Origin of the sequence: uncultured Draconibacterium sp. (assembly GCF_913060805.1) — a bacterium.
Lineage (GTDB): Bacteria > Bacteroidota > Bacteroidia > Bacteroidales > Prolixibacteraceae > Draconibacterium.
In genome coordinates this window covers 1-57,671 of the sequence record NZ_CAJXTC010000004.1, presented here as the reverse complement: position 1 = coordinate 57,671, position 57,671 = coordinate 1, and the positions used below count along the sequence as shown (strand labels likewise).

Genomic DNA, 57,671 nt, shown 5'->3' with positions numbered 1-57,671 from the left:
CAAAAAAGTATATGTAACACCTGGTGTTAGCAATAATAATATGACCGAAATTACTGAAGGTCTGACTGCCGGAACACAGGTTATTTCTGAAGGCTACAACCAGGTTGTTAACGGAACAGCCGTTAAAATCAATTAAACACCTACCAAAAAATTCTTCAAAATGGAGAAAGAAACTGAAAAACATAAATCAGATATAACGCGTAAGTTTCAACCAACGTTTCTTGCGCTAAAGAATAAAACCACGGTGTATATTTTTACGGCCCTGCTGGTTTTATTCGGAATCTTCTCGTACCAGCAAATGCCGCGCGAGGCTATGCCCGAGATTGTGGTTCCGTACATTTTTATTCAAACTTTGTATCCCGGAAACTCGCCGGTTGACATTGAAAACCTGTGTACCCGCCCTATTGAAAAAGAACTGAAAGGGCTGAAAGGCGTGAAAGAAGTAACGTCGGCATCGTACCAGGATGTGAGTACCATTATTGTGGAGTTCAACACAAATGTTACCATAAAACAGGCATTGCAGGATACCAAAGACCGCGTTGACCAGGCAAAGTCGGAATTACCAAACGACCTTCCAAGCGATCCGTATGTAACCGATTTCGACCTTTCGGAATACCCGATTATGAACGTAAACGTTTCGGGCGAGTACAACATGCGCGACCTGAAAAAGTACGCCGAAATAATGCAAGACGAATTTGAAGGTTTCAAGGAAATTTCGGAAGCCAACATTCGTGGTATCGAAGAACGCGAGATCCAGATCAACTTAGATCCGTATAAACTCAATGCAGTTGGACTTAGTTTTGAAGATGTGGCTTTAGCCATTCAGTTCGAAAATATCAGTATGGGAGCAGGCCAGTTTACAGCTGACCAAACCCGCCGAACCATTCGTACCGATGCCAATTACACCAGTATCGAACAGATTGCGAATACCATTATAAAAGTGAACAGCGGGAAACCGGTTTATATTCGCGATGTGGCAACTGTTGTTGACGGGTATAAAGAGCAGGCAACCATTGCCCGCCTGAACGACCAGCCGGTAATTACCTTGTCGGTTACCAAAAAATCGGGCGAAAATATACTTGCTGCATCTCAGAATGTACTCAACGCAATTGACCAGCTAAAAGCACGCGGCCAAATTCCCAAAGACCTTGATGTGGTGGTTACTGACGACATGACCCACTACATTGAAGATACCATTTCGAACCTCGAGAACAGTATTATCCTCGGAATGATTCTGGTAACTTTTGTACTGTTTCTGTTCCTGGGTTTCCGCAACGCACTATTTGCCGGTTTGGCCATTCCGTTGTCCATGTTCCTGTCGTTTGTAATTCTGCAGCAAAGTGGAATTACGCTGAACTCGATGGTGCTTTACGGATTGATTCTCGCACTCGGGATGTTGGTAGACAACGCCATTGTTGTGGTTGAAAATGTGTACCGACTCTTTAGCGAAGGCAATCCTTTAGAAAAAGCAACCAAACAAGGGGTAAGCGAAATTGCCTTCCCAATTATTTCATCGACATTAACAACACTTGCTGCTTTTTTCCCGCTACTGGCCTGGGAAGGAATAATTGGCGAGTTCATGAGCATACTTCCCCAAACATTGATTGTGGTGCTTGCCTCGTCGCTGTTTGTGGCGCTGATTATTAATCCAGCGTTTATTTCATCCTTTATGAAAGTAGAGGATATTAACACCAAAGCCAACGTAAAAAAGGTGTTGCGAAATGCAGCCATTTTTGCCGGTATTTCAGTTTTGTTCTACGTAGCTAAAATTTTCTTACTCGGAAACCTTCTGGCAACAGTAGCCTTTTTAATGGTGGCCAACCTGTTTGTTTTACGTCCGGTGGCACGCTGGTTCCAAACCAAATTTTTGGTATGGCTCGAGCACATGTACACCAAGCAGTTGAAACACGCGTTAACCGGTCCGTGGCCTTACATTTATTTTGGCGGAACATTCCTGTTGCTGCTGTTTTCGGTGGGTTTCTATTTTGGCAGCAACCCGAAAATGGTATTCTTCCCCGAAACCGATCCAACAACCGTTTATGTAACCATGGAATTGCCACTGGGAACTTCAATTGAAAAAACCGATGAAGTTTCGCGCGAGGTGGAAAACATTATAAAAGAAACCATTAAACCGGTTAACCATATTGTAAAATCGGTTACCACCAACGTTGGAGTTGGAATGAGTGGTGGCATGTTCAGCAATAACGAAGAAAGCCCGAACAAGTCGCTTACATCGGTTTCGTTTGTGGAGTATAAACTGCGCGATGGAATAAACACGTCGATTGTTATGCAGGACATTGCCAAAAACCTTGATGGTTTTGTTGGGGCAAAAATATTCGTAGATAAAGATGAACAGGGTCCCCCAACGGGCGATCCGGTTAGTATTGATGTATCGGGTGATGAGTTCGACCAGTTGATACGAATCACCGACGATTTTCTACGAATAATTGAAGATGATAACATTCCGGGAATTGACGAGCTGCAACTGAACATCAACACCAACCAGCCCGAAATGCTTATTGAGGTTGACCGCGAGCAGGCACGTTTGTACGAACTTTCTACGCAGCAAATTGCAATGGCTTTCCGTAACTCGATTTATGGTTACGAAGCCAGCCAGTTTAAAGATGGGGAAGATGAATACGATATTTTTGTGCGTTTGGATGAAAAATACCGCAACGATGTTTCTACTCTGATGAACCAGAAAATTCCGGTTAACGGAAGTAAAATTCCAATTTCGTCGGTGGCATCGTTTAAATATTCAACATCGTACGATAAAATCAGTCGTGTTGATCATAAACGTGTAATCAGCATTACATCGGGAGTTGTTGAAGGCTACAATGCCAACGAAATTAACGGCCGTATTGCACAACTACTTGAAGACTATGAAATGCCGGAGGGTTACACCTACGAATTTTCGGGCGAGCAACAAGAGCAGGCCGAAAGTATGGAGTTCCTTGTTTATGCGCTGATTATTGCAATAGCCATGATCATGATTATTATGGTTACGCAGTTTAACTCGTTTATCCGCCCGGCAATTATTATCGCAACTGTGGTATTCAGTACCATTGGCGTTTTCCTTGGTTTGGGAATTTTTAAAATGGAATTTGTAGTAATTATGACGGGTATTGGAATTATTTCGCTAGCCGGAATTGTGGTGAACAACGGTATTGTATTGATTGACTACATTGACCTGACGCGAAAACGAAAACGTGAAGAACTGGGCTATTCTGAAAAAGCTTTCTTACCAAAACAAGTGCAGATTGACGCACTGGTAGAGGCCGGAAAAACCCGTTTACGCCCGGTATTGCTAACCGCAATTACAACGGTGTTAGGTTTGCTTCCGCTGGCCATTGGTTTAAACTTTAACTTCTTTACGCTTTACTCGCGTTTCGATCCGCAAATAACCCTGGGCGGCGAGAGTGTAGCTTTCTGGGGGCCAATGTCGTGGACCGTAATTTTTGGTCTTACCTTTGCCACTTTCTTAACGTTGTTACTTTCTCCGGTAATGTATATGATTACCATCCGGATAAATTATTCGATAAAAAAATGGACCGGTAATTTACCGGAAGATAATAAACCGAAAAAAGCAGAAGTGTCGGAATAATCCGGTGCTTTTAACAGAAAACGGGTAGCCATTTTTTGACTACCCGTTTTTTTATTTTTAGCTATTGTTTGCCGTTCAATTTACACTAGCGAATCGCCTTTTTGGATTCGCACATCGGTAACAAACTTCTTCACCTGATCTTCATCTTCGCGCCGGCAAATCATTAAAGTATCGTTTCGTTCGGCAATAATAAAACCATCGAGGCCTTGAATAACAGCCATTTTATTTTTCGAGATGTCGACAATGCAATTTTCGGTATCATATAACATCACATTGTCTGCCCGTATTACATTACCATCTTCATCTTTTTCTTTGTTTTCGTATAACGAACTCCAGGTTCCCAGGTCGCTCCAGCCAAAATCAGCAGTAAGCACATACACATTTTTTGCCTTCTCCATTATTCCATAGTCGATTGAAATAGCCTGGCATTCCGAGTACGTTTTCCGTATAAAAGGTTCCTCACTCGACGTGTTCATTTTGCTGCGGCCATGTTCAAATTTCAGGGCAATTTCGGTTAAATGCTGCTGAAGCGACTCAAGCATTGTTGACAATGAGGAAATAAATATTCCCGAGTTCCAATAAAACTCTCCACTTTCGATAAAAATCTTCGCCATCTCTTCATTCGGCTTTTCCGTGAAGGTTTTTACTTTATACAGGTTGTCCAAATCGTTAAACTCCTTTTTCCGTTTCACCTGAATGTAACCATAACCGGTTTCAGGGCGGTTGGGCTTAATACCGAGCGTTAGTAGAGCCGGCTTTTCAGCAACAAACTCCAAGCCGTTTCGGATTTGCTTTTTAAACTCCTCCTCTTTCAGAATTAAATGATCGGAAGGCGTAACAATAATGTTGGCTTCCGGATCGATCAATGCAATTTTATTGGCCGCATAAGCCAAACACGGTGCTGTATTCCGTCGTAAAGGTTCCAGCAGAATCTGCTCATCTCGAAGCGCAGGAAGCTGCGATTTTACAAGATCTTTGTACAACGCGTTGGTTACAACAATAAAGTTTTCTTTGGGTACGATCTCCTGAAACCGCTCGTATGCTTGTTGAATAAAAGTTTTTCCAGTTCCTAAAATATCTAAAAATTGTTTCGGACGTGCTGTGCGGCTAAGTGGCCAAAATCGACTTCCTACGCCACCTGCCATTATCACACAAAAATTGTTAGCCATCTGTCTGTGTTTTGTTCGTAAAATGAATCTTCCCTGAGATTGTAACTTTGAAAATACGGAATTATTTTGTTATTGTTGCCTCAGCCCGATTCAAATTCATAAAAATTTTGTTTCCGCATATTAAGTTGTAATTTTAGCCGATTACATAGCAAGAAACTTTAAACAATGGGGTTTTTCTTTCATATAGGCCGATATTTTTCGATGCTGAAACGGGTTTTTGCCCGGCCCGAGAAACACAAACTGTATTTCAGGCAGTTGTTTCACGAGATCGATAACCTGGGTGTAAACTCGGTGGGTATCGTAATAATCATTTCGATTTTTATTGGCGGAATTATGACCATCCAGTTCGCTTACAGTATGGCGAACCCGATTTATCCATCGGAACTGGTGGGTTTGGGAACCCGCGATACCTTGCTGCTCGAGTTCTCATCAACCATGCTGGCGCTTATTATGGCCGGAAAAGTGGGATCGAACATCACCTCCGAAATAGGAACGATGCGTGTTACCGAACAGATCGATTCGCTGGAAATTATGGGGGTAAACTCGGCCAGTTTTCTTATCCTGCCCAAAATAATTGCGGTGGTATTTATCTTTCCGTTCCTGTATATTATCAGCGTATTTTTCGGATTGCTGGGCGGTTTGGTTACCGGCCCAATTGCCGGTGTTATTACCATACCTGAATACATTGATGGAATTCAGTGGTTGTTTTACCCGTATTACATTACTTTCTCCATAATAAAATCGTTGTTTTTCGGATTTTTGGTAGCCTCGGTACCTGCTTATTTTGGATACTACGTACAGGGCGGAGCGCTTGAAGTAGGTAAAGCCAGTACAAAAGCCGTGGTAAACACCAATATCCTCATCCTGTTTTTCGACTTAATTTTAACCCGCCTGCTATTAACATGATTACACTTAAAAACATAGTAAAAACATTCGACGGCAATACGGTTTTGAAAGATATTTCAACCGTTTTTGAGCAGGGAAAAACCAACCTGATTATTGGCCGAAGCGGATCGGGGAAAACGGTTTTACTGAAATCGACACTCGGACTTTTTGAGGTTGACAGTGGCGAGATTTGGTACAACGACCGCAACTTTACCCAAATGAACGAGAAAGAACGCAAAGTGCTGCGCCGCGAGGTGGGAATGGTTTTTCAGGGAGGAGCTTTGTTCGACAGTATTTCAGTTGAAGGCAATGTACGTTTTCCGCTCGATATGTTTACAGAAATGAGTTCGGCCGAAAAACAAAAACGTGTTGAATTTTGCCTCGAGCATGTAAACATCGAAAAACAAGCATTCAAACTGGCTCCCAGCGAAATTAGTGGTGGAATGCAAAAACGTGTGGCCATTGCCCGCGCCATTGCACTAAATCCCAAATACCTGTTTTGCGACGAACCCAACTCGGGCCTCGATCCCGAAACCGCTACAGTTATCGATCAACTGATTCAAACGCTGACCAAAGAGTTTGAAATGACCACTATCATCAATACACACGATATGAATTCGGTAATTGAGATTGGCGAATCGGTGTTGTTTATCTCGAAAGGTGAAAAGGAATGGGAAGGCACCAAAAAAGAAATTCTGGATTCAGGTAATCAAAAACTCGACGACTTTATTTTTGCCAATAAACTTTATGCGCAGATGAAGAAGGGGCAATAGAATGATAATTCATTTTTACCTCCCACAAACCATCCTTCCTGACAAACAACAAATTACACTGGTATGATTATTGTTAACTAGCTTAAACAAAAATATTCCCATGAAACTTCTGGTCTCTCTAACATTCATTTTACTATCAACATTTGTTTGCTATTCGCAGAAACAAGAACTGATTAATCAAGTAATTACAGCTATTGAAGAATCAGGTGGAGCAAGCTACGAAAGTACTATTACGATTGAAGTACCGACTCTTGCCGACACAACAATCAAAATTAAATACCTGTCTCGATTCGACTACATGATGAATGAATACGATACACTGTATTTTATGAACTTCCGTTTCGACAAACGCGAAAAAACACACAACTTCGATCGCCTGAAGAGTTTAATTTATAGTGGCCAGTATTTTTATTCAGTAGAAAAAATCAAGGACAATTATATTCCTGATCCGAGCTATCGTAAGCAAGATTTATCAAATTCCTCGGGAACAACTGCACTGCAAAAAAGTATATACGGGCAGTTACCTCATATCTATAAAGCTCTTAAAACCAAAGATCCAAATGAAATAATAACAAAAAGCGACACAATATATGATGGACAAAAATACTCCAGAATTGCTTTCATGGAAGATGAAATTGATGAATTTGAGGTATGGATTGGCAATGATTACTTTCCATCAAGAGTTATTCAAATTGCTCACGTAAACAGAAAGAAACCACAAATTGTTAGCTCAAATAATTTAGCTAATTATAGTTTTTTTAGTAATGAGAAGGGCGAACTTGAAAATCCTGAATTAATCAATTTGTTTTCAATTAATGAATCACAAATTCAACTCAAAGCAGATCCGAATACTCCAATTCTAAAACACCTCTCGGTAAACTCTCAAGTCCCTGAAATTATAGATACGACCGTTGCAGGAGTTCCATTACAACTTGATCCTGACAACGAAAAAGTAAAACTTATTTTCTTTGGAATGATTAATTGTTGTCCGTGCGTACAGTCACTTCCGCACTTAAAGAATATCAATAATATCTTCTCCGAAAACCGGCATTTTGAAATGGTGGCATTTTATCCATACGATCCGCCAAGCGTCTTGGAAAAATATAGTAGAAAAGAGAAGATAAATTACCCAATTTGTGCGGGAGGAAAAGATGTTGTCAAAGCTTTTGGTTTACACGCCTATCCCGATTTATTATTGGTAGACAGAAAAGGTCGCGTTTATAAGTGGTATAATTATAGCGAGGATATGACTGAGATTTTAGTCTCCGCTATAAATAGATTACTGAAAAATTAAATTGCACCCTAATCTTATTAAACATTAGTTCATTTGTATCAACCATAAAAAGTTCTGTTACTTTTACTCAAAACTTCGGAAACAGAACTTCCGGCTTCAAATTTTTTTAGCATGAACTACGAATGCCTAATTTGCCAGGTAAAAGCGCTGCAAAAGCGAATGGACAAATACGAGATCGCAGAGGATAAACGAAATTCGATTGTTAGTCAGGCCATTTCAACCATTGCCGGCATCGACCTCGACAAAAGTTTCTCGCCTGAAATTACCAGCAACATTTTAAGAGAATTAGAGAAAGAATCGGAAATCAAAGATCCGTATGCAGCCGAAAAAAAAGAAAGTAACCAGGCATTGTTAGGTCGCTACAAGGAGTTCAAAACAAAGGTTGAAGAGTCGGACGATAAATTTGATACTGCACTGCGTTATGCCATTGCCGGAAACATCATCGACTTTGGCCCAACTCACCGTTTTGATGTGGACGAGACCATCGAACAGGTATTTCAAACCTCGTTTGCGGTTGACGATTCGGAGGCCTTAAAAACAGCGATAAAAGGGGCTAAAACCATTTTGTACCTGGGCGACAATTGTGGCGAAATTGTTATGGACAAACTTTTCCTGGAAACCATTGATCACCCAAATGTAATATTTGCTGTTCGCGATCAACCAATTTTAAATGATGCCACCTTAAAAGAAGCACAGGAAGTAGGTTTGCACGAGGTAGCCACTTTAATCACCAATGGCGACAATACACCGTCAACACTGCTGCACCGGGTGAGCAAAGAGTTTTTGGAAATCTACCGATCCGCCGACCTCATCATCTCAAAAGGTATGGGCAACTTTGAAGGTTTAATGGACGAAAACGATCCGCGACTGTTTTACCTGCTGATGATAAAATGCCCGGTTATCGGCCAAAAAGTTGGTGCCGAAAAAGGGGATTTTGTGGTAAAACGAAGTGGTTCTAACTAACCGTCATTCCGAACGAAGAGAGGAATCTGTATTATCATGGAGATTTAGCTCCGCTGATTTTCAATTCTCAGTCGTTCCTCCTTCGAAATGACAGCTTCTTACTTTTTAGGATCTAACGTAACCACCGGAATAATCAATTCTTCCATCGATATTCCGCCGTGTTGGAAAGTATCTTTGTAATAATTAGCGTAATAATTGTAATTATTCGGATAAGCAAAGAAGTCGGTTCCCTGCGCAAAAACATAGCTGGTACTCACATTCCTCGATGGCAGATAAATGCTTCGCGGATCGCGAATTTCAAACACATTTTTCGATTTAAAATTCAGGTTTTTACCCAGCTTGTAACGCAGATTGGTATTGGTTTCGCGGTCGCCAATAATCTTCACCGGATTATCAACGCGAATAGCGCCGTGGTCGGTGGTAATTACTACACGAATATCTTCGTCGGCCAGTGCTTTGAGCAATTCCAGCAACGACGAATTTTTAAACCAGCTTAAAGTTAGTGAGCGGTAAGCCTTTTCGTTGTTGGCCAACTCGCGAATCATATCCATTTCGGTGCGAGCATGCGAAATCATGTCTACAAAATTCACCACCATCACCGAAAGGTCATTCTTCAATATATTATTCAGGTTTTCGGTTACCCAACGTTCCTTTTTAGCACCCGATCCTTTTTCGAAATACAGGCTCTCTTTACGTGCAAAACGCTCCAGCTGCTTACGCAACAACTCTTCTTCATTGCGGTTTTTGTGGCCTTCATTATCATCGTCGAGCCACAATTGCGGGTACACCTTTTCAATCTCAGAAGGCATTAAACCGGCAAACATGGCATTACGCGCATACATAGTTGCAGTGGGCAAAATTCCACAATACAAATCTTCTGTAACCGTGCGGAAATAAGTATTTATCTCGGGGCTAATAACGCGCCACTGGTCGTAACGCAAATTATCTACCACCAGCACAAAGGTCTTTTTACCATCGTTGAGGTGCGGAAGAACGCGGTGCTTAAAAATATCGGGCGACAACATCGGACGATCTTCAAAATCGGCCTCAAACCAATCCTGGTAATTCTCTTTTATAAACCGGAAAAAAGCCTTGTTCGCCTCCTCCTTTTGCATCGAAAGAATCTGGTCCATGGCCGAATCTTCCGACTCACTCAACTCCAGTTCCCAATAAACCAGTTGACGGTAAATATCTTTCCACTCATCAAAAGTCAGGCGGTCGTTCAGTTTCATACCGATTTGGGCAAACTGCATCTGGTATTTCGATGTGGTTTGTTCGGTAACCAAACGTTTCTGATCGATGTTCTTTTTCAACGTCAGCAAAATCTGTTTTGGATTTACCGGTTTTATCAGGTAATCAGAGATCTTAGCTCCAACCGCCTCATCCATTATATTTTCCTCTTCGCTTTTGGTGATCATCACCACCGGCACATTGGGTGCAACATCTTTAATTTTTGTCAGCGTTTCCAAACCGGTCAGGCCAGGCATATTCTCGTCGAGAAAAATAATATCGTAATAACCGGCTTCAACTTTCTCAATGGCATCGAGTCCGTTGGTAGCGGTATCTACTTCGTAACCTTTTTCCTGTAAAAATATGATGTGCGCCCGTAAGAGATCAATTTCGTCGTCTGTCCAAAGTATTTTTGGCTTGTTCATGTGCAATTCTTTTTTGTTTTCTGTTTCTGTCCCTATTAATTCAAATCAGTTAAAGATAAGAACAAAAAAGGTGCCGTTAAAGTATGCGCTTAACAAACTTTAAGAGTTCTGTACCAGTTCTGTTACTCCAAGGGAAATAACAAAATATACCCTATTTATTGAGGTATACTTGTTTGTAGAAGTCCATGTATTCCGTAATGTTCTTCTCGCGGAGGAAAATATCGAAGTTTTCATCCGAAATCAGGAAGTTACGGTACTGCGCTGTTCCAAGCGGATCGAACAGATCGCGGTTACGCACCACAACGCTGAAGTATTGACGAGCTGTTGCCTCATCTTCCATACCTTTAACAATGATCAATTGACGAACCTGATCCAGTTGTTGCTCCTCGATGATAAATCCCGCGTTGGCAAAATTCGACTGGTTGTACGCGGCTATTCCATTAATAAACGCGTCTTTAAATACGCCGGTTGCCGGAATTACAAACACAATGCGATGTGGTCCTGCAATGTTCTGGTTATATGGCAGATTATCCACCGAAGTTGCATCGGGCTGAACGGCCGTAGTTGGCTCAGCAGTCTGCGTTGTTGTTTGTGCTGGTGCCGTTGTCTGACTTTCAGTTTCCGATGTAGAACTTGAAGCTCTGCGTTGGATGTAATTATTACGGAAGAATGTAATGTATTCGTCCACCTTATTCTCGTCGAGCAGCGTCTGCAGGTTATCATCCGTAATCAGGAAATTGCGGTAGGTCGATTGTCCCAGCGGTTCGAACAAACTACGTGTTGTAATTGCACGGCGGAAATACGACATCGATTCGTTCAGCGCCGGAATTCCGTGAACCACCAACAACTGGTAATCACCCACTTCTTTTACCTGCAGTGCCAGTCCCCATGTACGGAATTGGTCGCGGTTAAAGTCGGCAAATCCACGCATTAACGGACGTAACGACAAGCTTTTGTCTTTAACGGCAATCACAAAATTCTGCGTTGTATCAACATGCGTATCGTACAATCCTGCCGGACCTGCTTTTACCGTAACAAAAGTACCGCGCTCGTTCAGTGCGTTGTCTTCGGCTGCGGCACGTGCCATCAGCTCTTCAGGCGAGATATCCATTTCGTCGTCGCTGAAATTCGAACGGATAAAACGGCTGTAATTCTTCACAAAGAACTTCATGTAATCGGCCGTTGAGCGCTCTTCCATAACCGCCCGGTAGTTGGTCGACGATATTACAAAGTTCATGTAATCAACTCCCTGTAAAGTTTTGAAAACAGAAGCTTTTCTGATGATTGCGCCATGATAGATCAAGGCATTTTCTTTGTTGGTCATTGAGCGTACCAGCAAAAAGGCCAGCTTATCATCGAGGTATTCCGTTTCAATATCGTAGTCAATTTTAGTATAGTGGTCGATGTTGTAATTGGCAATATCAAACTTCAGGCGATTCAGATCGATGTTATCCTCATCCTCGCGCGGATAGGCAATTACAAAATAGTGCAACAGATCTTCGTCGTAACTGAACTTACCGCCAAACTCATCGTCGGCAAAGAAATTTTCAGGCAACAATTCTTCGTTCTGAATCTCTTCGCTGATGTAACCCATTTCCACCAGTTTCTGATAATCGGTTAAGGTACTGTCCTGAATAAGCGTAAGTATTTCCTGTGCCAGCGGCGATGGTTCTTTTGCCGGATATTCTGCCAGATAACCTTTTAGCAAGGCTTCAAAATTGTGCACATCGGTTAACACACCGTCGGCAACCATTTCCATAAAATCAATTTTCGGCATAATCACACTGTCCGGCTCCATGTTTTTCATTTGCCCGGTAAGCGACAGCACGTTCTGGTATCTTCCCAGTTTATAATTTCTGAAAGTCTCCTGGTACAAGCGGTTCATGCTGTCAGTTTTGGCCGCCATTTCCACAAAGAAATTTGGATTTTGCAGGAACTGCGCAAACTTACTTCGCGGATATTCAGAAATAATGAGGTTACGGTAATAATTCGATTTTTCTTTGTCGCCCATCAATTCATACAAATCGTACAAATCGAAATAAGCCGACAACAGGTAAATATTGTTCGGATAGCGTTTTATCAACTCTTCGAAAGCCATGGCCGATCGCTCGTAATCCTGAAACTCTGATTTAAATATTTTTCCGGCATTGTACAAAGCATCGCGAATTCGCTCGTGCGACACTGCCATCAGCGAGTCAGTTAACGGCAGATCCTGCGTATAGAATTCCTTTTGCAACGGGTCTTCCACACGCTGTTCTTCGGGTTCGGCTTTTACCATCTCCTCGCCTTCGGCCAACGAAACGGTATTCTTGTTCGATCTCCGCCAGTCGTCTTCCAAGGTTCGTCGGCCCCATTGTTGCTGGAAAGTTACCCGCCCGTACGACACGGTTTGCGGATTGTAAAAATACCAGCCTCCGCCACCAGAATTTCCCATTCCCATACGGTAGCGGTTTGAGCGGTAATACCCCTGACTTTGCGCTCCCTGCATGGCCAGATTTTCCATGTTTCGCTGGCGCTCCTGCTCTTCTTTCATCAAGTTGGCAATCAACGCTTCGCGCTCGGCATCGGGCATATTTGCTACTTTTTGCAAACTGTCTTCGCGTTCAACCATCAGGATGTTGTCGACCAAATTGGTTAAACTGCGGTAACGCGCCGAAACATTATCGTAATTCGGATACGTTTCGTCGATAATGATCATCGCACTATCGTAATACGACTGCGCACCACGATAATTCAGATCCTCAAAATAAATATCGGCCAAAGTGATTGACGACAATGCCCGTTGGTATTGATTTTTAAAACTTGTAGCTACTGATTGTTTGTAATTATCCTTGGCAACATCGCGGTTTCCTTCGCGGAAAAAGATGTTACCCAAAGCATAATAGATCTGGTCGCGGAAATCGACATTCTTTTTGTCGCGCAGCATTTTATTCAACTGCTTTTTCAAATCTTCGGTATTTCCTTCGCCCGAAAATACTCCGGCACCGTTAATCATCGCGTTAAACGCCATGGTGTAATCCGGATTCATTTTGGTTACCTTTCTAAAGGCCGCTGCTGCAGCTTCATTCTGCCCAAGTTCCTGGTACAATTGTGCAATAATATATTGCAGGCGGGCTTTATCTTTTTTCCAGAATGTTTTGTCGATGGCAATATCGAGCAAGCGAATTGCATTGTCGTATTCATATTGCTTTTTGTAATAAAAAGCCGTTGCAATGGCAAAATCGCGCTCCAAACTTTTTGGGAAATCATCGTAGGCCTGAATAGCCTGAATAACTTCGTTGGCCTCAATATAGCGTTCCAACTCAGTGTAGGCACGAATCAGCCAAACTTGCGCCTCGTCGGCAGTTTCTTCGTCGGGGTATTTACGTACCACATACGAGAAATTATCGATGGCTGCAAAAAAATTATGTTGGTAGAAATAGGCTTTTCCCATTAACAGGTAACTGTCGTCGGTCCAATTGTTAAACTCCTCCTGGCTGGCAAATTCCTGGTATTTGCGCGAACCACCACCTCTTTTACGTTTTGGTTTTTTGGTAATCGAGTGGATCTCGATCAGTTTCGAACATTTTACAACCGCATAATCCATATCCGATTTTACCATTCGCGCAACCGACGGATCGCTGGCTTTGTAAATGGGTAAAATACGTGTAAAGTCGTCTTCAATGCGCTCGTCGATGGTTGCAACGCCCTCTTTTACTGCCTCGGTAGCATTAAAATAAACATTGTAACGCGAGGTAACATTATGGAAAGTTCGTGATGCACGGGTGTTTTTTTCAGTGGAACAGCCGGCAAAAATCGAAACCAATAAGAACAGGAATATGGTATGTAAAAATCGTTTCTTCAAGCAGTTTTTTGTTAACTCATTGAATAAACTCAGGAATCACAAGATTATTGCCTGCATATCCTGAATTGTTGCATTTTGTAAACGCTGCAAAAATAAGAAAAAATGAATGTGTAACAGAATTAATTATCAGGAGGCTGGAATAATGCATTTTTATGGGATTGTAGTCCTAAAAACAGAGTCTGTTTAAGAAGTCATCAATAACGTCATTCTGAATTCATTTCAGAATCTGCTGGACTTGATTTCGAATTGCGTAAGATCCTGAAACAAGTTCAGGATGACACAATAAGAACTTCTTAAACAGACTCTCGTTTTTAGTTTATTTTCGGGAAATTTTTACCTTTTTAGTTGGCGCCATTTGAATGTTGCGCACATGAACACGGTGTTTCACTTTATCAGCCACATCGGCAAAGGCCATTCCGGTAATTGTATCACCGTTGGCAGCTACCGGAGTTCCTTCATCGCCACCTTCGCGGATGCTCTGAACAATTGGAATTTGCCCCAGCAAAGGCAAGCCCAATTTATCGGCCAGTTTTTTACCACCTTCTTTACCAAAAATGTAGTATTTGTTTTCGGGTAATTCGGCAGGTGTAAACCATGCCATATTTTCCACCAACCCCAATACCGGCACATCAACCGATTTACTCTGGAACATACTGGTTCCGCGAACTACATCCGCCAAAGCCACATCCTGCGGAGTAGTAACAATTACTGCTCCGGTTACCGGAACACTTTGTACCAAAGTCAGGTGAATATCGCTGGTGCCCGGAGGCAAGTCGATCAGCAAATAATCCAGCTCGCCCCAGTTTCCTTCCGAGATCAGTTGTTTCAATGCATTCGATGCCATTGGTCCGCGCCAGATAATCGCACTGTCGGGATCAACAAAAAAACCTACCGACAAGAATTTAACACCGTATTTTTCCAGCGGGTTGATCATTTCTCTGTCGTCGATTTTCACTCCTGCCGGACGTTCGCCTTCAACACCAAACATTTTTGGAATTGACGGGCCAAAAATATCGGCATCCAGCAATCCAACTTTTGCACCGCTTTTTGCCAGTGCAACTGCAGTATTTACGGCAACAGTAGATTTACCAACACCACCTTTACCCGATGCAATGGCCACAATGTTTTTAACGTTGGGCAGAACCGGGCGTTCCATGTCGTGAATGAATTTTACGGCAATGTTGTCCTCAATTTCAACCTGCTCGCCAAGGTATTTTTTTATGGCTGCTTCACAAGCCAAAACAAGTGTTTCAATATTTGGATCGTTACTTTTCTGAAAAACCAGCGAAAAACTGATTCGCTGTCCGGCAATACGGATTTCCTGTGGCATTTCCAGTTGCACCACATCTTCGTCGCTTCCGGGATATTTTACGGTGCGCAAGGCATCGGTAACATCTTTGGGGACAATTAATTTTCTTGGTATATCTGCCATTTTAAAATGCTTTATTTTGACTTTTATTGTCTGTTATTTGAAACTGCAAATTTAATAATTGCAATTAGATGAACAGTTTAAACACGGAAATGTTTTGATTATTATTTTGAACTTTTGACCAATTGAAATAATTCATATCTCCGAAAAACGTTTCGTACCTACGGGACTGGGGTTTGGAAAAAAGCAGCTACAATTCTTTCTGCGGATCCCAGAATTTCTCTTTAAAATCAAGGATTTGATCGCCATCGAGTTTTAATCCTTCCGCTTCAAGCAGTTCCTGCATGGCATTTGGATTATCAAAATGATGTTTCCCGGTTAGCAGTCCGTTGCGATTTACCACCCGGTGCGCCGGCACAAACTCCGAGTGCGAGTGACTGGCATTCATTGCCCAACCGACCATTCGTGCAGCTCCCGGTGAACCGAGGCAGGCAGCAATGGCACCGTACGACGTTACTCGTCCCGGCGGGATTTGTTTTACTACTTCGTAAACCTGGTTGAAAAAGTCGGACATCTCAAAAGTTATTTGTCATTTCGAATTCAGTGAGAAATCTGTAAGTTCAAAAGAATTATTGTAACAGATTTCTCGCTACGCTCGAAATGACAGGTTTATTTATAAGTCTCTCGCACTACGACCAAAACTTCGGTACTCGTCACGTTCAATATCAATTTCAGGCTCGATGAGTTCGCCGTCATGAGGAATAAAAGTAAGGTACTTACTTGGTATTCCGCGATCGAGCCACTGCTTTTCGTAAAAAGTGCGGATGCGCAAAACATCTGTCAATCCTTCCCACTCATACAGATTATCAGTTTCGGCCAATACCTCGAATTGATTCAGTTTGGCCATTTCCAGCGTGTAGTTGTACTGAAAATTACTGTCGGTTTTTAAATGCACCACACCACCGGGTTTCAGAAAAGTCCGGTACTTCTTCAGGAAAGTGGTTGATGTAAGACGTTTCCGTGCTTTACGCATTTGCGGATCGGGGAAAGTCAGCCAGATTTCATCCACCTCATCCTTGCCAAAAAACTGCGGAATCAGTTCGATATTGGTACGCAAAAATCCCACATTTTTCATTTCGCGCTGGAAGGCCAGTTTTGCACCTTTCCACAGCCGCGCGCCTTTAATATCCACACCAATATAATTGATGTTCGGATTCATTGCCGCCAGCTCAACGGTATATTCTCCCTTGCCACAACCCAACTCTAGAATCAGGGGTTGATCGTTTTTAAAAAACTCGGCCGACCATTTTCCTTTTAAATGAAAATCTTCGTGGCCAACCTTATGAAACGGCGCCTGAACAACATGTTCAAAGCCCATCATTTCATCAAACTTTTTCAGCTTTCCTTTTCCCACCTCTAAAAAATAAACTGTTGGTATTTATAAATTTCCTTGATAATCTATTTGACTTTTTCCACACGCACACCCACGTCGGAAATTCCTTTAAGTTCGTCGTTGCGCATTCCTTGCTGCAAACTTATGGTGTAATCGCCCGAGTGGGGGAAAAACACATTTCGCCGGTAAATTGCCTCACGGGTTTTTAGTCCGCCAAAACCTTCGCCCAGCCATTTCCCCGACGGATCGGCCAGCACCATTTCAAAGGTATCTTTAACGGCTTCGCCTCCGGGTTGCTCAATGGTAACAAACAGCCACAGGTTGCTGTAGCGGTAATCAACCTTGTTGCGCACATTAATATAAAGGTTATGATTTTGAAGGGTATCGGTAACCGGCACATCAAAAACCACCAGCGAATCTTTGTTCCAAACGCCTTTGTCTATCGGCTTATATTTATCGAAAACACTTTGCGAATCGCACGCTGCCATTAAAACCACAATTCCCGCAAAAAGTATAACCTGAAAAAAACGACTCATTCTGTTTCAACTATTTTTTTTCAAAAGACATTAATCAAACGCAGTAAAACGTAAGTTGTTTTCTTTAATCACGGTTTTGGTTACGATTTTGATTGGATCGCCTGTTTTGACTGCCCCCGCGGTTTTGTTTCGGTTTGCGGTTTTGGCCATTTCCCTGGCTGTTATCTTGCCTGCGATCCGGTCTCTGGCCTTGCGCATTTGGCTGATTTTGATTTCTGCCCCGGTTTGGATTACGACGGTTGCTGCGCTTTTTCGAGCGGCTTTTTTTCTTTGCGCGGTCGAAACGGTCCAGATCTTCCTGCCCCACTACATTGTGGAAAGTGTCGATCTTTTGTGCTCCGGCATCGTATTTTTCGATCACCAGTTTTTCAGGTTTTTTACCGCTGCGGTTTAAACGTAACACCTCTTTTACCCGTTTTACAGGAACGGCCACCAATGTTCCGGGACCTTCGCCGCGCGGTGCGTACCAGTATATTCCTCCAAAAATATCGGCTTTTAAGAATGAGTAAGTCATGTGTTCCGTTTCGAGCGGAATATGATTAGGCGGGAAATCTTTTGTCGCATCAATGTATGCATCCACCTCGAAATTGAGGCAGCACTTTAATTTACCACATTGCCCGGCAAGTTTTTGCGGATTCAGCGAAATCTCCTGATGACGCGCTGCATTGGTGGTTACCGACACAAAATTGCTCATCCACGTTGAGCAGCACAGTGTGCGCCCACAAGGACCAATTCCTCCAATGCGGCCGGCTTCCTGGCGCGCACCTATCTGTTTCATTTCGATGCGGATGCGGAATGTTTCGGCCAGCACTTTTATCAGCTGACGAAAATCTACCCGACCATCAGCAATGTAATAGAATATCGCTTTTGTTTTGTCGCCCTGGTATTCCACATCGCCAATTTTCATATCGAGGCGCAAATCCTGAACAATCTGGCGCGACTTAATCATGGTTTCGTGCTCCAGCGAAATCGCTTCTTTCCACTTGTCAATGTCGACCGGTTTGGCGTGGCGATATACTTTGCGGTATTCGCCGTTATTTAGGGTTACTTTGTGGCGTTTCATTTGCTCGAACACCAGCTCCCCTTTCAGCGAAATAATCCCAATGTCGTGACCCGGATTTCCTTCAACGGCCACCAGTTCGCCAACTTTAAGTTTTAGGTTATTTACGTTTTTATAGTAGTCTTTTCGGGTATTTTTAAAACGCACCTCAACAATGTCTTCGCCTTTGTAGGCAGGCTGTACATCGCCAAGCCAGTCGGTAACCTGCAGTTTTCCGCAGTTCCCAACTTTCGTTTGACAAATCCCTCTATCTGTGGTATTTACTTCTTTCATTCTTTAGGCTTAAGTCCCCGGCTTTCAAAATTTCTCCAAAAGCCTGTTTTATCCGGCAATGCCAAGATAACTAAATAACTCACAAAAGTAATGATTAATAGCAATTTGATAGCTAGTGGCTTGGTTTTTAAAATGAATCTAAAAAGGGAAATAGCAAGATGGAATAACTACCGCTTAATCAGCCGCACCATCCGCAAACCGGTATCCATAAAAACAATACGCGGATTTCCGTTCATGGAGATGTGTTTTATGGCCAGCTCAAATTCGTCGGCAAAAGCCACAATGTTGCGTTCATTAATAAACGGTGCAAATTTTTTGCCCCAGTCTTTTTCGGCGCGGTTCATATATACAATTTCGCTGCGTTTCATGTTCGACACAAAATATTCGCGCACCAAACGCAACGAAGCTGCAAAAAAGGCTTTTTGTTTGTCGCGGCCAATCTTCGCCATTTCGTCGGCCCAGTCAATCATATCTTTCACTTGCCGGGCATAGGCAAAACGCATCATTTCCTGAAATTTCTGGAAATAAAACTGCTCATCGTCCGACGGCGACAAATAACTGAGTGCTTTCAGATAACTTCCCGAAGCCAGGTGAACCGCATCGGGAATAATCTCCGGATCAACGCCCTCAATTTTCAGCAAAGCATTTTGGATAGATTGGTTATCGACAAACGGAAACTTTACCAGTTGCGCCCGCGAACGGATGGTGCCGATCACTCCTTCTTCGTTTTCGGTTACCAAAATAAAAAGTGTTTTGCTGGGCGGCTCCTCAATCATTTTCAAGAGCTTGTTCGAGCAGGCGATGTTCATTTTTTCGGGCAACCAAATAATCATCACTTTAAACTCCGACTCAAACGATTTGAGGTTCAGTTTTCGCAGGATCGACTCGCTTTCGCGTTCGTAAATTTCGCCCTGTGCATTCCCGGCGTCAATGTGGCTCAGCCAGTCGCTCAGTTCGAAATACGGATTAGCCAAAACTTTCTCGCGCCACATGGGAAGAAAATCATCGCTAACCGGTTTGTTAAACTGTTTGGCGTTGAAAATCGGGTACACAAAATGCAAATCGGGGTGCGCCATTTTTTGGTATTTGTGGCACGACGGGCAGGTTCCGCACGAATCGGTTTCGCTGCGGTTTTTGCACGAAACATACTGTGCATAAGCCAAAGCCATGGCCAGCTTTCCGGTTCCCGACGGGCCCGAAAATAATTGTGCGTGACTGATTCGTTGCTCCTGAACCGACCGGATTAGGCGGTTTTTTATATTGTCTTGTCCTACTACGTCTTTGAAAAACATAAGCCAAAAATAGTATTTTCTGCCTGTTCGGCGGTGGAACTTTGAAGAAATATGCTCAAAGAAAAAGTTGGCAATAAGCAAATAGCAGTTGGCAAATTCTAATATTCCATAATTCATTCATTCACGCAGTCCGTAATTCTAATATTCTCAAATTCAAGCCTTCCTACACTGCTCGTTATCTTACCGCAACATTAAATTATGAAAGGCCTTAAAATTCCGCTGTTTTTTCGTGCTATTAATTTCTATCTTTGGTTGGATTTTTCAAAAAACACTAAAAATATAATATCATGCAAACTATTAGCAGCTATGACTTTAAAGGTAAAAGAGCTCTTATCCGCGTTGATTTCAACGTACCTTTAAACGACAAATTCGAGATTACAGACGATACACGTATGCGTGCAGCGCTTCCTACAATTAAGAAAATTATTGAAGGTGGTGGTTCACCAATCATCATGTCGCACCTTGGACGTCCGAAAAACGGTCCGGAAGAAAAATTCTCGCTGAAACCATTGGTAAATCACCTGAGCGAACTGCTTGGTGGTGCTACTGTAAAAATCGCTCCTGATTGTATTGGCGACGAAGTAAAAGCAATGGCTGAGGATGTAAAACCTGGTGAAGTTCTTATTCTTGAAAACCTGCGTTTTTACAAAGAAGAAACTGCCGGCGACGAAGAATTTGCTGCTAAATTAGCTGAAAACGGCGACTGCTGGGTAAACGATGCATTTGGTACAGCTCACCGTGCGCACGCTTCAACAGCTGTTATCGCTAAGTTTTTCCCGAACGACAAAATGTTTGGTTACCTGATTGAAAGCGAAGTTGAAAGCTTGGACAAAGTTGTTAAAGCACCACAACGTCCGCTTACTGCAATTATGGGTGGAGCTAAAGTTTCGTCGAAAATTACCATTATCGAAAACCTGTTGGACAAAGTAGACAACCTGATTTTAGGTGGTGGAATGAAATTTACTTTCGTGAAAGCTCACGGTGGTAATGTAGGTAGCTCAATTTGCGAAGACGATTTTCTGGAAACAGCTTTGAATATTGAAAAGCTGGCAAAAGAAAAAGGAGTTAATTTATACATGGCAAGCGATGTTGTGGCTGCCGATGCATTTAGCAACGATGCCAACACAAAAATTCTTCCTATCGGTGAAATTCCTGAAGGATGGATGGGATTGGATGCCGGTCCTGATGCGATTGAAGACTTTAAGAAAGTGATCGAAAAATCGGGAACAATTCTTTGGAATGGTCCTATCGGTGTTTTCGAAATGGAAGCTTTCGCCGAAGGAACAAGAGCAGTTGGTGAAGCTGTTGTTGAAGCAACCAAAAAAGGTGCATTCTCGCTTGTTGGTGGTGGCGACTCGGTAGCTGCGGTAAATCAATTGGGATTTGCTGATGGCGTTTCGTACATCTCAACTGCAGGTGGCGCATTGTTGGAATACCTAGAAGGAAAAACACTCCCTGGTGTTGCTGCTGTTCGTGGCGAATAATCAAAAATTACAATATACTGAAAAGCCTGGTTCCTTTCGAACCGGGCTTTTTTGTGGAATTCAATCTTGATTAAAAGCAGCTATTTCCGTCCTCACTGGTTTTAAATGGAGCTGTTTTTGTTTTCGTCCGGAAGAACCATCAGCGTTGAAAAGCTTTCTTCGCCGGACGATTTATCTGAAAACCTTTTACCCGGGGCGGCGTAATTCAAAGAATTACTTTGCCCCGGGCTAAAGCAAAACGCACTTTCAGCGCTTTTAATTAATAGCTCCAAAGGAGCGAAAGGCAATAACCCGGTGCGACTGACGGCAGTCAGTAAGCGCCGGGATAAAAAATGAAGTCGATCTCGTCCGGCGAAGAAAGCTCAAAAGAGATTGTTCGTTGCTCCGGACGAAATAAACCGAAAGCAACTATAAGCTGATTGTATAAAAAAGCTCTGAATGGGTCAAATTTTAATTCCCGACTTTCTTTGTCTGCCAATTTTACCCCTTGAACATAACCCACCACCCAACTGTTTCACAACAAACTTAAAACAGAGAAAAAATGAAAGGTAACGTAGGATCAGTTGACAGATTATTACGAATAATTGTAGGATTGATAATTGCTATTATCGGAGTTATTTTCGACAGTTGGTGGGGATTAATTGGCATTGTGCCATTGGCCACCGGACTTTTTAGGTTCTGCCCGCTGTATTTTCCTTTAAACATTTCAACTACCGGAAAGGACGAATAACTACAAATCGCTGTTTTTCCCATTCCTATTTAGTAATCCTCAATTCACTTTAACATTACTTTTCTCAAAACAAGCTGAGTAGTAAATCCTTGTCCGTATTTTCTTATTGTATTTTATACATAAAGAGCCTTGAAACAAGAAATTTGAATATATTTGGGGTCTATCTTTAGGTTATTCCTAGTGTTTTTATCAATTTTGAAAACTAATAAACTATTATACTATGAATGCGATTAACCGTTGGCCGCTTCTGGCCATTTTTGCGCTGCTCTTTTCGGTAGCATGTACAACTAATGAATCTGGCCCCGACCTCATGATACAAAAAGAATTAAATACCAACTGGACCTTTAACCAGGTGGGAGAAAACGAATGGCTGCCTGCATCAGTTCCCGGAACGGTTCACACCGATTTACTGGCCAACGAAAAAATTGAAGATCCTTTTTATCGCCTGAACGAACTGGATCAGCAATGGATCGACAAAGTAGACTGGGAATACAAAAGCACTTTCTCAGTTGACAAATCAATTTTAAACCGCGATAAAGTTGTCCTCGATTTTGAAGGACTGGACACTTATGCCGACGTTTCCGTAAACGGCGAAAAAGTACTTTCGGCCGACAACATGTTTCGCGAGTGGCAGGTTGATGTAAAAGACCTGTTAAAAGAAGGCGACAACGAAATCCACATTGTTTTCCGTTCGCCAATTGTTGAAGGATTGAAAAAATACGACGCCAACGGTTTTGTTTATCCGGGTGGTGAAAACGACCAGGCCGAGCGTGGTGAAGTTGAAGGAAACAAACGCGTGAGCATTTACACCCGTAAAGCCGGTTATCATTTTGGTTGGGACTGGGGTCCACGTTTGGTAACCAGCGGTATCTGGAAACCGGTTTACCTAAAAGCCTGGGACCAGGCAACCATAGAAAACCTGCAAATCGTTCAGCACGAAGTTTCTGACGAGAAAGCAACATTTACAGCTGTTTTCGAGGTAAATGCAGTTAAAAAAGCAAATGCTACCATTTCTATTAATAACGACGGACAAGCACTTGCTTCTAGCGAAGTTAGTTTGACCCCTGGCATAAATAAATATTCGGTTGATTTCGAAATTGCCAATCCACAACTTTGGTGGACCAACGGTTTGGGCGAAGCACATTTATACAACCTTTCAGGAGTTTTGGATGTAAAAGGCCGCACCGTTACTGAAGATACCCGCATCGGAATTCGCACGCTTGAACTGGTTCGCGAAAAAGACGATGATGGTACTTCGTTCTACTTCAAATTGAACGGACACCCGGTGTTTATGAAAGGTGCCAACTACATTCCAAACGATATGTTTTTGCCACGTGTTACCGACGAAAATTATCGCAAGGTGGTTATGAATGCCAAGAATGCGAACAACAACATGTTGCGTGTTTGGGGTGGCGGTATTTACGAAAACGATATTTTCTACGATCTCTGCGACGAAAACGGAATTCTGATCTGGCAAGACTTTATGTTTGCCTGCGCCATGTTCCCGAATAATCCTGAGTTTTTGGATAACATCAAACACGAAGCGATTGATAATGTAAAACGTTTGCGCAATCACCCGAGTATTGCATTGTGGTGCGGAAACAACGAAATTCTTACTGCCTGGAACACCTGGGGATGGAAAAAGATTGCTGAAGACCAGGGCGACGATGTACCGGACAAAGTATGGCAAGGTTATGTTGATATTTTCCATAAAACACTGCCCGACGTGGTTGACGAATACGATCCTTCGCGCAGTTACTGGGGATCAAGTCCATCGTCTGGTCTTGGCGTACAGGCCGACCTTGTAAATGGCGACGAGCACTACTGGGGAGTTTGGTGGGCCAAAGAGCCATTCAGCACATACGCCACTCACCTGGCGCGTTTTATGAGCGAATACGGATTCCAGAGTTTCCCTGAAATGGCGTCGGTACGTAAATACGCCGAGCCGGAAGATTACGATATTTATTCGGAAGTGATGGAGTCGCACCAACGTTCATCAATCGGCAACGGAACCATCGAATATTACATGCTTCAGGAATACAAAAAACCAAAAGATTTTGAGTCGTTCCTGTATGTAAACCACGTGCTGCAAGCCGATGGTATTAAATTTGGACTGGAAGGACACCGCCGCGCAATGCCGTTCTGTATGGGAAGTTTGTACTGGCAAATCAACGATGTTTGGCCTGTGGCTTCGTGGAGCTCAACCGACTACTACCAAAACTGGAAAGCGCTGCAATACTACGTGAAAAAAGGATTTAGCCAGGTTTTGGTTAGCCCGTACGAAGAAGGAATTAAGTTTAAAGTGGGTATCGTAAACGACCGCCTTGAGCCAATTCAAGCCGAGCTCCGTATGCAAATGGTTGATTTCGACGGACAAGTGATTTGGGAAGAAGCTCACCTGGTTGATATTCCTGCCAACTCGAGCGACGATTATTTCGATGTAAACAAAAACGAGTGGCGTTACAAATACAGAAGAAATCTGAAAAACGTTGTTTTCACCACCGAGCTGGTTGAAAACGGAAAGGTAATTTCGAATAACAAATATTACTTCCTGCCATTTAAAAACCTGAGCGTTAAAGCTCCGGAAATTGAATATGCCATTACAAAAGTGGATAACGGTTTCGACATTGCACTGAAAACCGACAAACTGGCTAAAAACCTGTTCATGGAAATTGGCGACGAAGATGGTTTCTTCTCCGACAATTACTTTGATTTGTTGCCAAACGAAAAGGTATCGATCAATTTAGAAACCGATATGTCGGAAGAAAAGCTGAACGAAGTACTGACCATCCGTACTTTGGATGATGCTTTTTAAGCAATAATTATTGATAGTCATTCTGAGCGTAGTCGAAGAATCTTAACAAATGAGATGTTTCGACTTCGCTCAACATGACTTCCTTTAAGTTAGTCTTCAGATTTGCTGCTTCTTTTGCTGACACCCAACTGTTTAAAACAAATCCACCCACACATTTTTATTCAATCTCAATTTCCCGACCTTTAGCTCAACATGAACTTATTTATTGTACTTTTTTTTAGCATTCTCTCTATTTTCATTGGCAAACCGGCCGAAAAAACCGAAGTCTATCTTGAAAAAGGAGGCCAGTTGATCGCCTTTCAGGCTACCGGCGAAAAGGGAAAAGTGAGCTTTAAACACCTCGACGAAGGCAGCTACAAATTGCTTTTGGTTTTTCCGCAACAAGAGGGCAAATACATCAAAGAAAAGCCCAAACACGAAACCATGACCAAAGCCACTTACAATCCGAGAAACAAAACTTACTATTACCAGGGAACTGAAGGTTTTTTCTCCATAAAATTCAGAGATCTTTCAAGGATCAAAAGCGAGAATTTTTCAGCGATATTCAGGGAAGAGCAAGATGGCGAGGACAAATTTAATGCGATCGCAGAATTTGGCATTCACAATGCCGGCGGTTCGGTCGGAGTTTTAGTAGAAGCCATTACAGCCGCGCAATTCAAAAAAGCTGCAGATAAAATTGGCCAGGATATTTCAACACAATCCATTCGGGGGATAAAATAAAACTGTCATTTCGAAGGAGGTACGACTGAGAAATCTGTAGCTTCAGAGATTGAAAGCAACAGATTTCTCACTTCGTTCGAAATGACAGAATATTTAAATAATTCCCAATTCTTTGCCCACCTTAATAAAGGCGTCAACAGCCCTGTCGATTTCCTCGAACGAATGTGCTGCCGAGAGCTGAACACGAATTCTAGCTTTTCCGCGAGGTACAACCGGGAAACAGAACCCAATAACATAAACGCCCTCTTTTAACAGCTTGTCGGCAAATTTTATGGCCAGTGGCTCATCGTAAACCATTACCGGAACAATAGCGGTGTCTCCTTTTACCAAATCGAAACCTGCAGCTTCCATTTTCGTTCTGAAACGATCGGCATTTGCCATTGTTTTGGCTGGCAGATCGGCACCACCCGAAAGCATTTCGATAACTTTCATCGTTGCTCCAACAGTTGCCGGCGCCAAAGTATTCGAGAATAAATACGGACGCGAACGTTGACGCAACATGTCAATAATCTCGCGACGACCAGATGTACAACCGCCGTTTCCACCACCCATGGCTTTTCCGAAAGTAGTTGTTATAATATCTATTTCACCCAATAAATCGTAATGTTCTGCAGTACCGCGACCGGTTTTTCCGATGTATCCTGTTGCATGCGAATCGTCGACCATCACCAGTGCATCGTATTTTTTAGCCAGCTTCACAATGTCGGGCAAGTTGGCTATATCTCCGTCCATCGAGAAAACACCATCAGTTACAATTAAACGGTATTTTGCTCCCGATGCATCTTTTAAACATTGCTCCAGCTCAGCCATATCAGAGTGCTTGTAACGGAAACGCTGTGCTTTACACAAACGCACTCCGTCGATAATCGATGCATGGTTTAACTCATCAGAAATAATCGCTGAATCGGCACCTAAAAGTGGCTCGAAAACTCCACCGTTTGCATCAAAACAGGCACAATATAAAATCGTGTCTTCAGTTCCCAAAAACTCAGAAACCTTTTCTTCCAACTCTTTGTGAATGGATTGTGTTCCGCAAATAAAACGCACTGAAGAAAGTCCAAATCCCCAATCGTTCATAATATCCTGAGCAGCTTTAACCACCTCCGGATTATTTGCAAGTCCCAGGTAATTGTTAGCACAAAAATTCAGCACCGACTCACCGGTCGACACTGCAATTTCAGAACTTTGCGAAGTCGTAATGATACGTTCACTTTTATATAATCCCTGCTCTTTTAATTCTTCAAGCGTGTTTCTTAGGTCGTTCTTAATTTTTCCGTACATGATTTCAATTGTTTGTTAAACCAATACACAAAGTAATGGAAAGCAATAGTATTAAACATTGATAAAAGGCAGATTATTATGAATCGCACTTCTATCGGCATCGGGAAACACAATCATTAAAATCTTCTATCTTTGCACCGAATAAAAAAACGACAGAATGAGCGACAAAAAAGTACGGGTACGATTTGCCCCAAGTCCAACCGGGCCGTTGCATATGGGCGGCGTGCGAACAGCTTTATTTAATTACCTGTTTGCAAAAAAACACGGTGGCGAATTTATACTCCGAATTGAAGATACCGACCAAACCCGTTTTGTTCCGGGTGCCGAAGATTATATTATCGAAAGTTTGAACTGGTGCGGATTAACACCGGTTGAAGGCCCTGGAATTGGTGGAGATTTTGGCCCATACCGTCAGAGCGAACGGAAAGAGCTGTATAAAAAATATGCCGACCAGCTGGTAGAAAGCGGCTGGGCGTATTATGCATTCGACACTCCCGAGGAAATTGATGCTTTGCGTAAAGATGCCGAAGCCAACAAAGAAACTTTCTCGTACGGAATTGCCACCCGCGACAACCTGAATAACTCGCTCAAATTATCAGCAGAAGAAGTTCAGCAAAAAATAGCAGCAGGCGAAGCTTATGTAATTCGTTTTAAAATGCCTGCGGATACCGACGTTTCGGAAGACGATCTTATTCGTGGAAACGTAACTTTTAACACCACAAAAAGTCTCGACGACAAGGTGCTTTTTAAATCGGATGGTATGCCGACTTACCACCTTGCCAACGTGGTTGACGATCATTTGATGGAAATCTCGCACGTTATCCGTGGTGAAGAATGGTTGCCATCGATGCCACTGCACGTTTTATTATACAAAGCGCTGGGTTGGGAAGAAACCAAACCACGTTTTGCCCACCTTCCGCTGATTTTAAAGCCTGTTGGAAAAGGCAAACTCAGCAAACGCGATGGCGACAAACTGGGATTCCCGGTATTTCCATTGTTGTGGACTGATCCTAAAACCGGTGACGTTTCGCGCGGATACCGCGAAGACGGTTATTTCCCTGAGGCATTTATCAACCTGCTGGCCTTATTGGGCTGGAACCCGGGAACAGAACAGGAATTTTTCTCGCTGGAAGAGCTGGGAGAAATCTTTAGTTTGGAGCGCGTAGTGAAATCGGGATCACGTTTTGATCCTGAAAAAGCCAAATGGTTCAACAAACATTATTTCCAGGAGAAATCGGTTGAGGAACTTGCAGAATTATTCAAACCAGTTTTGGCCGGAAAAGGTGTGGAAGCCAGCGATGAAAAAGTAAATGCGGTAGTTGCAGAGATTAAAGAACGTTGCGAATTTGTTGCCGAATTGTGGGACCAAAGCAGCTACTTTTTTGTGGCTCCAGCCGAGTACGACGCAAAAACAGTGAAAAAACGATGGAAAGAAAATACATCAAGTCAGCTGACTGAAATTGTAAACGCTTTTGAAACGGTTGAAAGTTGGAAAGCTGATTCGATAAAAGAAGTTTTCTCAGCCTTTATGACTGAAAAAGAATGGGGATTTGGAGCCATTATGAATCCGCTGCGTTTGGCACTTGTTGGAGGAAATATGGGTCCCGACCTGTTTGTTATTTGCGAGCTACTGGGTAAAGACGAAAGCATTGCCCGCATAAAAACAGCCATAGAAAACATTTAAGGTTTAAATCCCGGCAGGCTTTACTATCAACATTATAAAATATTGAAACTGAGTTTCAATTTCTGAAGTTAAATTGTGATAAATCATGAATTTAAGTGTTCGATTATCTATGCAACTTTTGTCTTCAAGCCAGACGGGCTCTTTCTTTTCCATTCGATGAAAAGTAAGTCCCGATTTTATCGGGATCAAAAAATAACCTTTGCGTTTTTTCAATGAAGCGGGTTAGCCCGACTGACGGATTTTTGACGAGCCCGCTCCAGAGTTGCCTTGAGGTCCGCCTTCGAGAAAAAGCGTGAAGAAAATAAATGGAGAGAACGTTAATAAATCAAGTCTGTTTGACGCTCGTTAGACCTGAGGAACGAAGGGCTAAAAGGAGGAGTTTCTTGATTTTAGTGAAAGGAATTTATTTTTAGCTTTTTATCGTCAGCGGTGGCTTTTTTGAATCCTTTTTCAGCTATAGGAAAAAGGATTTTCTGTCTGAAAAGACAAGAACTAATTGCCACTTCAAAGTGCTACGGTTATTCGAAGAATATTTGCAACCCAAATAAATAAAAACAAAAAACCGGCTTAATTAAGCCGGTTTTTTTGTAATCAGATCTCACTCTACATTACTTTTTCTTTTTCTTCATAAAAAAGAAAACAGCCGCCGCGATAACTACAACTGCAACAACAATAATGATTACAGTTGAGTTTGAACCTGAAGCTTGCTCAACTCCGGTTAGCGGAGCCTCTTCCAAGTACGAACTGTCCTGAGCACCCAAATTGTCAATGTATGTTCCCTGGTCTTGCGCCATTAGCAACATTGTTGGTAAACTCAAAATGAACAATCCGATCATTGCAATTACTCTCTTCATTTTTCTAAATTTTTAAATTCGTATTACTTATTTAATTTCTCTTTCACTTTCTTTAATAGCGGTGCCGCATTTTTGTAGCGCGGATTCACTTCTATCAACTCATTTAAAACCGCATAACTTTCGTCGAACTTGCCTTGATCGAACAATTTTTGCGCCTCGATCAAATACAACGGCTCGTAATAACGATGTATTGCTCTGCCGCCCTCCAACAATTCGTCAAGTTCGGCATACTTGCGTTGCGCCAGTTTCAAATTCGCCAAATTTACAAACATCCAAACATTATTGGGGTCGGTTTCCAGTTCCTTTTTTAATAAGATTTCAGCTTCATCCCATTGTCGGTGTTTCAACAGGTCTATCCCTTTAAAATCATCTTTCGATTGCCTTTCCAGCAAAACCACCAGCGGATTTCCTTTGTGATAAAAAGTCTTTACAATCCGTGTTGATTGCCAGGTATCGTTCTTCAGCAAATACGGATGAATATAATTCACACCAAACAATGCATAATCCCAATCTGCCGAACTACGTTCAAGGTAGCGCGTATATTGAAAATCAATGTTCGGTATCTTCTCGAAATAATTCGGCAACTGGCAATTCATAGCAACTTTGGCTTTTTCATCACCAATTTCGGTGATCAGGAAATCCGTTGCCTCCTTCATTCCATGGAAATAATAATCGTATTCGTAATTACTCCAGGCCGCCTTATTTCCTCCCGAAATAGCATTGAAATAAATATAATCTGCCGGAAAGGTTTTCGCCTGATGTTGAAATGGTAAGATCATCAAAACAAAAAACAGGGCCACGGCCGGAACTTTCACTGTCTTTCTGATGTCCGTTTTTATGAATTGAAACAAACCACTAACGGCCAAAACAACCAGTACCGGAACTACAAACAACATCTGCCGAATCCCGCTGTACAAGTTCGATCCGATAACAATTACATAGGCCACCGGGAAAAGCAGCGTAAAAAACACGAACAACTCAATAATGAGTTGTTCGCTTAACGGTTTAGAAAATTTATAGGTTAAAAAGGCTACAAAGTATAGAGTCCCGAGTAGAATAAACTCGGGTGTTGCTATCAAAATCCATTTTACGAGGTAATTCCACGGTAGCGATGAACTCCAGATTACCTCGCCTTCGAACAACTGTTTAATGCTGATTTTGTAATGCTCCATCACCGACAAACTTTCGAGCGGATAACGCACCACATCCTGCAAGGCATAGGGCCAGAATAATAGTCCGAGGAAATAACCTGCGAGCACTATTACCAGCCACTGGCCCATTAACCTTACAAAACAAGATTTAGTTGAAACGATATATTTAAGTAAAAAAGGCTTCGAAAGAATGATAACCACAATTCCCAATCCCAGGTAGGCGAAAAGGATCAATCCACCAATTCGCACCGAACAGGTAAAAGCGATGGCCAATCCCAGACCGATCACCGTTTTCCAGTTCACTTTCGGGAATTGTTTTAAATATTTTATGATGAAATAAATGCCGGCAACATAACCTGCCGCAAATGGGATGTCTTTTAAGTTGCCAAATGCCTGTCCGAACAAACGCGGCGTGAGCATTAGCGATAAAACTACAATTGCTGCCACCCAGTATGAACCGGTAATTTCTTTACCGAGAAGACCTGCAAAAACTAGCAGCAAAAAGAAAAATACAGCTCCTGTAAAATGTCGTGTCAGAAATTCATTTTCGATGGAAAACACGCGGTTGATGAGTGCTGTGAGATTATCAACCGACTGACCGTAATATTTTAAGTTGTCAACAGGCGTATCAAGGCACGATGCATCTTCACCACCGGTGTAATACCAATTTACCACACGTTTGGCATGCGGGTAATGCAACATTTCATCGACATTAACGGCCGCTTTTGGCGCTAACGACAGCAGAATCACAGCAGCCACAAACAAGCTGATGCGAAACACATTGCGTGCCGTTAATATGTCGACTAATTTATTCATAAACCTCCTTCACCAGGTAAACCGGACGTTTTTGCACCTCTTTGTAAATGCGGTATATATATTCGCCAATGAGCCCCAAAAAAGTAAGCTGCACCGATCCAAAAAAACTGATTGCCAAAAAGGTAGACGACCATCCGGTTGGAGCCAAACCTGTAAACTTTGAAATCAGCGTATAAATAATTGCCAGTAAAAACACAAGAACGCCCAGCAATCCCAGATACAAACATAGTTTTATGGGCCATTTCGAGAACGAATAAATGGCATCTGCCGCCAGCGCAAACAGTTTTTTGCTGGTCATTTTGGGCTGGCCTTCAGCTCGATCCGGACGTTCGTAAACAATGGTATCGTGCTGAAAACCGATAAAATTCCGGATGCCCGGGAAATAACGATTTTGCTCGGTAAACTTCAAAATGGCCGAAACTGCTCTGCGGCTCATAATGCAAAAGTTACCGGCCTGCTCCAACTGCTGCTCTTCCGAAACATTACGGAAAACTTTATGAAATACATTGATGTAAAAGCGCTTGCTTAACTTTTCGCCACGCTCCGAGCGAACTGCCGAAACTACATCGCCTTTAGTTTCCAGTATTTTTTGGTAAAGCTCTTCTATCAATTCCGGCGGATCCTGCATATCGCCATCCATAACCACCACAAACTCGCCTTTGGTATATTCCAAACCGGCAGCAATGGCAGGCTGCAATCCAAAATTTCTTGACAACGACACTACTTTCAACTCCGGCTTCTCAGCTTTCATCTCCAGAAGCTGTTGAAGTGTATCGTCTGCACTTCCGTCGTCAACACACACCACTTCGAAAGCTTCGCCCAAAGTCATCAGGTTATGGTGCACTTCGTTTATCAGCAGCGATAAAACGGCACTTTCGTTAAATAATGGTATGACAACAGATAGTTTCATTCAGTTTTATGCTTTATGTTGAGTTCCCTGTTTTGGTACCGGAAATTCCATATCAACCGGGCCCATTTCATACTTCTTAGGTCCCAGTTTTTCGTTCGAAGTCATCATCTCTTCCCAGTTTACTTTTTGCCCTGTGTATGCTGCAGTTCTTCCCATAACTGCGGTCAATGTAGACTCTGCAGTGCGGTGTGCCTCAACAACCGGCTTGTTTGTACGGATAGCAGTTACCAGGTGAATGTGCTCCTGCACGTATGGCGAAACCGCTACAACTCCGGTAGAACGGCCGTCTTTATTTTTCGGATATTCGTAGGTCCATTTCACCGAACCATCGTGATTGAAGACCGTATTTTTACAGTTGGTGTAACCTTCGGTTCCCATAATCACTTCCCCAAGTTGGTTCGCACAACCATCAATCTGGCGCGAAAAACTGTGCGATGAAATACCATTTCCGAAGTCGAAATCGATGCTAAAGAAATCGTACTGATCGCCTGTTAATCGGCGGTGACGTCCGCCAAAACCGATAGCCGATTCGGGAGTTTTTCCCATAAACCAGTTTACAATGTCGATGTTGTGCACGTGCGTATCCAAAATATGATCGCCACCTAACCAACAGAAGCTGTTCCAGTTACGCAGCATATATTCCATGTCGCTCCAACCTTCTTCGCGGGTGCGGAACCAAACATGCGATTGTAACCAATACGCTTTTGCAGATACCAGTTCACCGATCGCTCCCGAAGCTACCTGACGATAAGTTTCATTATAATCGCGACTATGGCGACGTTGTGTTCCGGTAATAACCGACAAGCCCATGCTCTCGGCCTTTTTTGCTGTGGCCATTATCTGGCGCGCTCCAACCGGATCAACACAAACAGGTTTTTCAAGAAATACATGCTTTTTTGCCTGCACCGCAGCATCAAATTGCATTGGCCGGAAATGTGGAGGTGTAGCCAAAATTACTACATCCAAATCTACATCCAGCAGACTTTTATAAGCGTCGAATCCCCAGAAACAATTGGCTTCCGGCACTTCAACGCGTTGTTTTAACAATTTATCGCGGCAATCCCAAACCTTATCTTCAAACACATCGGCAAGTGCCACCAGGTGCAAACCATGTCCTGCAGCCAAAAAGTTCAACGCAGCGCCGGTTCCCCTGTTTCCGCATCCTACCAAACCTACTTTCAAATCCTTTCCATCAGGAGCCTGATCAAGCAAAGGGGGAAATTCGTAATCAACCTCTTTTGTCGTGTTTTTGCAAGAACTCAGTGCATTTAAACCAATTACTCCGGCAGCACCAATTAATGCTGATTTCTCCAGAAAATTCCTGCGTGATAGTTGATCTTTACTCATTGTATTTCGTTTTAATTTTTTTCAGTTGTAAACATTTCGTCATTGTACTCGCAAACCACCCTAAAACCAACACTTTTGGTATCAGAATACCACCAAATACTTTTTGGGATTTGCGGATCGGTTACTAACCATGCGTCGGTCCTGGTGAAATCGCGGGCTGCCACACGCAAGTCTTTTGGCGAGTTCCGGAACGAACCTCCACGAACCACATGTTCCATTCCATTTCGCGGTCCTCTTGGATTTTTCACCACACCTTTTGGATATTTTCCATACACCTGCGGATCGTAATAATCGAGACAGAATTCAGCCACGTTACCCAACATATTTTTCAACCCGAAAGGATTGGCCTCAACCGCATCGGGTTGCTGGGTTTTATTCGGGCTATTCAAGTGCGATATCACATATTGGTTGATGACTTCTTTATTGCTGCCAAATAACTTCTTGATAAAACCATCGGCTTCAAAATCTTTTGGCGACCCCTCGAAGAAATATGGCATCTGTGTACCACCGCGTGCTGCATATTCCCACTCCGCTTCGGTTGGCAGACGATATTTTCTACCTGTTTCTTGCGTTAACCATCTACAATAAGTTTCAGCAGCGTGATGACTCATAGTAATAGCCGGGCGTGTTCCTTTTCCCCAGCCCTGATCAGGCGCTCCCCACGGTGGTGTTGCACCTGAAACGCCATCGGTTTCTTCATCAATTTCTACAGCTTCTTTTCGTCCTTGTGAGCCGGTTGCAGTGAAAAAGGCCAGATATTCATTCCACGAAACTTCAATTTCTGCCATCCAGAAATTACCAACTTCCACATCGCGCACCGGACCTTCATCTCTTTCGCGATAAGGTTCATCTGCCGGGCTTCCCATTTTAAACTGACCACCGGGAATGGCAATCATTTTAAATGATACCGCTGTTCCGGGAATCTGTTCTTCAAATGTTTCGAAAGCTTTTACTTCAGCAGGCTCGTTGAAAATTTCTGTCGGATCTACGGTTTCTTCCAGTCCAACCAGCAAGTTGGTTTCGCCTCGGTAATGGCCAACATCATGATGGCACTGCATACACGAGTTATTCTCCGGATCACGGATGTATTTTATATGTTGCAAAGAACCTTGCTCATTTAGCGTCGACGGAAACATATTAGTATGACATTTCACACATCCATCTTCGTAAACAAAATGTTTTGAAGCTTCAACCGAACGTTTGGCCTCCCAATCAATTTCTTCGGGATCCAAAGTCAGGTAGGCATACAAATCATGAAATCCATGATAAGCTTTTCGGGTTAAAAAACGTGCGGTTTGATCTTCAGGCGGTAAATGGCAATCAACACATTTGGTAGAAACACCGCTTGAGGTGTTATGATGAACTGATAATTTCCAACTGGTTTCGGCATGTTCGTGAACATGACATGAATTACAAAAATCGTTTGTTGAAGTATAATCTACTGTCTTATTAAATAACAGTAAAAAGAGTATAACACTCAGTCCCCCCGCAATAAACAGCATGTAGTGTTTGCGTTTAATCGTCTTATCAGTCATTCGTCGTCAATTTGAGCGGCAATAATACGCGCGCGCAATTAGCTGGTTCTTAATATTTGTGCTAAATGTGTCTTAACGACGTCTTAATTTCATCTTAATTTATTTTGTAACTAATTGATTGAAAAGCGTTTTAAGAATTACATTTTTTATTGAAAAAAATATCGATTTACGTATATTTTAATATATTTGGACTGAAAATAATATCAAATTAAGGACATTATCATTCCAGTTAGAAGACCATATAAGATGCTGCTTAAGATTAGACTAAGGCTATTCTTATTGCTTTTTGCAGGTATTGCGTTTTGCCTGACAGGCAGAGCCAATGATTTTGGCGACAACTCCTTTTTGATAGGCCAGTTAACACCCGCCGAATACCAAAACAACCGACTTTTCGATTTTATAAAAGACAACAACTGGACCGGGATTGAATTATCAGTTGATTTTGATGAAAAAGGAATACATCTGCAAAACAGTAATGCTCCGTTCTCAGATATTCTTGAAAAAATAGAACTATTGCTACAAGAGGAAGAATCCAAAATTATTCCGGTATTCATCAACTATTCGGGCAATGTACGTGTGCTGGATTCGGTAATAAACGCAAGCAGCCTGACGAATCAGATATTTTATTTACCGCAAGGAGAAAAGTGGCCATCGATAGAATATCTGGTGCAAGCCAATCGCAGAGTGATATTTTTTGTAGAAGGCGAGTTGCAAAACGAAAGCCGGATTCTTCACGAAACATCCAACTATGCTTTGGAAATTGGAGCCAGCCAGATCACACCGAATTCTGCCATTCTGAAACGAGAATCGAACATTAACAAAGAGCTTTTCAAAATCAGTAATTTCGACCGTTTGCCGATCGGCGTTTCCACTTCGTTGGTAAACCGGAATTTATACCCCGAATACATTAACTTTTTGCTGGAGAGCTGGACAAAATACGGCAAGAAACCCAACTTCCTTTTTGTTGAAAAGAGCATTTACAATTTTGGATTTATCATTGAACAGTTGAATTCATTTGAAGCAGTAAAAGGCCAGGTACGGACAGTTGGGAAAAACTTTGATCGCGTATTCTGGAAAAATGCCGAAACCCTGATCACCGGCGGGAAATTCAGCTTTCCTATTCGCGGTGGTGAGGAAATGATATTAACGCCCTTTGTTCCGGGTTTTAGTTTAACACCCTCGCAACTAACCATCACTGCCGAAATGGTGAAACCCGAACAATATTCCATATTGGCAACTCCACTCGATCTTAACCGGCGTTTGATGGCCAGTTTCCATTTCGAGAATGAATTGGCTGATGTGGTGAATCCCGAACGGACTTTCGATGGAAACGGCTTCACCTTTAGCCAGGATATTGATCGGGGAAACGTGCTTCGTTTGCCGGAAAATGCCAATGTAAATCTTGGCCATCCCGAGCTTTACGGCCTGCCCAACAGTAGTTTTACCATTAGCTGCTTTGTAAAATTTATTGATATTCTGGAATTTGGCGACAACGCAATCCTCGGAAACGACGAGCAAGGTTACCGCAGAGGACTTCACCTGGTATTACGCTCGGGGCATCCCTATTTCGGACTTTGGGCGAACGATTTTATGTCGGACGAGTTACTGGAAACCAACAAATGGTACCACCTCACATGGCGTTATATTTTGGAAACCGGCCAGCAAGCCATTTTTGTTAACGGCCAGTATGTTGGCGGCTCCGACGGCCATCCACCCTATTCCGGCACCAACGACATTTTTATCGGTAGTGCCCTCTCTGGAGGAGCGAGTCTTAGAGGATATATCGACAACCTGTATATTTGGAACCGCCCGCTGGGTAACGAAGAAATAAACCGGCTGGCACTCGATGAAGAAATCACATACCAATCGGCAGAAACCCCTGCCACGCTATTGTCGACTAAAACCATCGTCGCCATTTTAGCTTCTCTGGCCTTTATTTTCCTGGTGTTAATTTTCATTCTGTTGCGAAAAATGAATGCACGAAAACATTCAATTTTAGTCAACAAACCTGAAACACCGACAAAGAACCAGGTTCAGCTTTTTGGCGAATTCAAAGCGATCAATAACAATAACGAAGACGTTACCGATCTTTTCACGCCAAAAGTGCGCGAACTGTTTATTTTCACACTTATCCACAGCATGAAAAATGGAATCGGGGTGCCTATTCCGGATGTTAACGAAACGCTGTGGTATGGAATTGAGGATAAAAAGGTGGCCAACAACCGCGCGGTTACACTCAACAAATTGCGCAAGATTCTGGCACATTTCAGCAAGGTTGAAATTACTTCTCAAAATGGCTACCTACACTTAAATCTCTCTGAAGACTTTTTCTGCGATTATGTGGAAGCTTTTCAGCTCTGTAAAATTCCACAGGGAATGACGCGGCAACAGTTGCAATTGTTTTTCCATTTGGTAAAAAAAGGCCGGTTGTTAAAAGGTGTCGACTGGCCATGGCTCGACGAAGTGAGAGGATTTACCGGGAACCAGGTGATTGACAATCTGTTAAAACTGGCATCCGATTACAAAAAAGAGAATAAGCCGAAAGAAGTTGAGAAGGTTTCGCAGCGAATTTTAGATTACGACGACCTGAATGAAGAGGCGCTTTATCTGCAAATCTGGGCTTTACAGAAAGCTAATAACTCGCATTTAGCGAAGTTCAATTTCGAGATTTTCTGTACTAAATATGAAAAAACAATGGGCGAATCCTACGCCTTAAGCTTTAAAGAATTCACCCATCATTACGCCGATCAGTTATAAAAATCGGCTTATTTTCTACGCACCTTTTCAGCATGCTCCAACTCCACAGAGAAGTGGCGCATTATTGGCGCTTCCTTTTTAATCCGGTAACCGTGATCAATCTCTTCGCGTCGATCGAAGATATTTTTTAATGCCACGGCCACAACATCCATATGATTATTGGTGTATGTACGGCGCGGAATCGCCAAACGCAACATTTCCAGTTTCGGATAGCGGTTTTCGCGCGTTTTAGGGTCACGATCTGCCAGCAATGTTCCTACTTCTACACCGCGAACTCCTGCCTCAAGGTACAACTCGATAGCGAGTGTTTGTGCAATGTATTCCTCCTTCGGAACGTGTCCCAGAAACTTCTTGGCATCAACAAAAACAGCATGCCCGCCAATGGGTTTCTGCACCGGGATTCCCCATTCCATCAACTTGTTCCCCAAATAGGCAACCTGCTGAATACGATTTTCAAGGTAATAACCGGTTGTTACTTCATCCAAACCAACAGCAAGTGCATTCATATCGCGACCGGCCATTCCGCCGTAAGTATTAAAACCCTCGAACATGATATTATAAACCGAAGCCTGTTTTAGCAACTCTTCGTCTTTCATGGCAATAAAACCACCGATATTTACAATGCCGTCCTTTTTGCTGCTCATGGTCATGGCATCGGCATACGAGAACATTTCAGCCACAATTTCTTTAATCGTGCTGTTACGATACTCGTCTTCACGTTGTTGGATAAACCAGGCATTTTCGGCAAAACGTGCCGAGTCAAACACCACTTTTATTCCGTATTTTTTCGACAATGCATGTACATCGCGTAGGTTTTGCATCGACACCGGCTGCCCACCCGAAGTATTGCAGGTGACCGTTACAATTACCATCGGAATTTGCTCAGCCGGATGTGTTGAATAAACGGCTTCCAGCTTTTCCAAATCGATGTTCCCCTTAAACGGATGCAGGGATTCAGTATCAAAAGCCTCGTCGATAGTGCAATCAACAGCCGATGCTTTTCGGTATTCAATGTGGCCTTTTGTGGTATCAAAATGACTGTTACCGGGCACCACATCATTTTCTTTTACCAGAACTGAAAACAAAACATTCTCTGCAGCACGCCCCTGATGCGTTGGCAAAAAGTAATCGAAACCAAGAATGTTTTTAATCGCGTCTTTTAAATGATAATACGACGATGATCCGGCATAACTTTCGTCGCCGGTCATAATTGCGGCCCACTGATTCTGGCTCATAGAGCCCGTTCCGCTGTCGGTCAACAAATCAATAAAAACCTGCTCACTCCGTAAATTAAAAAGGTTGTAGTTCGCATTTTTTATCCACTCTTCGCGCTGTTTGCGCGTACTTTTATAGATGGGTTCCACCATCTTAATTTTATATGATTCTGCAAATGGTAATTCCATAATTCTTTTTTTGATGGACAGATTTTCATTTAAAACACAAGGAAAAAATCTATCCGAAATAATACTAAAATGATATAGGACGTCATTCCGAACTTGATTCGGAATCTAATTTTAAAGATGCTGAAACAAGTTCAGCATGACGAAAACAATGAATTACAGAATAGCGTAAGCGTCCCTGTTTTTGATATTCAGGAAGCTTCGGTTGTGGAGGTAAATAGCCATTAAAAATTTAATCATGACCTTGTGATTTTACTACGCTACAAATTTAATGTGCCTGAACGGATTTGCAACACGATAAATATCAGTTTTAACCAATTTTAAATCCTCGTGTGTAATAAATGCCTAATTTTGCGGCAAATAAGAAAAAGAAATTGAAAATGGGAGACTTAGCATTTGAAGCAGTTATTTTCGACATGGACGGTGTAATTACGAAAACCGCCATTACGCATGCTGCGGCATGGAAGAAAATGTTCGACGAATACCTGCAAAAACACGCTGAAGAAACAGGGGGAATATTTAGAGAATTTACACAAAGCGATTATTTAGCTTTTGTTGATGGAAAACCGCGTTATAAAGGAGTGGCATCGTTTTTAGAGTCGCGAAAAATTATCATGGAACTTGGCGATCCTTCCGATGCACCGGGAATGGAAACCGTATGTGGCTTGGGTAATCGCAAAAATGAAGCTTTTAATGAAGTAATTGCACGTGATGGAGTTGAGGTTTATGAATCGACAGCACAAATGTTGAACGATTTGAAGGAGGCCGGCATTAAACTGGGCGTTGCATCATCGAGTAAGAACTGCGCACCGGTTTTGGAAGCTGTTGACATGCTAAAGATGTTTGGCGCCCGCGTTGACGGTGTTGTTTCGGCTGAACTTGGATTACACGGAAAACCAGAACCGGATATTTTTACCACTGCCTGCGATATGCTGGAATCGACTCCGGCAAAATCCATTGTTGTTGAAGATGCTGTTTCGGGAGTTCAGGCCGGAGCGAAAGGCAAATTTGGTTTAACACTTGGCATAGCCCGAGAAAACAACGAAAAAGAACTAGCTGAAGGAGGTGCCGATTTTGTTGTAACCGACCTTGAAGAAGTTGGCGGCATTTCAGGATTAAACGAACTGTTTGTAAAGAACAATAAATAATATAAGGTGAATTTTACCCCTAAATCCTCCCGATTATAATCGGGACAAGCTCTAAAGGGGACTTGCCCAGCTCCCCTTTAGGGGCCGGGGGTAAATAAAAGAATGATTAATTAACCAACATTGACATAGGAGGTCAAATCATTGAATGAAAGACTAGTGATTTGACCTTACTTTTTTGTTACTCCACCCAGCTCCTGCACACTTTTTCGCAGAAAATCGCGCGTATAGTAATCTTCATCTACTACTTCTCCATTCCACACTGCAATATCCAAATCAATACAACGTGGTCCGAATTTTGGCCCAGTCCGGTCGCGCCCCATCCTGTCTTCAATTTGTTTGAGCATCTTTTTCAGATCGGTCTGCTCTAAATCCGTGCTAATTTTAACCGCTCCATTAGTGTAATCAGGTTGGTCCTCAATTCCGATAGGTTTGGTCTTTATCATAGTCGATACCTGAAGCACATCCACCTCTCCTTTCAGGATTTCGAGCATTTTGGCGATATTCTCGTCTGCGTTAATGTTTGAGCCGATGCCAACTATTACAATGTTGATGCTCTCACTCGAAGTGAGGGTATCAATAAGCCCCTCATTATTTATTAACTCATAATCAATAATCTGTCCTTTTCTCATTCCTAAGTAATCTCGTGCAGAGGAAAACTTCCAATCTTCCACCTTTCTCACTAATTGTGAATAAACCGGATTATTATGAACATACTGAACGCAAGCTTCCAGGTAAGTTTTTCCTTCGAAGAGGTTAACTTTTGTTCCAAAAGCAGTATCCCAATAAGCTGGCTCAATTACTACCTCATCAATCAATACTTTAGCTTTGGTATGTTTCTGAAACAATGATCCTGAAATACCTTCTTGCTTCTGAATTGCCCGGGTATACGATCTCAATAAAATTCCGATAGACTGATTAAGTGTTCTGTTTTTCGTTTTAGTGATATCCTCACTCAGAGTTAGGGTATCACTAATCGTAAGATTATGTACATAAACAACCCAATGGAAATGATTCGGCATTAAACACCACGCGACAACAGAAACGTATGGCAAAAGATGCTCTTTCATTTTGGTGAGAAAAAAGAAATAGTTTTCCTCTTTGAAGAAAATCTGCGACGAGTTATTTCCCCTGTTATAAATGTGATAGTAGAATCCGGGCTGAATATCCATGTTATTTCATTTTATGCCAGTGATAACCTCACTTTGAGTGAGATCATCACGATTTACGAGAAGCCTCCATTTCCATCGATACCGATTCAGCAAAACGCAAGGCATGTGGTTTGTCCACTTCAACACGGGCCCACGTTACTTTTTCGTCTTCCATTATGGTATCGAGTATGCGCTTGGTAAGCACTTCCAGTAGTTTGAACCGTCCCTCCTGAACCAACGCAATTATTTTTTTGGTGATCACTTTATAGTTGAAAATGTCTTCGGGTTCGTCCGACTCTAAGGCCGATTCAGGAATATCAGTCTCAATCTCAAGGTTGATTACCACATCCTGTTTATTCACCAATTCTTCAGGATTAAACCCGATGTAGGTTCTGATTAGCAAATCTTTTATGCGTATTTTAGCCATACTTAACGATTTTTTCCAAGGTTTTCGCCACCGTCGGCAAACAGCAGTTGCCCGGTCAGGTGATCGTTTTCCAAAATATAATCCAAACTTTTCAAAATAGGTTCCACTCCACCTGGTTTTTTCATCGGAATCCCCTGTGCCAACTTGTCCAGGTAATCTTCATTTTCGTCTTCAGGAGGCAGTGTAACACCGGGAGCAATAGCATTTATCCGAATATCGGGGGCAAATTCCAAAGCTGCCATTTTCGTGAGTTCCCAAAGTGCCTTTTTTGAGATGGAATAAGCTGCAAAATTAGATGTATTTGCAGTTATGCGTGTATCGACAAAATTTATGATGTTGCCCGTTTTGAAATAATTAGCAAAGTCGCGGATAAGAAAAAACGGAGCTTTTAGGTTCACATCCAACTGCGAATCAAAAAGCTCAACTGACGTGACGTTCAGATAGCCACGATTAAATACCGAAGCATTATTAATTAGCAGATCAACCTTGATTTTTTCAGCTGCAAGTTTTGGAATCAATCCGACCACTTCATCGGTTTCAGCGAGATTGGCTTGTATTGCTTTAAATTCCTGGTCAGGATATTTTGCTTCAAGTCCGGCAACCAACTCATTCGCCCCTTTTGCCGAAGAGTTGTAATGTACTATAACATTCCAGCCCTTTTCTGCCAGGTGTTCTGTTAACGACCGGCCAATACGTTTTGATGCTCCTGTTATTAAAGCTGTTCGTTTCATTCTGAAAAGTTAGCTATTTTTATTAGAAGAACAGGACTGTTAGACTTATGTTCACAAAAAAAGGCCCGTAAAACGGACCTTTTTAAAAACACTATATGGTTTTTCTATTTGCTGTACGAATTCAATTTACTCAGGTATTTTCCGATAATATCAAACTCAAGGTTGATAACCGATCCCACTTCAAAGGTGTGGAAATTGGTTACTTCCTGCGTGAAAGGAATAATAGCCACCTGGAAAGAATTGTCTTTTGAGTTTACCACAGTAAGGCTTACACCATTAACCGTTACCGAGCCTTTTTCAACGGTCATATAACCTTGTTTGGCTTTGTCCAAGTCAAACTCGTATTCAAAAGTATAATACCAACTTCCGTCGGCTTCCTCAATTTTTACACACTTTGCGGTTTGGTCAACGTGACCTTGTACAATGTGACCATCCAAACGGCCATTCATCATCATACTACGCTCCAAATTCACTTTCGATCCTACTTCCAACAGGCCAAGATTCGATTTAATAAGCGTTTCCTTAATGGCTGTAACTTTGTATTTCTTTTCGGCTTTGTCTACCCAAACCACAGTTAAACAAACACCATTGTGCGATAAACTCTGGTCAACTTTCAGCTCGTCGGCAAACGAACAGGTCAATGTAAAATGTACATTCTCCTGGTCTTTTTCAACGGCTACAACTGTACCGTATTCTTCTACAATTCCTGAAAACATAGCTTTATATTTTGATTAGCGAATTTCGATTAACGATTCTATTCTTCTTCTACATTCGTTAATCATTATTCAACATTCATAATTCATTTAACACTCCACTCCACACCATCTTTGGTGTCTTTTAACTCAATACCAATGGCGTTTAATTCGTCACGAATTTTATCAGCAGTACCCCAATCTTTATTGGCTTTAGCGTCTTTCCGAAGATTAATGAGCAACTCAACAGCGCCACCCAATACTTCATTGTTTCCGCTTCCTGTTTCGCCTTCCTCTTTTAATCCAAGCACATCAAAAACCACTGCTTTGTAAAATTCTTTCAAATCCTCCAGATCAGCTGCTGAAATTTTCTCGGTACCGGCTTTTATCGAGTTGATCATTTTAACACCATCAAAAAGGTGTGCAATCGCGATCGGGCTATTCAGATCGTCGCTCAAGGCAGCAAAACATTTCTCTTTTAACGATGCAATATCAACTGTTGATGCTTCAGATGCAACTAATTCGCCCAATGTTTTTAAGGCAGACATCAAACGCTCCAATCCTTTTTCCGAGGCTTGTAAAGCTTCGTTCGAGAAATCGATGGTACTGCGGTAATGTGCCTGCAAAATAAAGAAGCGGATGGTCATTGGCGAATACGACTGCTCCAGAATTTCGTGCGTGCCGGTAAACAATTCATCCAAGGTGATGAAGTTACCCAGCGAGCGAGCCATTTTCTGGCCGTTAATGGTGATCATGTTATTGTGCATCCAGTAACGCACCGATTCTGTTCCGCGGCAAGCTGTATTTTGCGCAATTTCGCATTCGTGGTGTGGGAAAGTCAAATCCATTCCACCACCATGAATATCAAACTGTTCACCCAAATATTTTGTACTCATTGCCGAACACTCGAGGTGCCATCCCGGGAAACCATCACTCCAACGCGAAGGCCAGCGCATAATATGCTCGGGTGCCGCTTTTTTCCACAAAGCAAAATCAAAAGAGTTTTTCTTTTCATCCTGCCCGTCGAGTTTGCGGGTGTTGGTTTTTATATCATCAAGATTACGGCCCGAAAGTTTTCCGTATTTGTAGTCGTTGTTGTATTTCTCTACATCAAAATAAACAGATCCGTTTGCTTCGTAAGCGTATCCGTTTTTCAGAATACCCTCAATCACCTGAATTTGCTCGATGATATGACCAGAAGCACGCGGCTCGATACTCGGCGGAGTAACGTTCAGATCGTCCATGTTACGATGGAAAGTGTTCATGTATTTTTGAACCACTTCCATTGGCTCCAGCTGCTCCAAACGCGCTTTTTTGGCTATACGATCTTCGCCAACACCTTCCACCTCATCTTCCAGGTGACCAACATCGGTAATGTTGCGCACGTAACGAACTTTGTTTCCGAGGAAAGTAAGGTAACGATACAACAAATCGAAAGTGATAAACGGGCGGGCATGCCCCAAATGCGAGTTACTGTAAACCGTTGGCCCACATACGTATAAACCAACGCGACCTTCAACCAGCGGTTCAAACGCTTCCTTTTTTCGGCTCAGCGTATTATAGATATAAAGTTGACTCATAATTTTTCTGAAATCGTATGATTTTGCAAAGGTAAAACAAAATGGGTGATTTTGTGGCTGTTAGCAAATCCCTCTGCATAAAGGTAAACCGTACTTAACCTGAGGTTCTGTATGGCTAAACTGTTTGTTCCGCTTCAGCCTCTTCAGTTTCAGTGTTGCTAGTCTCGAGTTTGTTAAAATACTTGCGATAGAAAATCAAAATAGAAAAGATACCTACCGTAATTGCCGAATCGGCAACATTAAATACCGGACGGAAAAAGATAAACGGATTTCCTCCGATTTTTGGTATCCACTCGGGGTAGCGGCCTTCCAGCAGCGGGAAATAGAACATGTCGACCACTCTTCCGTGCAGGAAGCTGGAATAACCACCTTCAGCAGGAAATAAAGTAGCTACCTGCCCGTAGCTATGATTGAATATTATTCCGTAAAAAAGACTGTCGATAATATTCCCGATGGCACCGGCAAAAATCAATGCAATACAGGCCACAAAGCCAAAAGGCACGTCTTTTTGTTTGGCCAGTTTAAACAGGTACCAACCAATGGCCATTACCGCAACAATACGAAAAACACTCAAGAACATTTTTCCATATTCGCCGGCAAACTCGAAACCAAAAGCCATACCGTTATTTTCCACAAAATGAAGGATAAACCAATCTTTAAAGACCACAATCTCATCACCGATCGACAGGTTGGTTTTTATCCAGAATTTCAGAACCTGATCGACAATTAAAATGGAGAATATAATTATCAGTGACTTTACTGAACGCGACATATGCTAACCCTTTATAACAGAAATGCCCTTCGAAAATTCTATACAGCATTTTCGAAGAGCAATTCCAATTCTTTTTTTTTACTTACTATTTTCCTTGTTTCGCATCAATACTAAGTGTTGCATGAGGAACTGCACGCAATCTTTCTTTAGCTATTAACTTACCGGTATCGCGACAAATACCGTAGGTTTTATTTTCAATACGAATAAGAGCAGCTTGTAGGTGCTGAATAAATTTCAACTGACGCTGTGCTAATTTTCCGGCTTCCTCTTTAGAAAGGGTAGCAGCGCCCTCTTCCAATACTTTAAATGTAGGTGATGTATCTGAAATATCATTCCCATCACTCTGAGTAATCGAATTCTTGTACATTGTATAATCTTCCTGCGCTTTTTCAAGCTTATTCAGAATGATCGTTTTGAATTCCATTAACTCCTCATCAGAATATCTGTTTTTGTCTCCCATAATTCGTGGGTTTTTAAGTTCCTCTCTTTTTTCAACAAGGCCCTAAAGTAATAAAAAAGTCCATCTTTTTTATCGCCTGTTAACAATTATTTATATAACCTTTTCTATCTCAATTTTAGCGGTTACATCTTTGTCGATCTCGACTTCGTTCGCCCCTGTTAAATCAGCCTCATCAACCAATTCAAGAACATCGGCAAGTGTCTGTGTACAAATATAATTTTTGTGGTTTTCAACCGCCACATTGTACTCTTCATGCTTTGCAATACGCAACTTAATCCGATCGGTTACCTCAAAATCATTATCCTTTCGTAAGTTCTGTATTTTGTTGATAAATTCACGGGCAATACCTTCTTGTTTGAGCTCTTCCGAAAGATTGATATCCAACGCAATAGTCATCTGTCCTTCGGTGGCCACTGTCCATCCCGGAATATCTTCGGTTTGAATTTCTACATCGTCAAGCGACAGCATAATTTTCTCATCTGCCACAGTCAACTCATATTCACCGGTGCTTTCAAATGCCGAAATTGCATTCTGATCCAGCTGATTTACAGCTCCGGCAATTTGTTTCATCATTTTACCGTATTTCGGCCCCAGTGCTTTAAAGTTCGGCTTGATCTTCTTTTTGATCACCCCGGCAGTATCGGTTAAGAACTCAACTTCTTTAACGTTTACTTCTGCCAGAATAATATTCGACACGGCCTCGAATTGCTCTTTAAAGTGCGGATTCAACACCGGCACCATAATTTTAGCCAACGGTTGGCGCACTTTTAGCTTTTCTTTTCGGCGCAATGCCAAAATCATAGAAGAAGCTTTTTGCGCAATGGCCATCTTTTCTTCCAGATCTTTGTCAATCAATTCCTCTTTGTAAGCAGGGAAATCAACTAAGTGTACACTCTGGTTTTCTGCTTTCCCTGTTGCTTTATTCAAATCGTTGTAAAGCAAGTCGGCGTAAAACGGTGCAATTGGCGACATTAATTTTGACACCACTTCCAAACAAGTGTAAAGCGTTTGATAAGCCGAAACTTTATCAGTAGAGTACTCTCCACCCCAGTAACGTTTACGGCTTAAACGCACAAACCAGTTACTCAGGTTCTCGGTTACAAACTCCGAAATGGCACGGCCGGCGCGTGTTGGCTCGTAATTTTCGTAGCTGTCGCCCACTTCTTTAATCAGCGAGTTCAGCAAGGAAATAATCCAGCGATCAATTTCCGGACGTTGTTCTACAGGAATTTCTTCTTCGGCATATTTAAAGCCGTCGACATTGGCGTACAATGCGAAGAAATTGTAGGTATTGTAAAGTGTTCCGAAGAACTTACGTTTTACTTCTTCAACACCTTCGATATCAAATTTCAGGTTATCCCATGGCTGCGCATTGGTAATCATATACCAACGTAGCGGATCAGAACCGTATTTATCGATGGTTTCAAACGGATCGACTGCATTACCCAGACGTTTCGACATTTTCACGCCGTTTTTGTCGAGTACCAGACCATTTGAAATAATATTTTTAAACGCTACCGATTCATCGATCATTGTCGCAATAGCGTGCAATGTGAAGAACCAACCACGTGTTTGGTCAACACCCTCGGCAATAAAATCGGCCGGGAATACATCTTTAAAATTCTCTTTCCACTCGAAAGGATAATGGCGTTGTGCAAAAGGCATCGCACCCGAGTCGAACCAAACATCGATCAGGTCGGATTCGCGCTCCATTTTTTGTCCCGACGGTGAAACCAAAATGATATTATCGACATGTGATTTGTGCAGGTCGATCTTTTCGTAATTGGCTTTTTCGTAATCGCCAACTTTAAACTCAGCAAATGGATTTTCTGTCATAAATCCGGCTGCAACCGCTTTGTCAATCTCTGCCATCAGTTCTTCCATCGAACCGATACAGATCTCTTCCGAACCATCCTCAGTTCTCCAGATTGGCAGCGGAGTTCCCCAGAAACGTGAACGGCTAAGGTTCCAATCCACCAGATTTTCAAGCCAGTTTCCGAAACGTCCTGTTCCGGTCGACTTTGGTTTCCAGTTGATCGTGTTGTTCAACTCCACCATTTTGTCTTTAACGGCGGTTGATTTGATAAACCACGAATCAAGCGGGTAATACAACACAGGCTTATCAGTTCTCCAGCAGTGTGGGTAACTGTGAACGTGTTTCTCTATTTTGAATGCTTTATTCTGCTGTTTCAGCATTACCGAAATGTCGATATCCACTGTTGGAGCATCGTCATCCAGTTTATCGTCGTATTCGTTTTTCACCGAACGACCGGCAAACTCGTGATACGATTCGGTGTTTACATATTTCTCAACAAACTCCGGATCCAAATCGATAGTGGGGTAAAAACGTCCTTTTTTGTCAACCAAAGCCTGACGTTTTCCTTCGGTATCGATAACGATCAGCGGCGAAATTCCGTGTTGTTTTGCCACACGATCATCGTCGGCACCAAAAGTAGGCGCAATGTGAACGATTCCGGTACCATCTTCGATGGTTACAAAGTCGCCGGTAATTACCTCGAAAGCTTTTCCTTCAGGTTTTACCCAGTCGATCAGCTGCTCGTACTGAACACCTTTCAATTCTTCGCCGGTATATTCGGCCAGAACTTCGTATGGTATTTTTTTGTCGCCTGGTTTATAATCCTCCATTGCCAGCTCGGCATTTTTCGAGTTGAAATAAACAGGGAACAAGTCTTTCGCCAAAATCAACGTTACCGGATCTCCGGTGTACGGATTAAACGAACGAACTTTTACGTATTTAATATTCGGCCCAACACACAGTGCTGTGTTCGATGGCAATGTCCATGGAGTTGTTGTCCAGGCCAGGAAATACAAATCGGTTTCCAATCCTTCGAAAAGGAATTCCGACCGTTCGTTTCGTGTGGCTTTAAACTGGGCGATTGCTGTTGTATCTTTTACATCGCGGTAACATCCAGGTTGGTTCAGCTCGTGCGAGCTCAATCCTGTTCCGGCTGCCGGCGAGTACGGCTGAATAGTGTAGCCTTTGTACAACAAGCCTTTATTGTAAATTTGTTTCAGCAACCACCAAACCGACTCAATGTATTGGTTTTCGTAGGTAATATACGGATCATCCATATTCACCCAATAACCCATTTTACGTGTCAGTTCTTCCCACTCGCGAGTGTATTTCATCACCTCTTTGCGGCAGGCGTCGCTGTATTCTTCAACGGTAATTTTTTTACCTATATCGTCTTTTGTAATGTTCAGCGCTTTTTCAACGCTCAATTCTACCGGCAAACCATGCGTGTCCCAACCGGCTTTACGGTGCACACGGAAACCTTTCATGGTTTTGTAGCGGCAAAAAATATCTTTTATGGCACGCGCCATCACGTGGTGAATACCCGGCATTCCGTTTGCCGATGGCGGTCCTTCGTAAAATACAAATGTTTCGTGCCCTTCGCGGGTTGAAATACTTTTATGAAAGGTATCATCATTCTCCCAACGCGCAAGCACATCCTTGTTTATCTGTGCTAAATCTAACTGCTTATATTCCTGAAATTTATTACTCATAAGAATACCTTATAATCCACTGATTTTAAAAAACATGCAAATATAGAAAAATTTTGATGGGTGGCGAGGATGAAACAGGCCTTAATTAAAACGGACTAAAAAGCTAATTACAAATAATTTACATTGCAACACATAGCTTTTCGCAGCCATTTGCCCAGCACTGTAATTTGCTGACTAATAGCGTCCTGTTACATCATGAGCCGTCCTGTTAGTTTTTATAGCGTCCTGTACCATTTTTATTGCTTCCTGTTAACTTTTTGGCGTCCCTGTTAGATTTTGGGGCGTCCTGTTACCTTTTTCCCTCATCCTGTTATGTTTTTGGGTGTCCTGTTAAACAGGATTTGGAGATTTTGTAACAGGATGGGTGAAATGGTTACAGGGAGTGTTCCAATTATCAATTCAACTTCATCAGATACTTCAACTTCACCTTCCTGAACCAGATTTAGGAAATGTCTTTTCAGACGGAAAATCCTTTTTCCTTTAGCTGAAAAAGGATTCAAAAAAGCCACCGCTGACGATAAAAAACTAAAAATAAATTCCTTTCACTAAAATCAAGAAACTCCTCCTTTTAGACCTTCATGCTTCAGGTCTAACGAGCGTCAAACAGACTTGATTTTTAACGTTCCATCCATCTATTTTATTAACGCTTTTTCTCGAAGGCGGCCTTGAAGGCAAATCTCGTGCGGGCTCGTCAAAAATCCGTCAGTCGGGCTAATTGGTTGAATTGAAAAAACGCAAAGGTATTTTTTGACAAGATTTTTGGTTCCTTTTCATCGATTGGAAAAGGAACTGCCCGTCTGGCATTAAGACAAATGCAACAGAAATAATTAAATTCTACATATTGTGGTTCTGTTGCCATATTACATATTAAATTGATTTGAAAGAAAGAAAAAGCCACTTCATCAATAAAGACAAAGTGGCTTTGTGGAATACCTTTATAGAAATCCGGATCAGACAGTCCGGACTAAATATTTTGTCAATCTGCAGTGAAGCTAACCTTGCCGATTTGCATCCCTTTGGGAAATCGGGTGTAACAAAACCCCAAACTTAGTTTCGCGAAAACTTCTGTTTCGTATGGCTACAGATCCGTAATGTTTTTTTAATTAATTCAGGTCGAGTACCGAATTAAACTCGCCTTCAACAATACCGGTTGGAGCCGTACTGTCGGCTTCGCTATCGTTTTCCCAAACCGAACCGTCGATCAAATATTTAAACTGGTAGGCTTTACCGGTTTCAAGATTCAGCGTTTGTGTAAAATCACCGCTTTTCAGTTTTTTCATTGGCTCAACTTCTTCGTCCCAGCCGTTAAATTCACCTACAATTTTTACTGTATCTGCACTTGGAGCATCAGCTTTTGCCACTCTAAAAGATACTTTACACTCGGGTTTACTTTTTAAATATTGTTTTTTTATACTCATAATTCAAAGTTTTTTGTGAAACAGAACAGTTACCGGCTTTGTGCTTTAAAGATTGCTTTATGAATTGGCATCCGGCGCCTGATGTAAACTCAACAGCCTTCTTTCAATCACTGATCCGGCACACTCTCCTGAATCGTTCTTGTTTTCAATTCTAAAATTTGTTTTAGTACAAAGTTGGTTTGGAAATGATTTTCTATCAGTTTGTTGATCAAAAATATGGGTTTGACATTAATTATCAATCAACTAGCAAAAAGAATATTCTGATATTTAACACTTAAGTAAAATTAAAATTTTTTAGTATCTTATTGTTTTTCAGACACATTGACCAATTCTCTAATTCCATTTTTCTTGAGCAAAATAAGCACACATAACTGGTTTTAAGGATTTTAATCAAACAAATGTTAGCTACTTTCTCGCAAATGTTTTACGCGGGCCATAAATGCCTGAACTCTTTCCAGTTCCACTTCGTTTTGCCAGTCGCCATCGTATTTAAAAGATGAGCCCACAATAAAAGCATCGGCGTACGGCCAGAAATCCGAAATATTTTGCTCCGTAATTCCCGAGCCAACCAACACCGGCAAGCGAACTGCCTCAACTACAGCCTGCACATCTTTTATCGACGCTTCCTCGCCCGTTGCATTTCCGGTAACAATAACGCCATCGGCCAAAAAGAATCCGGCAGCTTTCGCCATATCGCAAATCGAAACATCGGCGGAAATGGCATGCGATGAGTGTTTCTTTTTAATGTCGGTCCATATTTTTATGCTGTCGGCACCAATCTGTTTCCGGTAGCGTAAAAGTTCTGCCGCATCGCTGTTCATCATTCCCTCATCGGCCAAGTGCCCAAACACAAATCCTTCGGCCCGGATAAAATTGAAACCTGCAGCATGTGCAACGGCTAACGCCTGCTTGTTGGCTCCAGCCAAAATCTGTATTCCCAGCGGAAGTGATACAACCTGCCTGAGTTTTGTTGCAACGACCGTCATTGCGGCCACTATTTCGGGCCCAACTTCGCGATTCAAATAAGGACGGTCGTGCATATTTTCGATCATAATAGCATCCACACCGCCTTGTTCCAGTTTTTGTGCATCATTGATTGCCGCTTCAATAATTTCCGGTATTGTAAGGTGGTTTTTCGGGGTGCCCGGTAACGCTCCCACATGCACCATCCCTATTATTGATTTGTTGACTTCCACTCTGTAGAATTTTGTTTCTTTAAAGTTAAGCGAAATCACGGACTTTTTACATCGTTCGAAATCCTATTAAACGGAAATGCCCAGAAAAATTATCTTTGTCCTAAACATTTTCAAAAATGGAATTTACTGCATTCAGAGACCTGAAACCTTTCTCGCAATTGTTTTTTACTGCATTTGTTGTGGTGGCCAGCATTTTAATATTCTTTGTATTGTCGCTTGTTGTGGCCATTCCAATCTGGGGATTCAACACTGTTTTGCACCTGCCGGCTGTTAATTCCGAAACGCCACAAAATATTATCAACCTTTATAAATTTATTCAGGTTGTTCAGGCTATCGGTTTTTTTATCGTTCCTCCGTTTATTCTGGGCTACCTGTTTCATGGCAAATCAAAAGAATACCTTTATCTCGATAAATCATTCAATTCGCAAAGTATAATCCTGGTTGTTGTGATGATGTTTTTTGCCTCTCCGCTCATTAACCTCATCGGCGAATTGAACAGCAATATGAGTTTTCCCGAATGGTTATCGGGCGTGGAAGAATGGATGCGCAACGCCGAAGAAAATGCCGCCGATATTACCGAAGCCTTTTTAAATGTAAAATCCATTGGCGGACTTGCTTTTAACGTGTTTATGATCGCCCTGCTACCGGCAGTTGGCGAGGAGCTTTTATTCCGTGGAGTCATTCAGAAGATATTTAGTAAAATGACACACAGTCACCATTGGGGAATCTGGATTTCGGCCATACTTTTTAGTGCGCTTCACATGCAGTTTTATGGTTTTGTTCCACGTGTTTTGCTTGGCGCTTTGTTTGGTTATATGCTGGTTTGGAGCGGCTCGATGTGGCTACCGATAATTGCCCATTTTTTGAATAATGCAATTGCAGTAATTGCCATGTACTTTATAAATAACGGCCTGATGAAACCACAATATGAAGAGATCGGCTCAACGTCTGACAGTTATTACATGGCCGGAATCAGCCTGGCGCTAACGCTTGTGTTTCTCTTGATGTTGAAACGGCACAATGCTGGGAAAGAAATTCCTGTATAAAAAATCCCGGATCAGTTTTACCAACCCGGGACATAAAATATCAATACAATAAATTCATTCGTCTAAGCAAATTCAAATAAGAGATCGGTCTGCATTTCTTCAGCCGAAAGCTTTTTCTTTTCGTTACGACGGAATACATAAACAATACCATATTCCTGTGCCAATTGACGTTTCGCTTTTGGCGATTCCACTTCAAGGCTTTCTTCAATCTCTGTCCACAGCTTGCTTATAAAGTCGTTGGTTATTTTGCGCAGTTTTTGCATTTTATCGAACGAGCGCAAAGTATTTCGTTTTAAGGTTTGCTGAAATACCGAAGCATCGTGCAATTCTTCCACCTTAAATTTTACCAGTGCAATTGACGGATTATATATGGCACTTCCACCATTTTGTTTACGCTTTTGCTCGCCTTCCACCATTATTTTGCCCCACTCAATAATATCCTCCTCGGTATTCAGTGGCGGTACTTTCCCTTCAAACGAAGCCAGGTTTCCGTAGAACTTAATTCCTCCGTTAATCTCGCCGCGCTCTGATGCAAACTGCAAAACCTGTATGAAATGCGAAACATACATTTTAGCGCGATCAAAAGCTTCTTTGTACTCTTTAATATTTTCCGACTGAAGGCGTGTGTCTAACTCGTATTGCGTAAGATGATTCTCAAAATTGTTCTTCACATTCTGAAGTTCTTCAACCGAATGATTGGAGAATGCCAACTTGTGTTCATTCTTAATCACCTTTGCCAGCGCTGCGTTAAGTGCGCGTATTCTGGCTTTATCCGTCGTGGGTAAACGTCTGTATGGCATAATTATCCTTTGTGTTTATGCGAAGTTATGGATTGTGTATGGAGAATACATGTGTTCGCCCTTGCACTTATGCACATCTACTTGTTTATTAGTGTGAAAAACCGGAGGCTGTTTTTAGCGAACGGCCCTATTTTAATACCTTTCGGTCTCTATCTTCGCACGAAGTTAACAGGGTTAGAAACAAAAAGGGTAACTAACAATCAAGCGAACTAAACAAAGTGAAGCCACAATAAAAGCAACGAATCTGCCATTGACTTTAAGAACTTAGCGATTGTAACCGCTTAGCGCATAATCGGAAGCATGTTGCAATTCTATCGTTTTACCCCCGGCCCCTAAAGGGGAGTTGAGCAAGTCCCCTCCAGGGGATTTAGGGGTATTTTAAAATTGGCCAATAAAGTTAGTTTTCTCTCGCCGAACCAGGCAGCTTAAAACAAAAAAGCCTTCCCAGAAACTGAGAAGGCTTTTCAAAACTATAGCGTGAATTTTCTTATTCGCTAATTCTTGCTTTCAGGTATTCGCGGTTCAAACGTGCAATGTTTGTAATCGAAATACTCTTCGGACACTCGGCCTCACAAGCCTGCGTATTGGTACATCCACCAAAACCAAGTTCATCCATTTTCGATACCATGTTTTTAGCACGGCTAGCAGCTTCAACTTTACCTTGAGGCAATTTTGCCAGGTGCGAAACTTTTGCCGAAACAAACAACATAGCCGACGAGTTTTTACAAGCTGCCACACAAGCACCACAACCGATACATGCTGCTGCATCCATTGATTCTTCTGCATCTTCCTTAGCAACAGGAATAGCGTTTGCATCAGGAACACCACCGGTATTTACCGATACGAAACCACCAGCCTGAAGAATTTTCTCGAAAGCTGTACGGTCAACCACAAGGTCTTTAATTACCGGGAATGCACGCGCACGCCAAGGCTCAATAACAATGGTTTCACCATCTTTGAACTTACGCATGTGCAACTGGCAAGTAGTAACCTCTGTGTCTGGTCCGTGCGGACGTCCGTTGATGTAAAGACTACAAGTACCGCAGATACCTTCGCGGCAGTCGTGGTCGAAAGCGATTGGATCAATTCCTTCTTCGATAAGCTGGAAATTCAGGATATCCATCATTTCAAGGAAAGAAGACCCGGTTGAAACATTCTCGATTGTGTATGTTTCGAATTTACCTTTTGATTTGGCATTCTTTTGACGCCAAACTTTTATTTTGAGTTTTTTTAGAATCTTATCAGCCATAATCTTACAGATTTATGATTTATAATTATTCGATCGATTATTTGTAAGAACGCTGCGTAAGCTTCACATTCTCAAACACCAAATCTTCTTTATGCATATCCGGCTCAACGCCCTCTCCTTTGTACTCCCAGCACGATACGTAGGTGAATTTCTCGTCGTTACGTTTTGCTTCACCTTCTTCGGTAGCCGACTCTTCACGGAAGTGTCCACCACACGATTCGTTTCTGTCGAGTGCATCGCGAGCCATCAACTCACCAATATCGAAGAAATCGGCAACACGACCGGCTTTCTCCAACTCAGGATTAAGGTTATCCAATTCGCCAGGAATACGAACATCTTTCCAGAATTCTTCGCGAATTTCCTTAATCATCTCGATCGCTTTTGTCAATCCTTCAGCATTACGGGCCATACCAACGTAATCCCACATTACTTGTCCAAGTTTTTTGTGGAAATAGTCAACCGGTTTCGAACCTTTAATATTGTATAACTTCTCGATACGATCTGTTACTTCTTTTTCAACCGCAGCGAACTCAGGAGCGTTTGTGTCGGCCATTGGCGTCATAATTTCGTCAGCCAAATAATCACCAATAGTGTATGGCAACACAAAATATCCATCGGCCAAACCTTGCATCAGCGCCGAAGCACCAAGACGGTTAGCACCGTGATCGGAGAAGTTTGCTTCACCAATAGAGTACAAACCAGGAACTGAAGTCATCAGGTTGTAATCAACCCAGGTACCACCCATTGAGTAGTGAATCGCCGGGTAAATCATCATTGGCGCTTTGTAAGGATCAACGTCGGTAATTTTTTCGTACATCTGGAAAAGGTTTCCATAACGTGCTTCAATTACATGTTTACCTAAACGCTCAATGGCATATTTAAAATCGAGGAATACTGCTTTACCTTCGGCATTTACACCAAAACCGGCATCGCAACGTTCTTTTGCAGCACGCGACGCAACGTCACGAGGTACAAGGTTACCGTACGAAGGATATCTTCTTTCCAGGTAAAAGTCACGATCCTCATCAGCAATATCGTTCGGGTGAAGTTCACCTTTCTGCAATTTTACTGCGTCTTCTTTTTTCTTTGGTACCCAAACACGACCATCGTTACGCAACGACTCCGACATCAAAGTCAGTTTCGATTGCTGATCGCCATGAACAGGAATACAAGTTGGGTGAATCTGTACGAAACATGGGTTCGACATGAAAGCACCACGTTTGTAACACTGCCATGCTGCCGATCCATTACTTCCCATTGCGTTAGTCGACAGGAAGAATACGTTTCCGTAACCACCGGTTGCTACAACTACGGCGTGTGCACCAAAACGTTTGATCTCTCCAGATACAAGGTCGCGGGCAATAATACCACGAGCTTTTCCGTCGATCTTAACCAAATCCAACATTTCGTGGCGGTTGTACATTTCAACAGCACCTTTCGAAATCTGACGGTTCAACGCCTGGTAAGCACCAATCAACAACTGCTGACCGGTTTGCCCACGTGCGTAGAACGTACGACTTACCAATACACCACCAAACGAACGGTTGTCTAACAAACCACCGTATTCGCGGCCAAAAGGTACACCTTGTGCAACACACTGGTCGATAATGTTTGGCGAAACTTCTGCCAAACGGTAAACGTTAGCTTCACGTGCACGGTAGTCACCACCTTTAATAGTATCGTAGAACAAACGGTAAACCGAGTCGTTGTCGTTCTGATAGTTTTTTGCAGCATTGATACCACCCTGTGCCGCAATTGAGTGTGCACGACGCGGGCTGTCCTGGTAACAAAATGCTTTTACTTTATATCCTAATTCTGCTAATGAAGCAGCTGCCGAGGCACCACCTAAACCGGTACCTACAACAATAATTTCTAATTTACG

43 protein-coding genes (1 of these 43 running past the window's edge) are annotated in these 57,671 nt (G+C 42.3%); 14 read left to right on the top strand and 29 right to left on the bottom strand.

Translation table 11 applies throughout. The features are described 5' to 3' along the window. Together QZ576_RS03585 and QZ576_RS03580 are read left to right on the top strand one after the other, a co-directional pair. On the top strand, positions 1-136 hold the 3' end of the coding sequence (locus tag QZ576_RS03585; RefSeq protein ID WP_297094141.1) for an efflux RND transporter periplasmic adaptor subunit. It extends 986 nt beyond the left edge of the window; the window shows 136 of its 1,122 coding nt (coding positions 987-1,122); the start codon falls outside the window, past its left edge; it ends in the stop codon at positions 134-136. A 24-nt stretch (positions 137-160) separates the two neighbouring features. Beyond that, a complete protein-coding gene (locus QZ576_RS03580; protein ID WP_297094139.1) occupies positions 161-3,604 on the top strand; it encodes an efflux RND transporter permease subunit in 3,444 nt (1,147 codons plus the stop codon). Between the two features lie 80 nt (positions 3,605-3,684). Here the strand turns inward: QZ576_RS03580 and QZ576_RS03575 are convergent, their stop codons facing one another. Further along, positions 3,685-4,773: a mannose-1-phosphate guanylyltransferase gene (locus QZ576_RS03575; protein ID WP_297094137.1), complete on the bottom strand. Its 1,089-nt coding sequence runs from the start codon at positions 4,771-4,773 to the stop codon at positions 3,685-3,687. Between the two features lie 165 nt (positions 4,774-4,938). Between QZ576_RS03575 and QZ576_RS03570 the strand changes: the two genes are divergently transcribed. The 4 genes from QZ576_RS03570 to QZ576_RS03555 all read left to right on the top strand — a co-directional run bounded on the left by QZ576_RS03570 (position 4,939) and on the right by QZ576_RS03555 (position 8,688). After that, a complete protein-coding gene (locus QZ576_RS03570; protein WP_297094135.1) occupies positions 4,939-5,679 on the top strand; it encodes an ABC transporter permease in 741 nt (246 codons plus the stop codon). After that, complete coding sequence (locus QZ576_RS03565; RefSeq protein ID WP_297094133.1) at positions 5,676-6,431, top strand: ABC transporter ATP-binding protein; 756 nt, start codon at positions 5,676-5,678, stop codon at positions 6,429-6,431. The genes QZ576_RS03570 and QZ576_RS03565 overlap by 4 nt, the downstream gene beginning before the upstream one ends. A 100-nt stretch (positions 6,432-6,531) precedes the next feature. Continuing rightward, on the top strand, positions 6,532-7,725 hold the full coding sequence (locus QZ576_RS03560) for a redoxin family protein (RefSeq protein ID WP_297094131.1): 1,194 nt from the start codon (positions 6,532-6,534) through the stop codon (positions 7,723-7,725). Between the two features lie 111 nt (positions 7,726-7,836). Continuing rightward, positions 7,837-8,688 carry a DUF89 domain-containing protein gene (locus QZ576_RS03555; protein WP_297094129.1) on the top strand — a complete coding sequence of 284 codons (852 nt, stop codon included), beginning with the start codon at positions 7,837-7,839 and terminating at the stop codon, positions 8,686-8,688. A 98-nt stretch (positions 8,689-8,786) separates the two neighbouring features. Here QZ576_RS03555 and QZ576_RS03550 read toward each other — a convergent pair whose 3' ends face one another. From QZ576_RS03550 to QZ576_RS03515, 8 genes are all read right to left on the bottom strand, one after another. Next, entirely contained in the window at positions 8,787-10,343 is a 1,557-nt protein-coding gene (locus QZ576_RS03550) for a PglZ domain-containing protein (protein ID WP_297094127.1), read from the bottom strand. Positions 10,344-10,494: 151 nt separating this feature from the next. Next, a complete protein-coding gene (locus QZ576_RS03545; protein WP_297094125.1) occupies positions 10,495-14,187 on the bottom strand; it encodes a tetratricopeptide repeat protein in 3,693 nt (1,230 codons plus the stop codon). A gap of 316 nt (positions 14,188-14,503) precedes the next feature. Continuing rightward, positions 14,504-15,619 carry an Mrp/NBP35 family ATP-binding protein gene (locus QZ576_RS03540; protein WP_297094123.1) on the bottom strand — a complete coding sequence of 372 codons (1,116 nt, stop codon included), beginning with the start codon at positions 15,617-15,619 and terminating at the stop codon, positions 14,504-14,506. A 187-nt stretch (positions 15,620-15,806) separates the two neighbouring features. Beyond that, the gene (locus QZ576_RS03535) at positions 15,807-16,130 is read right to left on the bottom strand and encodes an MGMT family protein (protein WP_297094122.1); all 324 of its coding nucleotides are present in this window, start codon (positions 16,128-16,130) and stop codon (positions 15,807-15,809) included. Between the two features lie 99 nt (positions 16,131-16,229). After that, entirely contained in the window at positions 16,230-16,970 is a 741-nt protein-coding gene (trmB, locus tag QZ576_RS03530; protein ID WP_297094120.1) for a tRNA (guanosine(46)-N7)-methyltransferase TrmB, read from the bottom strand. Between the two features lie 44 nt (positions 16,971-17,014). Continuing rightward, positions 17,015-17,485, bottom strand: coding sequence for a gliding motility lipoprotein GldH (locus tag QZ576_RS03525; RefSeq protein ID WP_297094118.1), 471 nt, complete (start codon positions 17,483-17,485; stop codon positions 17,015-17,017). A 64-nt stretch (positions 17,486-17,549) separates the two neighbouring features. After that, the gene (ricT, locus tag QZ576_RS03520; protein ID WP_297094117.1) at positions 17,550-18,818 is read right to left on the bottom strand and encodes a regulatory iron-sulfur-containing complex subunit RicT; all 1,269 of its coding nucleotides are present in this window, start codon (positions 18,816-18,818) and stop codon (positions 17,550-17,552) included. A gap of 167 nt (positions 18,819-18,985) precedes the next feature. After that, entirely contained in the window at positions 18,986-20,110 is a 1,125-nt protein-coding gene (locus QZ576_RS03515) for a DNA polymerase III subunit delta (protein ID WP_297094115.1), read from the bottom strand. Between the two features lie 287 nt (positions 20,111-20,397). On the opposite strand from QZ576_RS03515, the gene pgk reads away from it, so the two are divergent. From pgk to QZ576_RS03495, 4 genes are all read left to right on the top strand, one after another. Next, entirely contained in the window at positions 20,398-21,594 is a 1,197-nt protein-coding gene (gene pgk / locus QZ576_RS03510) for a phosphoglycerate kinase (RefSeq protein ID WP_297094113.1), read from the top strand. A 541-nt stretch (positions 21,595-22,135) separates the two neighbouring features. Next, positions 22,136-22,324 (top strand): DUF2892 domain-containing protein, encoded by a 189-nt coding sequence (locus QZ576_RS03505; RefSeq protein WP_297094111.1) that lies wholly within the window; start codon positions 22,136-22,138, stop codon positions 22,322-22,324. Positions 22,325-22,544: 220 nt separating this feature from the next. Next, complete coding sequence (locus QZ576_RS03500) at positions 22,545-25,139, top strand: glycoside hydrolase family 2 protein (RefSeq protein WP_297094110.1); 2,595 nt, start codon at positions 22,545-22,547, stop codon at positions 25,137-25,139. A 192-nt stretch (positions 25,140-25,331) separates the two neighbouring features. Next, positions 25,332-25,859 (top strand): hypothetical protein, encoded by a 528-nt coding sequence (locus QZ576_RS03495; RefSeq protein ID WP_297094108.1) that lies wholly within the window; start codon positions 25,332-25,334, stop codon positions 25,857-25,859. A 93-nt stretch (positions 25,860-25,952) separates the two neighbouring features. Here the strand turns inward: QZ576_RS03495 and kbl are convergent, their stop codons facing one another. Further along, entirely contained in the window at positions 25,953-27,140 is a 1,188-nt protein-coding gene (kbl, locus tag QZ576_RS03490) for a glycine C-acetyltransferase (RefSeq protein ID WP_297094106.1), read from the bottom strand. A gap of 157 nt (positions 27,141-27,297) precedes the next feature. On the opposite strand from kbl, the gene gltX reads away from it, so the two are divergent. Then, positions 27,298-28,824 (top strand): glutamate--tRNA ligase, encoded by a 1,527-nt coding sequence (gene gltX, locus QZ576_RS03485; protein ID WP_297094104.1) that lies wholly within the window; start codon positions 27,298-27,300, stop codon positions 28,822-28,824. 608 nt (positions 28,825-29,432) lie between these two features. On the opposite strand, the gene QZ576_RS03480 is transcribed toward gltX, so the two are convergent. From QZ576_RS03480 to QZ576_RS03460, 5 genes are read right to left on the bottom strand one after another with little or no spacing between them, the layout of a single operon-like run. Beyond that, positions 29,433-29,678, bottom strand: coding sequence for an LPXTG cell wall anchor domain-containing protein (locus QZ576_RS03480; RefSeq protein WP_297094102.1), 246 nt, complete (start codon positions 29,676-29,678; stop codon positions 29,433-29,435). A gap of 23 nt (positions 29,679-29,701) precedes the next feature. Beyond that, a complete protein-coding gene (locus QZ576_RS03475; RefSeq protein WP_297094101.1) occupies positions 29,702-31,645 on the bottom strand; it encodes a phospholipid carrier-dependent glycosyltransferase in 1,944 nt (647 codons plus the stop codon). Beyond that, positions 31,638-32,555 carry a glycosyltransferase family 2 protein gene (locus tag QZ576_RS03470; protein WP_297094099.1) on the bottom strand — a complete coding sequence of 306 codons (918 nt, stop codon included), beginning with the start codon at positions 32,553-32,555 and terminating at the stop codon, positions 31,638-31,640. Before QZ576_RS03470 ends, QZ576_RS03475 begins: the two co-directional genes overlap by 8 nt. Before the next feature lie 6 nt (positions 32,556-32,561). Continuing rightward, complete coding sequence (locus tag QZ576_RS03465) at positions 32,562-33,902, bottom strand: Gfo/Idh/MocA family oxidoreductase (protein WP_297094096.1); 1,341 nt, start codon at positions 33,900-33,902, stop codon at positions 32,562-32,564. Positions 33,903-33,913: 11 nt separating this feature from the next. Further along, positions 33,914-35,437, bottom strand: a complete 1,524-nt coding sequence (locus tag QZ576_RS03460) for an SUMF1/EgtB/PvdO family nonheme iron enzyme (protein WP_297094094.1) — start codon at positions 35,435-35,437, stop codon at positions 33,914-33,916. Positions 35,438-35,683: 246 nt separating this feature from the next. On the opposite strand from QZ576_RS03460, the gene QZ576_RS03455 reads away from it, so the two are divergent. Further along, complete coding sequence (locus QZ576_RS03455) at positions 35,684-38,194, top strand: LamG-like jellyroll fold domain-containing protein (protein WP_297094092.1); 2,511 nt, start codon at positions 35,684-35,686, stop codon at positions 38,192-38,194. 8 nt (positions 38,195-38,202) lie between these two features. Here QZ576_RS03455 and QZ576_RS03450 read toward each other — a convergent pair whose 3' ends face one another. Further along, the gene (locus QZ576_RS03450) at positions 38,203-39,597 is read right to left on the bottom strand and encodes a tryptophanase (RefSeq protein ID WP_297094090.1); all 1,395 of its coding nucleotides are present in this window, start codon (positions 39,595-39,597) and stop codon (positions 38,203-38,205) included. Positions 39,598-39,974: 377 nt separating this feature from the next. Here QZ576_RS03450 and QZ576_RS03445 point away from each other — a divergent pair, with 377 nt between their 5' ends. Continuing rightward, positions 39,975-40,742, top strand: coding sequence for an HAD family phosphatase (locus QZ576_RS03445; RefSeq protein WP_297094089.1), 768 nt, complete (start codon positions 39,975-39,977; stop codon positions 40,740-40,742). 167 nt (positions 40,743-40,909) lie between these two features. Here QZ576_RS03445 and folK read toward each other — a convergent pair whose 3' ends face one another. The 10 genes from folK to QZ576_RS03395 form a co-directional block, all read right to left on the bottom strand. After that, positions 40,910-41,911, bottom strand: a complete 1,002-nt coding sequence (folK, locus tag QZ576_RS03440) for a 2-amino-4-hydroxy-6-hydroxymethyldihydropteridine diphosphokinase (protein ID WP_297094087.1) — start codon at positions 41,909-41,911, stop codon at positions 40,910-40,912. Positions 41,912-41,957: 46 nt separating this feature from the next. Continuing rightward, positions 41,958-42,317, bottom strand: a complete 360-nt coding sequence (locus QZ576_RS03435; RefSeq protein ID WP_297094085.1) for a dihydroneopterin aldolase — start codon at positions 42,315-42,317, stop codon at positions 41,958-41,960. A 2-nt stretch (positions 42,318-42,319) separates the two neighbouring features. Further along, a complete protein-coding gene (locus tag QZ576_RS03430; protein ID WP_297094083.1) occupies positions 42,320-43,048 on the bottom strand; it encodes an SDR family NAD(P)-dependent oxidoreductase in 729 nt (242 codons plus the stop codon). Positions 43,049-43,152: 104 nt separating this feature from the next. Continuing rightward, positions 43,153-43,764, bottom strand: coding sequence for a riboflavin synthase (locus tag QZ576_RS03425; protein WP_297094081.1), 612 nt, complete (start codon positions 43,762-43,764; stop codon positions 43,153-43,155). An 83-nt stretch (positions 43,765-43,847) separates the two neighbouring features. Continuing rightward, the gene (gene cysS / locus QZ576_RS03420) at positions 43,848-45,320 is read right to left on the bottom strand and encodes a cysteine--tRNA ligase (protein ID WP_297094079.1); all 1,473 of its coding nucleotides are present in this window, start codon (positions 45,318-45,320) and stop codon (positions 43,848-43,850) included. A gap of 115 nt (positions 45,321-45,435) precedes the next feature. Then, on the bottom strand, positions 45,436-46,092 hold the full coding sequence (locus tag QZ576_RS03415) for a lipoprotein signal peptidase (protein ID WP_297094077.1): 657 nt from the start codon (positions 46,090-46,092) through the stop codon (positions 45,436-45,438). Between the two features lie 85 nt (positions 46,093-46,177). Continuing rightward, positions 46,178-46,552: a TraR/DksA C4-type zinc finger protein gene (locus tag QZ576_RS03410; RefSeq protein ID WP_297094076.1), complete on the bottom strand. Its 375-nt coding sequence runs from the start codon at positions 46,550-46,552 to the stop codon at positions 46,178-46,180. 90 nt (positions 46,553-46,642) lie between these two features. Continuing rightward, positions 46,643-50,080 (bottom strand): isoleucine--tRNA ligase, encoded by a 3,438-nt coding sequence (gene ileS / locus QZ576_RS03405; RefSeq protein ID WP_297094074.1) that lies wholly within the window; start codon positions 50,078-50,080, stop codon positions 46,643-46,645. Between the two features lie 1,103 nt (positions 50,081-51,183). Next, complete coding sequence (locus QZ576_RS03400; protein WP_297094072.1) at positions 51,184-51,498, bottom strand: isoamylase early set domain-containing protein; 315 nt, start codon at positions 51,496-51,498, stop codon at positions 51,184-51,186. Positions 51,499-51,899: 401 nt separating this feature from the next. Beyond that, positions 51,900-52,694 carry a BtpA/SgcQ family protein gene (locus tag QZ576_RS03395; RefSeq protein ID WP_297094070.1) on the bottom strand — a complete coding sequence of 265 codons (795 nt, stop codon included), beginning with the start codon at positions 52,692-52,694 and terminating at the stop codon, positions 51,900-51,902. Between the two features lie 116 nt (positions 52,695-52,810). Between QZ576_RS03395 and QZ576_RS03390 the strand changes: the two genes are divergently transcribed. Continuing rightward, the gene (locus QZ576_RS03390; RefSeq protein ID WP_297094068.1) at positions 52,811-53,740 is read left to right on the top strand and encodes a CPBP family intramembrane glutamic endopeptidase; all 930 of its coding nucleotides are present in this window, start codon (positions 52,811-52,813) and stop codon (positions 53,738-53,740) included. Between the two features lie 62 nt (positions 53,741-53,802). On the opposite strand, the gene QZ576_RS03385 is transcribed toward QZ576_RS03390, so the two are convergent. From QZ576_RS03385 to QZ576_RS03375, 3 genes are all read right to left on the bottom strand, one after another. After that, the gene (locus QZ576_RS03385) at positions 53,803-54,540 is read right to left on the bottom strand and encodes a hypothetical protein (protein WP_297094066.1); all 738 of its coding nucleotides are present in this window, start codon (positions 54,538-54,540) and stop codon (positions 53,803-53,805) included. Between the two features lie 487 nt (positions 54,541-55,027). After that, on the bottom strand, positions 55,028-55,789 hold the full coding sequence (locus QZ576_RS03380) for a succinate dehydrogenase/fumarate reductase iron-sulfur subunit (RefSeq protein ID WP_297094064.1): 762 nt from the start codon (positions 55,787-55,789) through the stop codon (positions 55,028-55,030). 37 nt (positions 55,790-55,826) lie between these two features. Continuing rightward, positions 55,827-57,671, bottom strand: a 1,845-nt coding sequence (locus tag QZ576_RS03375; protein WP_297094062.1) for a fumarate reductase/succinate dehydrogenase flavoprotein subunit, incomplete at its 5' end; no start/stop codon positions are given.

Excerpts from the sequence above, each read along its gene's own strand:
- QZ576_RS03570 (WP_297094135.1), top strand. The coding sequence starts at position 4,939 with ATGGGGTTTTTCTTTCATATAGGCCGATATTTTTCGATGCTGAAACGG.
- ricT (WP_297094117.1), bottom strand. The coding sequence starts at position 18,818 with ATGAAAGAAGTAAATACCACAGATAGAGGGATTTGTCAAACGAAAGTT.
- QZ576_RS03480 (WP_297094102.1), bottom strand. The coding sequence starts at position 29,678 with ATGAAGAGAGTAATTGCAATGATCGGATTGTTCATTTTGAGTTTACCA.
- kbl (WP_297094106.1), bottom strand. The coding sequence starts at position 27,140 with ATGTACGGAAAAATTAAGAACGACCTAAGAAACACGCTTGAAGAATTA.
- QZ576_RS03550 (WP_297094127.1), bottom strand. The coding sequence starts at position 10,343 with ATGAACAAGCCAAAAATACTTTGGACAGACGACGAAATTGATCTCTTA.
- QZ576_RS03385 (WP_297094066.1), bottom strand. The coding sequence starts at position 54,540 with ATGCCATACAGACGTTTACCCACGACGGATAAAGCCAGAATACGCGCA.
- QZ576_RS03380 (WP_297094064.1), bottom strand. The coding sequence starts at position 55,789 with ATGGCTGATAAGATTCTAAAAAAACTCAAAATAAAAGTTTGGCGTCAA.
- QZ576_RS03450 (WP_297094090.1), bottom strand. The coding sequence starts at position 39,597 with ATGGAATTACCATTTGCAGAATCATATAAAATTAAGATGGTGGAACCC.
- QZ576_RS03460 (WP_297094094.1), bottom strand. The coding sequence starts at position 35,437 with ATGACTGATAAGACGATTAAACGCAAACACTACATGCTGTTTATTGCG.
- QZ576_RS03410 (WP_297094076.1), bottom strand. The coding sequence starts at position 46,552 with ATGGGAGACAAAAACAGATATTCTGATGAGGAGTTAATGGAATTCAAA.
- ileS (WP_297094074.1), bottom strand. The coding sequence starts at position 50,080 with ATGAGTAATAAATTTCAGGAATATAAGCAGTTAGATTTAGCACAGATA.
- QZ576_RS03465 (WP_297094096.1), bottom strand. The coding sequence starts at position 33,902 with ATGAGTAAAGATCAACTATCACGCAGGAATTTTCTGGAGAAATCAGCA.
- QZ576_RS03475 (WP_297094101.1), bottom strand. The coding sequence starts at position 31,645 with ATGAATAAATTAGTCGACATATTAACGGCACGCAATGTGTTTCGCATC.
- QZ576_RS03390 (WP_297094068.1), top strand. The coding sequence starts at position 52,811 with ATGGAATTTACTGCATTCAGAGACCTGAAACCTTTCTCGCAATTGTTT.
- cysS (WP_297094079.1), bottom strand. The coding sequence starts at position 45,320 with ATGAGTCAACTTTATATCTATAATACGCTGAGCCGAAAAAAGGAAGCG.
- QZ576_RS03515 (WP_297094115.1), bottom strand. The coding sequence starts at position 20,110 with ATGTTTTTCAAAGACGTAGTAGGACAAGACAATATAAAAAACCGCCTA.
- QZ576_RS03525 (WP_297094118.1), bottom strand. The coding sequence starts at position 17,485 with ATGAGTCGTTTTTTTCAGGTTATACTTTTTGCGGGAATTGTGGTTTTA.
- QZ576_RS03430 (WP_297094083.1), bottom strand. The coding sequence starts at position 43,048 with ATGAAACGAACAGCTTTAATAACAGGAGCATCAAAACGTATTGGCCGG.
- QZ576_RS03505 (WP_297094111.1), top strand. The coding sequence starts at position 22,136 with ATGAAAGGTAACGTAGGATCAGTTGACAGATTATTACGAATAATTGTA.
- QZ576_RS03400 (WP_297094072.1), bottom strand. The coding sequence starts at position 51,498 with ATGAGTATAAAAAAACAATATTTAAAAAGTAAACCCGAGTGTAAAGTA.
- QZ576_RS03565 (WP_297094133.1), top strand. The coding sequence starts at position 5,676 with ATGATTACACTTAAAAACATAGTAAAAACATTCGACGGCAATACGGTT.
- pgk (WP_297094113.1), top strand. The coding sequence starts at position 20,398 with ATGCAAACTATTAGCAGCTATGACTTTAAAGGTAAAAGAGCTCTTATC.
- QZ576_RS03425 (WP_297094081.1), bottom strand. The coding sequence starts at position 43,764 with ATGTTTTCAGGAATTGTAGAAGAATACGGTACAGTTGTAGCCGTTGAA.
- QZ576_RS03455 (WP_297094092.1), top strand. The coding sequence starts at position 35,684 with ATGCTGCTTAAGATTAGACTAAGGCTATTCTTATTGCTTTTTGCAGGT.
- QZ576_RS03415 (WP_297094077.1), bottom strand. The coding sequence starts at position 46,092 with ATGTCGCGTTCAGTAAAGTCACTGATAATTATATTCTCCATTTTAATT.
- QZ576_RS03560 (WP_297094131.1), top strand. The coding sequence starts at position 6,532 with ATGAAACTTCTGGTCTCTCTAACATTCATTTTACTATCAACATTTGTT.
- folK (WP_297094087.1), bottom strand. The coding sequence starts at position 41,911 with ATGGATATTCAGCCCGGATTCTACTATCACATTTATAACAGGGGAAAT.
- QZ576_RS03435 (WP_297094085.1), bottom strand. The coding sequence starts at position 42,317 with ATGGCTAAAATACGCATAAAAGATTTGCTAATCAGAACCTACATCGGG.
- QZ576_RS03580 (WP_297094139.1), top strand. The coding sequence starts at position 161 with ATGGAGAAAGAAACTGAAAAACATAAATCAGATATAACGCGTAAGTTT.
- QZ576_RS03470 (WP_297094099.1), bottom strand. The coding sequence starts at position 32,555 with ATGAAACTATCTGTTGTCATACCATTATTTAACGAAAGTGCCGTTTTA.
- QZ576_RS03445 (WP_297094089.1), top strand. The coding sequence starts at position 39,975 with ATGGGAGACTTAGCATTTGAAGCAGTTATTTTCGACATGGACGGTGTA.
- QZ576_RS03500 (WP_297094110.1), top strand. The coding sequence starts at position 22,545 with ATGAATGCGATTAACCGTTGGCCGCTTCTGGCCATTTTTGCGCTGCTC.
- QZ576_RS03540 (WP_297094123.1), bottom strand. The coding sequence starts at position 15,619 with ATGGCAGATATACCAAGAAAATTAATTGTCCCCAAAGATGTTACCGAT.
- QZ576_RS03495 (WP_297094108.1), top strand. The coding sequence starts at position 25,332 with ATGAACTTATTTATTGTACTTTTTTTTAGCATTCTCTCTATTTTCATT.
- QZ576_RS03575 (WP_297094137.1), bottom strand. The coding sequence starts at position 4,773 with ATGGCTAACAATTTTTGTGTGATAATGGCAGGTGGCGTAGGAAGTCGA.
- gltX (WP_297094104.1), top strand. The coding sequence starts at position 27,298 with ATGAGCGACAAAAAAGTACGGGTACGATTTGCCCCAAGTCCAACCGGG.
- QZ576_RS03555 (WP_297094129.1), top strand. The coding sequence starts at position 7,837 with ATGAACTACGAATGCCTAATTTGCCAGGTAAAAGCGCTGCAAAAGCGA.
- QZ576_RS03535 (WP_297094122.1), bottom strand. The coding sequence starts at position 16,130 with ATGTCCGACTTTTTCAACCAGGTTTACGAAGTAGTAAAACAAATCCCG.